This window comes from Mesosutterella multiformis (genome assembly GCF_003402575.1).
GTDB classification, from domain to species: Bacteria; Pseudomonadota; Gammaproteobacteria; order Burkholderiales; family Burkholderiaceae_F; genus Mesosutterella; species Mesosutterella multiformis.
The window spans coordinates 917,097-974,767 of record NZ_BGZJ01000001.1 but is presented as its reverse complement, the minus strand read 5'-3'; the positions used below and the strand labels follow the sequence as shown (position 1 = coordinate 974,767).

The 57,671-nt window shown below is 57.2% G+C and carries 50 protein-coding genes and 2 tRNA genes (2 of these 52 cut by a window edge); 27 read left to right on the top strand and 25 right to left on the bottom strand.

Going from position 1 to position 57,671, the window contains the following annotated elements:
- Positions 1–1,216: the 5' portion of an oxygen-independent coproporphyrinogen III oxidase gene (gene hemN / locus M4NBBH2_RS04580; protein ID WP_116269896.1), read on the bottom strand. Its footprint begins 185 nt before the window's first position; only the first 1,216 of its 1,401 coding nucleotides appear in the window; its start codon is at positions 1,214–1,216; the stop codon falls past the left edge of the window.
- Between the two features lie 239 nt (positions 1,217–1,455).
- Here hemN and M4NBBH2_RS04575 point away from each other — a divergent pair, with 239 nt between their 5' ends.
- Positions 1,456–2,232, top strand: a complete 777-nt coding sequence (locus tag M4NBBH2_RS04575; protein ID WP_116269895.1) for a helix-turn-helix domain-containing protein — start codon at positions 1,456–1,458, stop codon at positions 2,230–2,232.
- Between the two features lie 83 nt (positions 2,233–2,315).
- Here the strand turns inward: M4NBBH2_RS04575 and M4NBBH2_RS04570 are convergent, their stop codons facing one another.
- From M4NBBH2_RS04570 to rng, 8 genes are all read right to left on the bottom strand, one after another.
- Complete coding sequence (locus M4NBBH2_RS04570; RefSeq protein WP_116269894.1) at positions 2,316–3,389, bottom strand: FAD:protein FMN transferase; 1,074 nt, start codon at positions 3,387–3,389, stop codon at positions 2,316–2,318.
- Positions 3,390–3,490: 101 nt separating this feature from the next.
- Complete coding sequence (locus M4NBBH2_RS04565; RefSeq protein WP_049686639.1) at positions 3,491–3,817, bottom strand: FMN-binding protein; 327 nt, start codon at positions 3,815–3,817, stop codon at positions 3,491–3,493.
- 255 nt (positions 3,818–4,072) lie between these two features.
- On the bottom strand, positions 4,073–5,482 hold the full coding sequence (locus M4NBBH2_RS04560) for a flavocytochrome c (protein ID WP_116269893.1): 1,410 nt from the start codon (positions 5,480–5,482) through the stop codon (positions 4,073–4,075).
- A 195-nt stretch (positions 5,483–5,677) separates the two neighbouring features.
- Complete coding sequence (locus M4NBBH2_RS12415) at positions 5,678–7,750, bottom strand: glutamine--tRNA ligase (protein WP_116269892.1); 2,073 nt, start codon at positions 7,748–7,750, stop codon at positions 5,678–5,680.
- Positions 7,751–7,837: 87 nt separating this feature from the next.
- On the bottom strand, positions 7,838–8,734 hold the full coding sequence (locus tag M4NBBH2_RS04550; RefSeq protein WP_116269891.1) for an NAD(P)-dependent oxidoreductase: 897 nt from the start codon (positions 8,732–8,734) through the stop codon (positions 7,838–7,840).
- A gap of 96 nt (positions 8,735–8,830) precedes the next feature.
- Positions 8,831–10,264 (bottom strand): cysteate racemase, encoded by a 1,434-nt coding sequence (cuyB, locus tag M4NBBH2_RS04545; protein WP_116270587.1) that lies wholly within the window; start codon positions 10,262–10,264, stop codon positions 8,831–8,833.
- A gap of 69 nt (positions 10,265–10,333) precedes the next feature.
- Positions 10,334–11,821: an exodeoxyribonuclease I gene (sbcB, locus tag M4NBBH2_RS04540; RefSeq protein WP_116269890.1), complete on the bottom strand. Its 1,488-nt coding sequence runs from the start codon at positions 11,819–11,821 to the stop codon at positions 10,334–10,336.
- 22 nt (positions 11,822–11,843) lie between these two features.
- A complete protein-coding gene (gene rng / locus M4NBBH2_RS04535) occupies positions 11,844–13,301 on the bottom strand; it encodes a ribonuclease G (protein WP_174703622.1) in 1,458 nt (485 codons plus the stop codon).
- 178 nt (positions 13,302–13,479) lie between these two features.
- Here rng and M4NBBH2_RS04530 point away from each other — a divergent pair, with 178 nt between their 5' ends.
- A complete protein-coding gene (locus M4NBBH2_RS04530; RefSeq protein WP_116269888.1) occupies positions 13,480–14,277 on the top strand; it encodes a thymidylate synthase in 798 nt (265 codons plus the stop codon).
- Between the two features lie 84 nt (positions 14,278–14,361).
- Here the strand turns inward: M4NBBH2_RS04530 and M4NBBH2_RS04525 are convergent, their stop codons facing one another.
- From M4NBBH2_RS04525 to msbA, 4 genes are read right to left on the bottom strand one after another with little or no spacing between them, the layout of a single operon-like run.
- Positions 14,362–15,747: an L-serine ammonia-lyase gene (locus tag M4NBBH2_RS04525; protein ID WP_116269887.1), complete on the bottom strand. Its 1,386-nt coding sequence runs from the start codon at positions 15,745–15,747 to the stop codon at positions 14,362–14,364.
- Positions 15,748–15,778: 31 nt separating this feature from the next.
- Positions 15,779–16,831, bottom strand: coding sequence for an aminomethyltransferase family protein (locus M4NBBH2_RS04520; protein WP_116269886.1), 1,053 nt, complete (start codon positions 16,829–16,831; stop codon positions 15,779–15,781).
- Between the two features lie 34 nt (positions 16,832–16,865).
- Positions 16,866–17,432 (bottom strand): dCTP deaminase, encoded by a 567-nt coding sequence (gene dcd, locus M4NBBH2_RS04515; RefSeq protein WP_022443169.1) that lies wholly within the window; start codon positions 17,430–17,432, stop codon positions 16,866–16,868.
- Positions 17,429–19,249 carry a lipid A export permease/ATP-binding protein MsbA gene (msbA, locus tag M4NBBH2_RS04510; protein WP_235005588.1) on the bottom strand — a complete coding sequence of 607 codons (1,821 nt, stop codon included), beginning with the start codon at positions 19,247–19,249 and terminating at the stop codon, positions 17,429–17,431. Before msbA ends, dcd begins: the two co-directional genes overlap by 4 nt.
- Before the next feature lie 98 nt (positions 19,250–19,347).
- On the opposite strand from msbA, the gene M4NBBH2_RS04505 reads away from it, so the two are divergent.
- Genes M4NBBH2_RS04505 through M4NBBH2_RS04495 form a run of 3 tightly spaced genes read left to right on the top strand, consistent with a single transcriptional unit; the run spans position 19,348 to position 24,657 of the window.
- The gene (locus M4NBBH2_RS04505) at positions 19,348–20,301 is read left to right on the top strand and encodes a glycosyltransferase family 9 protein (protein ID WP_235005589.1); all 954 of its coding nucleotides are present in this window, start codon (positions 19,348–19,350) and stop codon (positions 20,299–20,301) included.
- Between the two features lie 29 nt (positions 20,302–20,330).
- Positions 20,331–23,822 carry a DNA polymerase III subunit alpha gene (gene dnaE / locus M4NBBH2_RS04500; RefSeq protein WP_116269885.1) on the top strand — a complete coding sequence of 1,164 codons (3,492 nt, stop codon included), beginning with the start codon at positions 20,331–20,333 and terminating at the stop codon, positions 23,820–23,822.
- A gap of 34 nt (positions 23,823–23,856) precedes the next feature.
- The gene (locus M4NBBH2_RS04495) at positions 23,857–24,657 is read left to right on the top strand and encodes a glycosyltransferase family 2 protein (protein ID WP_116269884.1); all 801 of its coding nucleotides are present in this window, start codon (positions 23,857–23,859) and stop codon (positions 24,655–24,657) included.
- An 81-nt stretch (positions 24,658–24,738) separates the two neighbouring features.
- Here the strand turns inward: M4NBBH2_RS04495 and M4NBBH2_RS04490 are convergent.
- From M4NBBH2_RS04490 to M4NBBH2_RS04475, 4 genes are all read right to left on the bottom strand, one after another.
- Positions 24,739–24,813, bottom strand: a tRNA-Val gene (locus M4NBBH2_RS04490).
- 64 nt (positions 24,814–24,877) lie between these two features.
- Positions 24,878–25,618: a DNA polymerase III subunit epsilon gene (gene dnaQ, locus M4NBBH2_RS04485; RefSeq protein WP_116269883.1), complete on the bottom strand. Its 741-nt coding sequence runs from the start codon at positions 25,616–25,618 to the stop codon at positions 24,878–24,880.
- A 20-nt stretch (positions 25,619–25,638) separates the two neighbouring features.
- Positions 25,639–26,154 (bottom strand): ribonuclease HI, encoded by a 516-nt coding sequence (rnhA, locus tag M4NBBH2_RS04480; protein ID WP_116269882.1) that lies wholly within the window; start codon positions 26,152–26,154, stop codon positions 25,639–25,641.
- 28 nt (positions 26,155–26,182) lie between these two features.
- Positions 26,183–26,977: a class I SAM-dependent methyltransferase gene (locus M4NBBH2_RS04475; RefSeq protein ID WP_116269881.1), complete on the bottom strand. Its 795-nt coding sequence runs from the start codon at positions 26,975–26,977 to the stop codon at positions 26,183–26,185.
- 129 nt (positions 26,978–27,106) lie between these two features.
- On the opposite strand from M4NBBH2_RS04475, the gene M4NBBH2_RS04470 reads away from it, so the two are divergent.
- From M4NBBH2_RS04470 to M4NBBH2_RS04450, 5 genes are all read left to right on the top strand, one after another.
- Entirely contained in the window at positions 27,107–28,720 is a 1,614-nt protein-coding gene (locus M4NBBH2_RS04470) for a transglycosylase SLT domain-containing protein (protein WP_116269880.1), read from the top strand.
- A gap of 137 nt (positions 28,721–28,857) precedes the next feature.
- Positions 28,858–29,646, top strand: a complete 789-nt coding sequence (locus M4NBBH2_RS04465; RefSeq protein ID WP_116269879.1) for an enoyl-ACP reductase FabI — start codon at positions 28,858–28,860, stop codon at positions 29,644–29,646.
- A 153-nt stretch (positions 29,647–29,799) separates the two neighbouring features.
- Positions 29,800–30,639, top strand: a complete 840-nt coding sequence (locus tag M4NBBH2_RS04460; RefSeq protein ID WP_238691371.1) for an NAD(+)/NADH kinase — start codon at positions 29,800–29,802, stop codon at positions 30,637–30,639.
- A gap of 32 nt (positions 30,640–30,671) precedes the next feature.
- Positions 30,672–32,354 (top strand): DNA repair protein RecN, encoded by a 1,683-nt coding sequence (recN, locus tag M4NBBH2_RS04455; protein WP_116269877.1) that lies wholly within the window; start codon positions 30,672–30,674, stop codon positions 32,352–32,354.
- A 7-nt stretch (positions 32,355–32,361) separates the two neighbouring features.
- Positions 32,362–33,963 (top strand): phosphoethanolamine transferase, encoded by a 1,602-nt coding sequence (locus M4NBBH2_RS04450; RefSeq protein WP_116269876.1) that lies wholly within the window; start codon positions 32,362–32,364, stop codon positions 33,961–33,963.
- Positions 33,964–34,026: 63 nt separating this feature from the next.
- On the opposite strand, the gene fur is transcribed toward M4NBBH2_RS04450, so the two are convergent.
- On the bottom strand, positions 34,027–34,515 hold the full coding sequence (fur, locus tag M4NBBH2_RS04445; RefSeq protein WP_116269875.1) for a ferric iron uptake transcriptional regulator: 489 nt from the start codon (positions 34,513–34,515) through the stop codon (positions 34,027–34,029).
- Between the two features lie 123 nt (positions 34,516–34,638).
- Between fur and M4NBBH2_RS04440 the strand changes: the two genes are divergently transcribed.
- From M4NBBH2_RS04440 to M4NBBH2_RS04425, 4 genes are all read left to right on the top strand, one after another.
- Positions 34,639–35,142 (top strand): outer membrane protein assembly factor BamE, encoded by a 504-nt coding sequence (locus tag M4NBBH2_RS04440; protein ID WP_235005590.1) that lies wholly within the window; start codon positions 34,639–34,641, stop codon positions 35,140–35,142.
- 6 nt (positions 35,143–35,148) lie between these two features.
- Positions 35,149–35,943, top strand: a complete 795-nt coding sequence (dapB, locus tag M4NBBH2_RS04435; protein ID WP_116270584.1) for a 4-hydroxy-tetrahydrodipicolinate reductase — start codon at positions 35,149–35,151, stop codon at positions 35,941–35,943.
- 75 nt (positions 35,944–36,018) lie between these two features.
- The gene (locus tag M4NBBH2_RS04430; RefSeq protein WP_022443185.1) at positions 36,019–36,297 is read left to right on the top strand and encodes a hypothetical protein; all 279 of its coding nucleotides are present in this window, start codon (positions 36,019–36,021) and stop codon (positions 36,295–36,297) included.
- A gap of 25 nt (positions 36,298–36,322) precedes the next feature.
- The gene (locus M4NBBH2_RS04425; RefSeq protein WP_116269873.1) at positions 36,323–36,667 is read left to right on the top strand and encodes a cell division protein ZapA; all 345 of its coding nucleotides are present in this window, start codon (positions 36,323–36,325) and stop codon (positions 36,665–36,667) included.
- A gap of 274 nt (positions 36,668–36,941) precedes the next feature.
- Here M4NBBH2_RS04425 and lgt read toward each other — a convergent pair whose 3' ends face one another.
- The 3 genes from lgt to M4NBBH2_RS04410 all read right to left on the bottom strand — a co-directional run bounded on the left by lgt (position 36,942) and on the right by M4NBBH2_RS04410 (position 39,942).
- Positions 36,942–37,733, bottom strand: a complete 792-nt coding sequence (gene lgt / locus M4NBBH2_RS04420; RefSeq protein ID WP_116269872.1) for a prolipoprotein diacylglyceryl transferase — start codon at positions 37,731–37,733, stop codon at positions 36,942–36,944.
- Between the two features lie 109 nt (positions 37,734–37,842).
- Entirely contained in the window at positions 37,843–39,501 is a 1,659-nt protein-coding gene (gene ilvD / locus M4NBBH2_RS04415; protein WP_116269871.1) for a dihydroxy-acid dehydratase, read from the bottom strand.
- Positions 39,502–39,866: 365 nt separating this feature from the next.
- Positions 39,867–39,942: transfer RNA gene (locus M4NBBH2_RS04410), tRNA-Thr, on the bottom strand.
- Between the two features lie 169 nt (positions 39,943–40,111).
- On the opposite strand from M4NBBH2_RS04410, the gene tsaE reads away from it, so the two are divergent.
- The 9 genes from tsaE to murI all read left to right on the top strand — a co-directional run bounded on the left by tsaE (position 40,112) and on the right by murI (position 48,152).
- Positions 40,112–40,624, top strand: a complete 513-nt coding sequence (tsaE, locus tag M4NBBH2_RS04405; RefSeq protein WP_116269870.1) for a tRNA (adenosine(37)-N6)-threonylcarbamoyltransferase complex ATPase subunit type 1 TsaE — start codon at positions 40,112–40,114, stop codon at positions 40,622–40,624.
- Positions 40,615–41,853, top strand: a complete 1,239-nt coding sequence (locus tag M4NBBH2_RS04400) for an N-acetylmuramoyl-L-alanine amidase (protein ID WP_116269869.1) — start codon at positions 40,615–40,617, stop codon at positions 41,851–41,853. The genes tsaE and M4NBBH2_RS04400 overlap by 10 nt, the downstream gene beginning before the upstream one ends.
- 103 nt (positions 41,854–41,956) lie before the next feature.
- Positions 41,957–43,021 (top strand): class II fructose-bisphosphate aldolase, encoded by a 1,065-nt coding sequence (gene fba, locus M4NBBH2_RS04395; RefSeq protein WP_116269868.1) that lies wholly within the window; start codon positions 41,957–41,959, stop codon positions 43,019–43,021.
- A gap of 68 nt (positions 43,022–43,089) precedes the next feature.
- The gene (locus M4NBBH2_RS04390; RefSeq protein WP_022443192.1) at positions 43,090–43,482 is read left to right on the top strand and encodes a diacylglycerol kinase; all 393 of its coding nucleotides are present in this window, start codon (positions 43,090–43,092) and stop codon (positions 43,480–43,482) included.
- Positions 43,483–43,586: 104 nt separating this feature from the next.
- Entirely contained in the window at positions 43,587–44,477 is an 891-nt protein-coding gene (locus M4NBBH2_RS04385) for a phosphoribosylaminoimidazolesuccinocarboxamide synthase (protein ID WP_116269867.1), read from the top strand.
- Between the two features lie 76 nt (positions 44,478–44,553).
- Positions 44,554–45,096, top strand: coding sequence for a 5-(carboxyamino)imidazole ribonucleotide mutase (gene purE / locus M4NBBH2_RS04380; protein ID WP_370685249.1), 543 nt, complete (start codon positions 44,554–44,556; stop codon positions 45,094–45,096).
- Complete coding sequence (locus tag M4NBBH2_RS04375; RefSeq protein WP_116269866.1) at positions 45,096–46,262, top strand: 5-(carboxyamino)imidazole ribonucleotide synthase; 1,167 nt, start codon at positions 45,096–45,098, stop codon at positions 46,260–46,262. The genes purE and M4NBBH2_RS04375 overlap by 1 nt, the downstream gene beginning before the upstream one ends.
- A 19-nt stretch (positions 46,263–46,281) precedes the next feature.
- Positions 46,282–47,301: an L-threonylcarbamoyladenylate synthase gene (locus M4NBBH2_RS04370; protein WP_116269865.1), complete on the top strand. Its 1,020-nt coding sequence runs from the start codon at positions 46,282–46,284 to the stop codon at positions 47,299–47,301.
- Between the two features lie 2 nt (positions 47,302–47,303).
- Positions 47,304–48,152, top strand: coding sequence for a glutamate racemase (gene murI / locus M4NBBH2_RS04365; RefSeq protein WP_116269864.1), 849 nt, complete (start codon positions 47,304–47,306; stop codon positions 48,150–48,152).
- Here murI and M4NBBH2_RS04360 read toward each other — a convergent pair.
- Positions 48,136–49,182, bottom strand: a complete 1,047-nt coding sequence (locus tag M4NBBH2_RS04360) for a DUF72 domain-containing protein (RefSeq protein WP_160117815.1) — start codon at positions 49,180–49,182, stop codon at positions 48,136–48,138. The genes murI and M4NBBH2_RS04360 overlap by 17 nt on opposite strands.
- Positions 49,183–49,503: 321 nt before the next feature.
- Here M4NBBH2_RS04360 and purB point away from each other — a divergent pair, with 321 nt between their 5' ends.
- A complete protein-coding gene (purB, locus tag M4NBBH2_RS04355) occupies positions 49,504–50,871 on the top strand; it encodes an adenylosuccinate lyase (RefSeq protein ID WP_022443199.1) in 1,368 nt (455 codons plus the stop codon).
- Between the two features lie 100 nt (positions 50,872–50,971).
- On the opposite strand, the gene modC is transcribed toward purB, so the two are convergent.
- The 3 genes from modC to modA are packed head-to-tail and all read right to left on the bottom strand — an operon-like array spanning position 50,972 to position 53,567.
- Positions 50,972–52,075, bottom strand: coding sequence for a molybdenum ABC transporter ATP-binding protein (gene modC, locus M4NBBH2_RS04350; RefSeq protein ID WP_116269862.1), 1,104 nt, complete (start codon positions 52,073–52,075; stop codon positions 50,972–50,974).
- On the bottom strand, positions 52,072–52,767 hold the full coding sequence (gene modB / locus M4NBBH2_RS04345) for a molybdate ABC transporter permease subunit (protein WP_116269861.1): 696 nt from the start codon (positions 52,765–52,767) through the stop codon (positions 52,072–52,074). The genes modC and modB overlap by 4 nt, the downstream gene beginning before the upstream one ends.
- A gap of 38 nt (positions 52,768–52,805) precedes the next feature.
- Positions 52,806–53,567 (bottom strand): molybdate ABC transporter substrate-binding protein, encoded by a 762-nt coding sequence (gene modA / locus M4NBBH2_RS04340; RefSeq protein ID WP_116269860.1) that lies wholly within the window; start codon positions 53,565–53,567, stop codon positions 52,806–52,808.
- Positions 53,568–53,694: 127 nt separating this feature from the next.
- On the opposite strand from modA, the gene M4NBBH2_RS04335 reads away from it, so the two are divergent.
- The 3 genes from M4NBBH2_RS04335 to pepN all read left to right on the top strand — a co-directional run.
- Positions 53,695–54,498, top strand: coding sequence for a TOBE domain-containing protein (locus tag M4NBBH2_RS04335; RefSeq protein ID WP_116269859.1), 804 nt, complete (start codon positions 53,695–53,697; stop codon positions 54,496–54,498).
- A 220-nt stretch (positions 54,499–54,718) separates the two neighbouring features.
- Positions 54,719–55,426, top strand: a complete 708-nt coding sequence (locus tag M4NBBH2_RS04330) for a cytochrome c3 family protein (protein ID WP_116269858.1) — start codon at positions 54,719–54,721, stop codon at positions 55,424–55,426.
- Between the two features lie 140 nt (positions 55,427–55,566).
- Positions 55,567–57,671, top strand: partial view of an aminopeptidase N gene (gene pepN / locus M4NBBH2_RS04325; RefSeq protein WP_116269857.1) — the 5' portion only. 547 nt of this gene lie beyond the right edge of the window; the window shows 2,105 of its 2,652 coding nt (coding positions 1–2,105); it begins with the start codon at positions 55,567–55,569; its stop codon lies off the right edge, out of view.

The following is a 57,671-nucleotide window of genomic DNA, read 5'->3' as shown; positions in this document are numbered from 1 at the left end:
CGAAATCAATGCCGAACTTCTGCTCCACTTCGGACTTCACGAGCTCGAACTGGCACATGATCCGCATGATGACCCAGTAACGGAGCTCATCCTCATCAGAGAGGCGGAAGCCGCGGACCGTCGCGAGGCGGCCTTTGTTGATCGCGTCATAGTACGGTTCGATATCGCGCGGGTTGCAGGCATAAATCCTGCCGACCTTCGAAATGGAAGAGGCGCCGAGCGCCACCATGTCGCAGTCAGCGCGGGTTGAATAGCCCTGGAAGTTCCGCTGCAGCGTGCCGTTCTTCTGAGCGATGGAAAGCGGATCGTTTTCCTTCGCGAAGTGGTCCATGCCGATATAGCGGTAGCCATTCGCGGTGAGACGGCGGATCGCGTCAAACATGATCTCGACCTTGGTGAGAGTCGACGGCAGATCGGCGTTAAGGATCATGCGCTGGGGCTTGAAGTGATTCGGGAGATGCGCGTAGTGGTAGAGCGCGATACGGTCAGGCGACATTTCGATCACCTTATCGATCGTCTCAGCAAAGCTCTCGCGGGTCTGCTTCGGAAGGCCGTAAATGAGATCCATATTGACCGAATGGAAACCTGCGGCCCGGGCATTGTTCACGGTGTCACGAACGAGTTCGTAGGGCTGAATACGGTTCACGGCCTTCTGCACGTCGGGATTCAGATCCTGGACACCAAGGCTCATGCGGTTGAGGCCAAGCTCAGCCAGCTTCTCAACCTTATCCTTCGGGCAGCAGCGGGGATCCACTTCGATAGAGAACTCCCCGCCTTTCTGCAGCGGGAAGCGGGTGCGGATGATAGACATCACGCGTTCCAGCTCTTCATTCGTGAGGAAGGTCGGCGTGCCGCCGCCGAAATGCAGCTGCTCAATCTCGGTGTCACCCGTGAGGTGCTGCTTTACGAGATCGGCTTCCTTAGCGATGACATCGAGATAGCCCGTGGCGCGGTCGTGATCACGCGTCACGATCTTGTTGCAGCCGCAGTAGTAGCAGACGTCATTACAGAAAGGAATGTGAACATAGACGGAGAGCGCCCGCTTATTCTTTTCGTTCTCGCGGTTCCGGAGAGCTTCTTCGTAATCCTCGGCGGTAAGCGCCGAAGTAAAGCGGTCAGCTGTCGGATATGAGGTATAGCGGGGAGCCGGGATGTCAAATTTTTTCAGTAAATCAAGGTCCGGCAGTTCAACGCCGCTAGCAGAAAGATCACTCATGCAGGTATCTCCAAAAAAATGCATGACCTAGGTTAGAAGATCCTGATATTATTGCCACTATGTTCCAGTTGCTTGACTAGCGTCAAAAACAAAAACGACACCGTCCAGGCTTTTTTGTAGGTATTTATCGCAGGTCTTCTTCAGGAATATGTGCATTGTACTGATCCGAGCTTATATGAGTATGACCAGGCTCTGAGCAGTGCTGAAGCCCCTTGTTTTTAATCTGGTATTCATCTCTGATGACAACTCCAAACATTTCTTTGTCGACTCTTCGAGTTGCTTGTTCCAACTGCAATCTGCGGGAACTCTGCCTACCGCTCCGGCTGTCGCTCAAGGAAATTGAACGCATTGAGGACATGGTCACGACCCGCAAGAGAATCAAGCGGGGAGAAGCGCTTTACCGCGCGGCGGACCATTTCGACTGCCTTTACGCAATCCGCCTCGGCTTCCTGAAGAGCACGGTAATGTCGAGCGACGGGCGGGAACAGGTCATCGCTTTCCATATGGCTGGCGAGATGATCGGTCTCGACGGCATCGCGAGCGATGTCCACTCCTGCGATGTCATCGCCCTGGAGGACACCGAAGTGTGCGTTCTGCCCTATGACCGGGTGCTGGACGTCACAACGTCTCTCCGCTCGATGGGGGCCCATTTCCACAAGATTCTGTCGCGTGAGATCGTCCGGCAGCACGGCATCATGCTGCTTCTTGGCTCCATGCACGCTGAGGAACGTCTGGCGGCTTTTCTCCTCAATCTCTCGCAGCGATTCGAGGCCCGTGGATACAGCCGCAGTGAATTCGTGCTCCGCATGACGCGCGCCGAGATCGGCTCCTACCTCGGTCTGAAGCTGGAAACCGTGAGCCGCGTGCTTTCCCGCTTCTCGCACGACGGACTGATTCAGGTGAACCAGAAGCACGTCCAGATTCTGAATGCCTCAGGGCTGCGCGCCATTGTCTCAGGACAGCCCGCTGCGGCTGATGCCGGAAATTACGACGACGATATCAGTCTCGAGCCCTGATTACCCGCGCCGCAACTTCACAAACAAAACGCCTGAAGGATTTTCCATCCCTCAGGCGTTTGTTTTCACGCAGCCCGTATAAATCAGCCGCGAACCAGAACCGTACGCTCAATCACGGAGGGCTCTGTAATCGTGCAGCGCTTCGCGATCCCCGGCGTCATATAGACCGCCTTACAGTCGGCGCTCATCAGAATGGCTTCCAGATCCGGACGGCGGGACAGGAGTTCAAGAGACTTCTTTTTGCCCATGGCAAAAAGCGCCGTGCACCAGGCATCCGCCTTCGCGCCATCCTTATCGACGATCGTGACAGACGAGAGGTCGGTTGTCACAGGGTAACCCGTTACAGGGGACAGAATGTGCCCGTACGTCTTCCCATGCGTCTGCAGTTTCCTCTCATAGGCACCCGACGTGATCACGGATTCATTCTCAGCGGAGACCACCGCAAAGAACCCATTACGCTCTTCGAGCGGATGCTGAAGACCGATCTTCCAGGGGCGGTTCCCCGGGGCTGAGCCTATCAGCACCACATTGCCGCCAAGGTTAAGAAGACCGCGCTTCATGCCGAGTCCCGACAGAAAATCAGCCATTTTGGTACCGATATAGCCCTTCGCGATGCCGCCCATATCGATATCCTGACCAGGAGCAATATAGATGTAGCACTTGCCATCCCGGCGGGTCACGCGGATCTTTCTCCAGTCAACGTACTTCAGGGCTTCACGGATAGCCGCCTCACTCGGGACAGTCTTTCCGCCGAAACCGATCTTCCAGACATCAACCAGCTTTCCAATCGTGGGTTCAAACGCTCCATCGGACTCCCGGGCAACAACAATGGAATCCTCAACCACCTCAGCCACTTCCGGGGGAACCTCAACATCGGTTCCGGAGTGACGGATCACCTCCAGCAGCGGACTATCAGCCTCATGAACGGTCATCAGCGAGGCGAGGCGGTTCATCTCATCGTCCGCCTTCCCTAACCACAGATCAGCCTTTTCCTGCGTAGGCGCGTAGACCTGAAGAAAAATCATGGTGCCCATTGAGAAAGTGGTTTTCTGAGCGGAAAACTCGCTCTCCTGGCTCACAGCGGCAAAGGCAGCCGGCGCGGCAGCCGAGGCAATCAGGGGCAGCGTCGCCTGAAGAAAATGACGGCGGGAAATCATAAATCGGACAACTCCAGCAGAATCTGCAAAAAATAAGGGCGCCCAGAGGGCGCCCTACCGTCTCTAAGACAGAGAATCTATCTTCCTAAAGGAAGAACAGATTACTTGGCCTTGGCGAGAGCAGCGTTCGTAGCGGCGATGATGCCCTTGGAGGACAGCGTGGCGCCGGAAACGGTGGCAACACCCTTCGTGCCATTGGCCTTGACGATCGCGGGGATAACGCCGGCTTCAGCGCCCTTGAAGATCATCGGGGTTTCTTTCTGTTCGAGAACCTTAACGGAGGCGATCTTGCCGGCCTTAACGGTCACCTGAACCTTAACGGGACCAGACTTGCCCTGGCCTTCACCCGTGTAGGAGCCGTCCTTGTAAGCAGCGTTGGCACCAGCGGCGAGGAGAGCGGCAGCGGCGAGAACGATCAGTTTCTTCATGGTGTTTTCTTCCTATTAATGGGGGATATGTCGAGGCGTTGGTAGCCTCTGAAAACTTCGGTCCGGAAACTCAGCCTTTAATCGGTTTCTGAATTCCTTTTCCGAGACTGCGTAATAATAATACGAAGTCAGCCTTTATGGAGGGTCAGATTTACCCTCTAGCATTATCCCCTAATTCCAATTAATAACAAACGCTTCCCCCTTTCAGGGAGAAGCGTCTGTTTTCAGCCCTTTTTCAGGGATACAGCCGTCTGATTACTTGTTGAGACGGGTGTAGATGTAGGCCTGCTGGCCAGCGATGTGACCGAAGGTCACGATATCAGCCTGAGCGTTGCCGCCGAGACGGTTGCCGCCGTGCACGCCGCCGGTCACTTCACCAGCCGCGAAGAGGCCCGGGATAATCTGACCATTCTGGCCATAAACCTGGGTCTTCGTGTCGATCTTGATACCGCCCATGCAGTGGTGCACGGCCGGGGTCACGATGATGGCGTAGAACGGAGCCTTGTTGAGCGGACGGGGCAGGTCAGCGCGGCCGAACTGCTTGTCGTTCTTGGCGGCCACAGCAGCAGCGTATTCCGTCATGGTCTGCTTGAGGGCAGCAGCCGGAACCTTCATCTTGGCAGCGATTTCATCAAGGGAGTTGCCCGTGACGGTGTAGCTCTGCTTGATGTAGTTGTTCGTGGCCTTCAGGGACTTCTGCATATCAGAGTCGAAGAAGAGGAACGCGTTCTTGTCGGTCTGCTTCAGAATGGCGGCAGAAACGTTGTCGCGGGTCTCGAGCTCGTTGTAGAAGCGCTTGCCTTCGTGATTCACGAGAATGGCGCCGTTGCCGCGGACAGCTTCAGTGATCATTTCGCCGTTGCCCGGAACCACCGTCGGGTGGGTCTGGATCTCGGTCATATCGATCAGCTTGGCACCGGCCTTTTCAGCCATGATCATGCCGTCGCCGGTAGCGCCCGGCTGGTTCGTCGTGGAGAAGCCCTTCAGACGCGGAACGTAGTGAGCAACCATCTCGTTGTTCGCGCCGAAACCGCCGGCCGCGATCACAACAGCCTTGGCGTTGATCACGTATTCACCTTCCGGACCCTTCACCTTGATACCGGTAGCGGCACCCTTGGCGTTCTTCAGGATCTCTTCGGCCTTCGTGTTCACACGGATGTCAACCTTGCGGTTTTCAGCAGCCGTGTAAAGCGTGCGAACCACTTCCGGGCCAACGAGGTTGCCGCCGGTCGGGCGATGCGTACGGGGCTTGGTGGCACCGGCCATCAGACCGACGTCATGGAAGTCACCGCCGAGGGCGAGCAGCCAGTCAACGGAATCCTTGGCGTGGTTAGCGAGCACGCGGACGAGTTCCGGATTGTTCTTCCAGTGGCCGCCCTTCATCGTGTCGAAGAACATGATTTCGGGGGTGTCATAAATCCCCTTAGCCTGCTGCAGAGGCGTGGCAGCAGCGTTCAGGCCGCCGGCAGCGCGGGTGGTGTTGCCGCCCGGGAAAGCCATCTTTTCGACGACGATCACCTTGGCGCCAAGATCGTGGGCTTCAACAGCAGCAGCCAGACCAGCACCGCCGGCACCGACGATCACGACATCCGTGTTGACATTCTGAGCCGCGTTGGCGACACCAAAGGCGGCAGTCAGAGCCAGAGCTAACAAAGCTTTTTTCATATTCTCTCCAGTGAATTTTGGTTCCGGGCAGTCAGTAGTCCCCCTGCTACCCAGAATAGGTAAGAAATCAGCGGCAGATTATATCCGAAAGTTTAAAAAAACTGAATAAATACCCATAAAGTTATAGAACCCGGATGGTTTTTTCCATCCGGGTTCTATCGGCAAAACGGGATCCTCAGCAAAGAGTCTTAGTTATCAGAACTTGCCCTTGGAATCACGAAGCGTCACAGAAAGATTGAAAACAGGATGCTCTCCGGTGAAATCCACCCGATCAGCAACAAAGTAACCGTTGCGCTCAAACTGGAACTTTTCATCCTTCTTCGCTTCTGCGAGAGCCGGTTCAACATACCCCTTAAGGATCTCCTTGGAGTTCGGATTCAGGAGCGTCCGGTAATCTGCTTCAGACGATTCGGGATGTTCCATCTCAAAAAGCCGTCCATACACCCGGATTTCAGCAGGGAGAGCCGTCTTCGCGTCGACCCAGTGGATCGTGGCCTTCGCCTTCACCGTATCGGCACCGGTCGACCCACTCTTCGTCTCCGGGAAGTACTGGGCATGAACCACCGTCACACGGCCGTTTTCATCAGTTTCGCAGGAAACCGGCTGAATGATATAAGCGGCGCGAAGACGAACCGGCTTCGCGGGGGAGCCATCCTTCGGAAGCGTCAGACGCTTGTAGCCCTTCGGCGGGTCCAGGCTGAAGTCACTCTCTTCAATCCAGAGTTCCCGCGAGAAGGGAATGCTGCGCACGCCCATATCGGGGTTCTTCGGATGATTGCTCGCCTCCATGAGTTCCGTCTGGTTCTCAGGATAGTTGTCGATCACAAGCTTCAGCGGATGAAGAACCGCCATGCGGCGGGCGGCTTTCTGATCCAGGTCCTCACGAAGGCTGTTCTCGAGCACCGAGTAGTCGATCCAGCTGTTCGAAGTCTTCGAGACACCGCTCTTCTCAACGAAGTTGCGGATCGATTCCGGGGTGTAGCCGCGGCGGCGCAGACCAACGAGAGTCGGCATACGGGGATCATCCCAGCCGTCCACCAGACCTTCCTTCACGAGCGTGATCAGTTTTCTCTTCGAAAGAACCACATTCGTGATATTGAGTCGGTTGAACTCATGCTGATGGGACAGCATGAAGAAATTCGGACGCACAACATCGAGCGCTGCCTGGAGCACCGGAGTGAAGTTTTCGGTGTGGTCGTTAAGGAGCGCGAAAGCGGCCTTCCGGTCAGCGGCATCAGCCGCAAGCGGCGACTCGGCCCCATGGCGGGCGAGGATCTCCGCCATCGCGACTTCAGGATCGGAGGTAATGCCAAGCTTCGCCTTCGACTCTTCAACGCGGGCAAGGAACGCGTCCGCGCGGTCATCCCGGCCTTCCGCCATATCCTTCAGGATCTGCTTCGCTTCCTCGTACTGCGGCGTGCGCAGTTCCGGAACGATGCGTTCAAGCGCCCAGTCGTAGAACGGACGCTGATCCTCAAACTCCAGCGTGCAGAGGGAATGCGTGATGTTCTCAAGCGAATCCTCAATCGGATGGGCAAAGGTGTACATCGGATAGATGCACCATTCGTTGCCCGTTTCCTGATGCTCAGCGAAACGGATACGGTAGATCGCCGGATCGCGGAGATTCACATTCGGGCTTGCCATGTCGATCTTCGCGCGGAGCACCATGGAACCCTCCGGGTGCTTTCCGTCACGCATCTCGCGGAAGACGCGGAGGTTTTCCTCCACGCTGCGGTTGCGGAAAGGAGAATCCTTGCCCGGCTCAGTGAGCGTACCGCGGTTCGCGCGCATCTCATCCTGGGTCTGCTCATCCACATAGGCATAGCCGGTGCGGATCAGATACTCAGCAAACTGGTACATCCACTTGAAGTACGAGCTGGCGAAGAAAAGATCATTTTCTCCGTTATGCTCCCAGCTGAAACCAAGCCACTTCACGGTTTCCTTAATGGACTCCACGTACTCAGGGCTTTCCTTTCCCGGATTCGTATCATCGAAACGCATATGCGCATAGCCGCCGAAATCGCGGGCCATGCCGAAGTTAATGCAGATGCTCTTCGCGTGGCCGATATGCAGATATCCGTTAGGCTCCGGAGGGAAGCGGGTACGGATTCTCGCCGGATCATCCACTCCCTTCACCTGCTCGGAATAAGGAGCCGGATGACCGCACCATTTACGGGGCACAGTCGCTCCCTTCTCGATATCTTCCTCGATCAGCGTGCGGATGAAGTTTGAATTAACCGGCGCAGTGTTTTCGTTTTCAACGGCCATGGCAGATTTTCTTTATGAGTAAACAACAGAGTTGCAGCGTTTCTTAAACGCTAAAGTCCGTTATTTTAGCTTTTTAAGTTTCAGGATTCAGCACCCGGGCTTTTTTCTCGGAAGACGCGCGATCAGACTCGATGTATCCCAGCGGCGGCCCCCGAGATGCTGGACTTCGCCGTAAAACTGATCAACAAGCGCTGTGAGAGGAAGAGAGGAGCCATTTCTGGACGCCTCCGCGAGCGCGATCCCGAGATCCTTTCTCATCCAGTCGACGGCAAACCCAAAATCAAACTGATCGCGAACCATGGTCTTTCCGCGGTTTGCCATCTGCCAGGAACCCGCAGCACCCTTTTCCAGAACGCCGAACACCTTATCCATATCGAGACCGGCGTTCATGCCAAAGGCTGCCGCTTCGGAAAGCCCCTGAACTATTCCGGCAATGCAGATCTGATTCACCATCTTCGCGAGCTGTCCGGCCCCGGCTTCCCCAATCCGGGTCACCGCGCAGGAGAAGGCGGCAGCCGCGGTTTTTCCGGCTTCAAACGCCTCCTCATCACCGCCGCACATGACGGTCAGCACGCCTTTTTCTGCTCCGGACTGGCCTCCTGAGACCGGGGCGTCAATGAAGGACACCCCTTTCTCTTTCGCGGCTTTGTAGAGTTCACGTGCGAGCTGCGCGGAATCGGTTGTGTCGTCCCAGAGAATGGCGCCGGGCGTCATGCCGGCCAGCGCCCCATCCTCGCCATAGACAACTGAGCGGACATCGTTATCGTTCCCGACACAGAGAAAAACAATATCAGCGCCTGAGGCTGCCTCTCGGGGAGTCGCCGCTGCCCTGCCCCCGAACTCTGACACCCAGCGGTCCGCTTTGCTCTTCGTGCGGTTATAAACCATCACGCTGAAGCCGCTCTTCGCCAGATGTCCCGCCATCGGGTAGCCCATGACACCGAGACCGATAAAGGCCGCTTTTTCAATCTTTGTCTTTACCATCCGCGCACTCCTTTCATTCAGAATTCTCTGAGAAAAAGGCGGACTGCAGTGACACCGCAGCCCGCCTTCAGAAAGCACAAAACCTGATGCCTGCTGTTACCGGGTACCGCGCTTCTTATTCTCGCTCATAGCAAGCTTTGCCACCTTGCGGGCAAGCACCGCTGTCGGATCGACAATCGCGACCCGCGAATCAGCAATCGGGAATTCGTCCGTCTCATCCAGAATCAGAGGCAGTTCCGTGCAGCCCAGAATCAGCACATTGCAGGCGTATTCACGCACCAGATATTCCGCGGCGCTCAGAAGTTCATCCCGGCAGACCCCTTCCGTGAATCCTGCCTTCGCGCCCTGGGGACCGTAAATCGCGGACATCACGAGTTTCTGATGCTCTTCATCCGGGGTAAAGAGCGGCAGCCCCATGGCCTCAGCCTTCTTCGAATAGATACCGGTCTTGATCGTGCCGGAGGTTGCCAGCAGACCGATGCGGGGTTCCTTGAAGCGGGTCGCGATATCTTCAAGAGCCGTCTGCTGCATATCGACAAAAGGCACCTTGAGGTAGCGCTTCATATAAGGAAGGAACGCGTGAGCGGTATTGCAGGGAATGATGATCGCGTCACAGCCATCCTCTTCGAGACGCTTGGCTGAGTGATAGAGGCAGATCGTCGGGTCAGTCTTGCCTTCAAGAAGGCATGCGGTACGGTCCGGGGTCTGAGGATTCTCCTCAATCACAAGCTTGAAATGCTCCTGATCCGTCTTCGCAGGGGTTGCCTTCACGATCTTATTAAAGAGATCCACTGTCGCCGCCGGTCCAAGTCCGCCGATCAGACCCAGTTTGAAGGGCTTCGGTAGCGGCTTCGGTTCCGAAGCGGCCGCGGCTTTCGCGAGGATCCCGATCGTATCGAGAACCGGAATGCCTTTTTCAGCGAGTTTCGGCGCTGCGAGCGCCACAGCCTCATTCATTGGCAGGACCACGTCCACGGTTCCCAGCCTCCCGGCAGCCGCGGCGAGCAGCTCGACCGCTTTGTCGGTTACACCGGATGCCTTGATTTCAGCAATCGCCTCCCCAGTCAGCTTCTGAGCCTCTTCGTCCGCCGGCACCGGCTCAGCGCCGCCGGCAAAGATTCTCGCGTGAGAGGAAGCCGAGCACTGCGCATAGGCGCACTTCAGCACGCCCACCTTTTTCGCGCCCGAAACTTTCAGTTCCTCTCCGATCGCAGAGAGCCAGTCAAGCACCGGCGTCGTGATTTCAACCTGCAGTTCATCCAGGTATTTCTGGACCGCGACGCAGGGCAGAAGAATCAGATCAACACCCTCTTTCTGAAGTCGGATCGACGCGTCGAGCGACAGCATCTTCTGATCACGCAGATGGAACAGGGGATCCGGTGCGTCTTTTCTCGGCGGTTCCCAGTCCATGACCACTTCGACCGGACGTCCGAGCTTCTGAGCTTCCGCGATCAGCCGGGTCTTCAGTTCGACAGCGGCCTGCGGCAGAATGCCGGCGACAATACCAACTTTCAGCTTATTCAAAGACATATCCATACACCCCGTTCAAAAATAGTTTTCTGCAGAGTCCAATAATGATATTAGCCCATCTTACTAAGGCTAAATACCTAAATCCCTGAAAACACCCCGAGACCAATCATATAGAGCGCTGAGGATGGGGCGTCCTTGTTCTCCAGTCCGGACTGCTAACTGATCAAGAGTCTCCACGTAGCTGTCCTTCCTGCCTTCGATTCTTTGCTTTGCGTCGTGCAGCCAGAGCGTACGTTCATCATCCGTCAGCGTTTCGGGGAAATTTCTCGCCCGATACCGGAGAAGCAGCTGGTCATAGACCGGATTGTCAAAGTGAATCCTGCCCTCGTGGTAACTTTCCGCAAGCGCTTCCCCGGTCAGTCCCGACACTTTCTCAACCATGCGGGAATCCGAGCGTGACGGGAACCCGGAGGAGTAAAGCGCCTCATCAGGATCCTGCTCGGGCTCCGGGATCTCTTTCTCGTGAGCCTCTTCGAGCCCGGCGATCAGCATAGCCGTCACTTCACTCATTCTCTCAGGCGTGAATTTTTCCGCATTCCGTTTCACCGCCTCGAGATCGATGCCGAACTTCTCCGCCTGTCCCCCGCTCAGAACACCGAGATGACTGCAGACGAAGGGACACTTATTCACGCGGAGCGTATAAACAGGCAGCCTCGGATCATTTTCATCACCTGAGGTGAAGATCCGTCTCTCCACATCCTCAGACCTCAGCGTGAAAAGCTCCTCCGGATCCCGTTCCAGATCCCAGAGGAGGACCCGGTTCGGGTCGTGCGGCATCGCGGCGATTTTCAGCGCGCACTTCAGATAACCGTGCGTCTGACCGATATGGCTGTCCACCCAGACGACCGGTCCCCGGTTCAGCTCCTCAATCACGGCCTGCTTGCCGCGATGCTTAAATGCCCACTGCCAGAGTTTCGGTTTTGTTTTCCGGATCAGACCGGCAAGAGCCACCGTACCGTACACATCGGAAAGCGCGTCATGTGCCTTTTCATGTGAAATGCCGTTTGCGGCCGTGAGACACTCAAGCTTGAAGGTGTGACCATCGAGATCGGGATTCTCATCCTTCAGAATGCGCTTCGCTTCAAGCTTCGGAATCCAGTCCTTTCTGAGCGGCCACTCAATCCCCTCAGGCCGCAGCGCCCAGACCGCCAGCGTGATCGGATACAGATCCCAGCGGCTGCAGCCCGCGGAATACTCCCTCGTGTACGGAGGAAGGAAATTCCGCCAGAAAAGGAAGCGGGAAACCTCGTCATCAAACGACAGATTGTTGTAGCCGATACCAATGGTGTCCGGTTCGGAAAGCCGGGCGAAAACCGCCCGGGCAAATTCGTTTTCCGGGAGCCCGTTTTCCTCACAGTACTGGGGAATAATGCCTGTCAGAAGACAGCTCTCCGGAGAGGGGAGAAAATCGCGGTTTGGCCTGCAGTAGAGGACTTCTCCCTCACCTATGAAGTTCAGATTTTCATCCGTTCTTACCCCCGCGAACTGAGAGGGACGTCTCTCGTCACCCCGGAGGCCGAAAGTTTCATAGTCATGCCAGTAAAACGTGTTGCTCATCCTTCTCTCCCGCTGCCCCGTTTCAGGCCAGAATTACATCAAACTGCTCCTGGGTGTAACCCGGTTCCACCAGGAGTGAAACCGGCTTGCCAATAAACTCGTGAATCAGTTCGAGTGCCGGAGACTCACTCTCCAGAAACATATCGATGACAGTCTGAGAAGCGAGAATCTTGAACTCCTTCGCGTCGGTGTACTGGCGCCACTCACGGACCACCTCACGGAGGATTTCGTAGCAGACCGTACGGGCGGTTTTGATTTCCCCCCGGCCGCCGCACACCGGGCACGGTTCACAGACCATATGAGCGAGCGACTCACGGGTACGCTTCCGGGTCATTTCGACGAGGCCAAGCTCAGTAAAGTTACTCACCGTCATCCGGGTGCGGTCCTGAGCGATGCCGCGGCGAAGTTCAGCAAGAACAGCCGCCCGGTGTTCGTCACTCGTCATATCGATAAAGTCGATGATGATGATGCCGCCCAGATTCCGAAGCCTCAGCTGCCGGGCGATCGTCTGCGCCGCTTCCAGGTTCGTTTTGAAAACCGTGTCGCCGAAATCCTTCTTTCCGACAAAACCTCCGGTATTCACGTCAATCGTTGACATCGCTTCTGTCTGATCAAACACCAGATAACCGCCGGATTTCAGATCCACACGGCGGCGAAGCGCCTTCTCGATTTCATCCTCGACGAGATACTTCTCAAAGAGCGGGATTTCGCCGCGGTACAGCTGGAGCTTCTCCTCGGCGATCGGGACGAAGGTCTTCGCAAATTCCTTCAGTTCCTTAAAGGTGTCCTGGGAGTCCACCAGAATCGCCGCGGTCTCCGAATGCACCATATCGCGCAGCACCCTCTGCTCAAGTGACAGCTCCTGATAGAGAAGCGAGGGAGCGGGCAGGTGAGATGCTTTGTACTGAATCTGTTCCCAGAGCACTTTGAGGTAACGCATATCGGAGCGGAACTCTTCCTCTGTCGCCCCCTCTTCAGCGGACGTCCGGACAATGTACCCGCCCTTTTCTTCCTCAGGCTTCAGGCGGCTCACTTCGTCACGAAGTTTTTCCCGAAGGTCCGAATCCTCAATACGCTGGGAAACGCCGATATGGGGTTCGCGGGGAAGATAAACGAGCTTCCGGCCGGCAAGCGACACTGTGGTCGTGAGCCGCGCTCCCTTCGTTCCGATAGGATCCTTTGCCACCTGCACCATCACGGCCTGCCCCTCATGCAGCACGCGCTCGATCGGGAGAGTCTTATCTCCCTGATGCGCTTCTGTGATGTCGGCGACATGAAGGAACGCTGTCCGCTCGAGTCCGATGTTGATAAAGGCGGACTGCATGCCAGGCAGCACCCGGGCCACGCGTCCCAGATACACGTTTCCCACAAACCCGCGGGACACCTGCCGCTCCAGATGGATTTCCTGCAGGATGCCGTCCACCAGAATCGCCACGCGGGTTTCCCGGGGCGAATAGTTGATCAAGACCTCTTCCACGATGATTTCCTTTGTTGCTGCCGGACGGCTTTCGGCGTAGCTCCCATGAGCCCAGGGGCTGAACCCCGCCCCCTCGAAGAAATCCGGCCTGCTTTAAAATTGGTTGATTCATTGTAAAGTCGAAACCCGCCCCGGCGGCTTCCGTTTCTGTCCAACTTCTCTTATTTAGGCCATCTCTTCCATGTACGATCAATACGAAACACTCTTAAAGCACGTTTATGAACACGGAGTGAAGAAGACTGACCGCACAGGCACCGGAACGATCTCGGTTTTCGGCTACCAGATGCGGTTCCCGCTCTCGGAAGGCTTTCCTCTCGTCACCACGAAGAAGCTGCATACGCGCTCGATCATTCATGAACTGCTCTGGTTCCTGAACGGCGACACAAATATCCAATATCTTCACGACAACAAAGTGACGATCTGGGATGAGTGGGCGGATAAGGACGGCAATCTCGGTCCTGTTTACGGCGCTCAGTGGCGTGCCTGGAGAACGGCAAACGGCGACAAGATCGATCAGATCAGCGAAGTGATTGACCAGATCCGGCATCATCCTGACAGCCGGCGGATGATCGTCTGCGCTTGGAACGTGGGCGACATTCCTCACATGGCACTGCCCCCCTGCCACTGTCTTTTCCAGTTCTATGTGGCGGACGGCAAGCTTTCCTGCCAGCTCTACCAGCGATCCTGCGATCTGTTCCTCGGCGTGCCCTTTAATATCGCGAGTTACTCGCTCCTCACCCACATGATGGCCGCGCAGTGCGATCTTGAACCGGGAGACTTCATCTGGACGGGCGGTGACTGCCACATCTATCTCAATCATCTGAATCAGGTGCGTGAGCAGCTCTCCCGCACGCCGCGCGCCTACCCGACGCTCACACTCGCAAGGAAGCCCGCCGATATCTTCTCCTACCGGTATGAGGACTTTGTGATCGAGGGCTACAACCCGTGGCCCGCCATCAAGGCGCCGATCGCTGTCTGATCAGACTGAAACCCAATAAACAAAAATCTCCGGATGCTTTTCTGAATGGCATCCGGAGATTTTTCTGGCGGGAGTTTTCCGCGATCAGCACTCAACGATGCAGACCGCAAGGCCTCCCGTACTGGTTTCCTTATATTTATTGCACATATCACGGCCCGTTTCGAGCATCGTCTGAATCGCCTCATCGAGCGAAATATAGTGACGGCCGTTGCCCGCCATGGAAAGCCGGGCCGCGGCAATCGCCTGCGTAGCCGCCATCGCGTTGCGTTCAATACACGGAATCTGGACCTGACCCGCCACCGGGTCGCATGTGAGCCCCAGATGATGCTCAATACCGATTTCCGCCGCGTTCTCGATCTGGTAGGCATTGCCGCCCATCACCGCAGCGAGGCCGCCTGCCGCCATGGAGCAGGCGACACCCACTTCACCCTGACACCCGACCTCAGCGCCTGAAATTGAAGCGTTGGTCTTAAAGAGAATGCCAATCGCGCCGGCCGTGAGCAGGAAGTCCCGAATACCCTTTTGATCCGCCCCGGAAACAAACTGACGGTAGAACTCGATCACCGCGGGGATCACACCCGCGGCGCCGTTCGTCGGAGCGGTCACAATGCGGCCGCCCGTCGCGTTTTCTTCCCCTACCGCGAAGGCGAAGGAACAGACCCAGTCAAGCACAGCGAGCGGATCATCGGTGAGTGAAATCTTTTCAAGGCGCCGCTTCATGCCGGCTGCGCGGCGCGCGACCTTATAAGCACCGGGGAGCATCCCCTCGGTTCTCAGGCCGCGGTCCATTGCCTCCTTCATCACGCTCCAGATGTGATCCAGCTCACGGTCGATTTCCTCATCAGTGCGCCAGACGCGTTCATTCTCGCGGACGATTTCCGGGATCGTTTTTCCATCCCGGCCGCAGAACGCAATGAGTTCCACCATGTGCTTGTAGCGATACGGGAGCACCACCTGATTAAAAGCAGCCGGCACTTCCGGAATATCCGGATTCTCTTCGCTTCCGGCAACGACAAAGCCGCCGCCTACCGAGTAGAAGCGACGGGCGAGAAGCGTATGCCCCTCGGCGTCGAGCGCCGCCACATCGATCGCGTTTGTGTGGAATCGGGCAATCTTTTCCGGGCTGAAAGTGATGTCGCGGTCCCACTCGAACCCAATTTCAGACTCTCCACCCAGCTTCAGGCGACGGTTATCACGGATATCCGCGAGAATCGCGGGTTCCGCGTCCACGTCGAGCGTTTCAGGCTCCAGCCCCATGAGGCCAAGCACAAAGGCCGTATCGGTCGAGTGCCCCTTGCCGGTTGCCCCAAGACTTCCCATCAGATCCACAGTGATCCGTGCGACCCGCGGCAGCATCTCCCGGTGGGAGAGCATGCGGATGAAAAGCGCGGCGGCTCTCATCGGTCCCACCGTATGCGATGAGGACGGACCAATGCCGACGCGGAAAATGTCAAAAACGCTGATTGCCATGATTTATTTATTGATTCCTGAACCGGCTGACTTACCTGAGCCGGATGACTTTGCCTGCGCAGACCCGATCCTCACCGCCCGCGCGGTAGGACACTTCGGCCTCATCCCCGATATGGCTTTCGGCCGGGAGCAGCGCGAGGGCAAGAATAGTACCCGAGTCTGAGACAGTCCATGTGGTGATGATCCCGCCTTCAGAGGAGTTCCCGCGGAGCACTACTTCAGGAGCGGAGTCGAGCTTCGAGGCATCATCCTCCGACTGAATTTCAAGCACGCCAAGGCGGCAGCGGATTCCGGCTCGGTACCGGGCCTCGGTTAGGGCGCGTCCGATGAACATACGGGCCGGATCAGAGAAGTCGACTGACGAGCCAAGACCCACTTCAAGCGGAGAGGAGGATTCGTCGTAATCACAGCCAAAAGCGGGAAGGCAGATCGCCGTGCGGGCGGCTTCCCAGGCTTCTTCACCGATCGGAGCGGCACCGGCCGCGGCCAGTTTCTTCCAGAACGCATCCAGCTTCGCAGTCTCTCCCTGAATGAGGAAGATATCCTCAAAGGCGCAGACCTGAACACCCGCTTCCGGCTCCGTGAAGCTGCCCGCCTTCGGAACGGCGCAATCCACCTTTTTCAGCGTGTCAGAAGCAAGGGGACCGCCAAGCCAGAATACGTGACGGTCTTCCGGCTGCTCCACTTCGGCCTCAAAAGACACCGCAACCTGTCTCGACCAGGCAAGCCCCGTATCCGCCGTTTCCGGGAACAGCACGACATCCCAGTACCCCGTGTGGGCAATCACGGCCACTTCCTGCATGACACCGCCTGACGCATTCAGCATCGAGGCGAGAAGGCAGTCGCCCGTAGCATGCTTCGCCACATCAGCCGTAATCAGACGGCGAAGCAGCTTCTCACCGTTCTCACCCTCGGTACGGATCACCCGGGCAGCCCGGACATCTTTCAGGAAGGCGCCGGTCAGAGCCGAATGCCTTTCAGCCGCCGCGTCTCCGTAGCTCAGAATGAGCTTCGGGGTATCTTCCGTCCATTCGATACCGTCAAGGCCGGACGCAGCCGGCAGAAAGTCTTCGCTTTTCACCATCTCACTACTCTCCTGATTCTGATTTTTCACACGCTTATGCCCGGGGAAGCGTCACACCGTGCTGCTTCTGATACTTGCCGCCGCGGTCCGCATAGCTCACCTCACAGGGCTCGTCGCTCTCAAAGAAAAGCACCTGCGCGCAGCCTTCTCCCGCATAGATCTTTGCGGGCAGCGGAGTGGTATTGGAAAACTCCAGCGTCACATAGCCCTCCCACTCGGGCTCAAACGGCGTCACGTTCACGATGATGCCGCATCGCGCATAGGTCGACTTCCCGAGGCACACCGTAAGCACATTCCGGGGAATCCGGAAGTACTCCACCGTGCGCGCGAGAGCGAACGAATTGGGAGGAATGATACAGACATCGGACTTCACATCAACAAAGGATGCCGGATCGAAATCCTTCGGATCCACAATCGTCGAATTGATGTTGGTGAAGACCTTGAATTCATCCGCACACCGGATGTCATAGCCATAGGAGGAGGTCCCGTAGGAAATGACCTTTTTATTGTCAACGTACCTGACCTGCCCCGGCTCGAAGGGCTCAATCATGCCGTGCTCTTCAGCCATCCTGCGGATCCATCGGTCGCTCTTGATCGTCATGCTGTTTCCTCCTTTTCCTGCTCCGGAGCAGAGGCCGGAGCGCTCTTTTCACTGAACTGAATATTGTAAAGGTGGGCATACAGCCCACCCTTCGCAAGAAGCTCCGAATGCGTGCCGGACTCCACAAGACGCCCGGACTCCATCGCCACGATCCGGTCCGCATTCTGAATAGTGGACAGGCGGTGCGCCACAATGAAGACCGTGCGCCCCTTCATCAGATGGGCGAGCGACGCCTCGATGTACTTTTCGCTTTCCGTATCCAGCGCGCTCGTCGCTTCATCCAGAAGGAGAATCGGCGCGTTCTTCAGGATCGCGCGGGCAATCGAAATCCGCTGACGCTGTCCGCCGGACAGCTTGGATCCGGATTCGCCGACCTTCGTCTGAAGGCCATCCGGAAGAGACTCAATGAGAGAGGTGAGGCTGGCCGCGTCCGCCGCGCGCCGGATCTCTTCCTCAGTCGCTCCCGGAGCGCCGTATGCGATATTCGCGGCAATCGTGTCGTTGAAAATCACAACCTCCTGACTCACCAGGGCGATTTGATCTCGAAGCGACCGGAGAGAAATCTCACTCTGCTCCAGCCCGTCATAGAGAATCTTTCCCTCAGTCGGATGCCAGAACGCCGGAATCAGGTGAATGACAGAAGACTTGCCGGCACCCGAGGGCCCGACGAGCGCGATTCTTTCCCCGGGCTTCACGGAAAGCGAGAAATCCGTAAGCGCATTTTCCTTCGCGCCTTCGTAGCGGAGCGAGACGTGTGAAAACTCAATCCGGCCCGTGCTCTTCAGCTCTTTCTTTCCGCCTTCATCCTCAAGCGGTTCGCCCAGGAGCGCATAGATACTGTCAGCCGCCGCTCCCATCTTCGCGATCGAGCCATTGAGCCCCGAGAGATGGCGGATTGAAGGCATCAGGAGCAGAAGCGCCGAGAGATACGTCGTGAACTGTCCCATCGTGAGGAGCCCCTTCTGGGCCTGAACCAGAGCCACAACAAGCACAACAGACACCGCGCTCATCGTGACAAGCTGCGTCAGCGGAGTTCCCGCGCCCGCCACCTTCTGCTGCGCCATATTGAGGCGCTTGAATTCCTCGCTGATCCGGGCAAAGTTGTCGGCTTCCCGTTCCTGGGCGCCGTAGATCTTCACCATGCGGTGGGCATCAATCATCTGGAAGAGACCGGAGGACATCGATCCCATCGTCTCCTGCATCATCTTCGTGAACTGACGCATGCGGCGGCTCACCCAGCGAAGGATGATCGCGATGAAGGGCGCGAGAAGCAGCGTCACGGCCGTGAGCCGCCAGTCCTGCCAGACAAGCACCGCGAGGAGCGCCACGATCTGCAGCACATCGCGGATGATCAGCGTGAGAAGGCTGGACGCGCCGGACAGCGCATTCGACGCCTCATAGAGAAATTTCGACACGATCTCACCGGTCGAATACTTCTGATAGACGGACTCCGGCCAGTAAAGGACGTTCCTCATCATCTGGGTTCTGAGATCCACCATCACAGACTGCGAGACCTCCTGCAGCCAGTAGCTGCTGAGGAACGTTGACCCGCCGTGGAGCACGGTGATCCCCAGGAGCGCGACCGGCGCCCAGAGGAGCACGTAGGGATTATGTTCATAGAATCCCATATCCGTCAGTTTCCCGAGCAGCATCGCGATCAGCGAGGAAGATCCGGCAGTCACCGCGAGTGCGATAACAGCGTAGATGATCCACTTCTTATAAGGGCGGAGCATCTTCAGCAGACGGACAATATTGGGGTCAGCAAGAGACCAGCGCTTCTTCGCGCGGCCGGGAGAGGCGGATTTCATCTCTGTCATCTTTTTTCAGTAGGTTTCACACTGCCGCTATCATATCCGCTAGGGGCGTCTCATCAGAAGATGCCTCATCCCTCAGTCCAACTCAACCGTAAATAATCATGTCCAAGACTGTTCTATGCCGGCTTCCCAATCATGTTGGCGACTGCATGATGACCCTTCCCGCGCTTCAGCTTCTCGCTGACAGCGGCTTTACCCCCTCGCTCATCGGGAAAAGGTTTGCTGAAGACCTCATGGCAGGTATGGGGTGGCGGTATGACCCGATCGAAGGACAGGTGCTGAAGGATCTGGGGCGGGTGAAGGAAATTGCCCGGAGTACCGGGGACTCTCCCCGAGGCGTGCTTTTCCCGAACTCCTTCGGTTCCGCGCTGCTCTTCAAGCTGGGCGGTATCCGCTCGGCCGGCTACCCGACAGACGGACGCGGATTCCTTCTTGACGCCAGGCTCGCCGAGCCCGGTGTCACGCATGAAGTCAACCGGTTCTTCACGGTGGCGCGCGAAGCGATTATCGCCTGGGGCGGCACACCGGCGCGCGATAAGCCCACGCCGCAGCTCGGGCTTAAGCTGCTCGCCCGTCATCGCGCCGGCGCCCGCAATATTCTCCGCGACAATCACATCACCGAGGATCAGAAGTTCGTGCTTCTCGCCCCTGTTGCCCGCGGACTTCATAAGGGTCAGAAGAAGAGCTGGGACCACTTTGACAGCCTTGCGAAATATATTGAGGAACTCGGTTACCTGCCGCTCGCGCTCCCCTCTCCTCACGAAGTGGAGGAAGTCCGGGTAAGCTGTCCTTCCGCAAGAATTCTTGAGCCGACCACCCTCGGAACCTATGCCGCGCTCTGCGAACGGGCCTCTCTCGTCATCGCAAACGACTCCGGCATCAGCCATGTGGCCGCGGGCATCGGCGCCCGTCAGATCACCCTGATCGGCGTTACGGATCCGACCCGCACCGGTCCCTGGAATCCCGCCGCAGTCACACTCGGCTCGGAAGGCCACTGGCCGACCGAAGAGGAAGTGAAAAACACCGTTCACCGGATCCTCACCACCGAGGCTTAGTCTCTTCTTCGCTTTATCCCGACATCCCCATGCAGCCAAAATTCGTTCATCTCCGTTTTCATTCCGAATATTCGATTACGGACGGTATCGTCCGGCTTAACCCCGCCATCAAGCAGATGAAAGAGTGGGGCGTCGGCGCATTCGGGCAGACGGACCTGATGAACATGTTCGGAAGCGTCCGTTTCTATGAGTCCTGCCACAAGGAGGGCATCAAGCCGATCCTTGGCTGTGATCTCTGGATCACGAACGAAGAGGATCCCGCTCATCCCTTCCGTCTCACGGTCTACTGCATGGATCATGACGGCTACCATTCGCTCTGTGTGCTGCTCACGAGGGCCTGGCTCGAAAACCAGTGTCATGTAAAGGGCCGGGGTGAAGTGAAGGAATCGTGGCTCGCGGGAGAGGGGACAAAGGGGCTTATCGGTATTTCCGGCGGTCCCGAGGGCGAGATCCAGACACTTTTCCGCCGGGGAAAAACTGCCGAGGCTGAGGCTGCCGCAGAAAAGCTTGCTCATTTCTTCCCTGACCGCTTCTATCTCGATCTGCAGCGGGCCGGGCGTCCGGGCGACGAAGCCGCCGTCCGGTTTCTCTGCAATACGGCCGCGAAGCTGGAGCTCCCGGTTGTCGCGACGCACCCGGTGCAGTTCCAGAAAAAAGAAGATTTCATCGCGCATGAAGTCCGTGTCTGCATTGCCGAAGGCTACACGCTTGCCGATCCGAAGCGCCCGAAGCGTTACACCGAGGATCAGTATCTCAAGTCGCCTGAAGAAATGATGTCGCTCTTTGCGGACATTCCGAGCGCGATTGAGAACACGGTTGAGATTGCCAAGCGCTGCAATGTCGACGGCATTCTGAGTAAGCCGCAGCTCCCGCTTTTCGAAACGCCGAAAGGCATGTCGCTCGATGATTACATCGATCATCTCGCGCATGACGGCCTTGAGGAAAGGCTCGAATTCCTTTACCCGGATGAAGCGAAGCGGAACGAGGTGCGCCCGCGCTATCTTGAGCGGCTTGAGTACGAGCTCAGCATCATCAAGAAGATGAAGTTCCCGGGCTACTTCCTCATCGTGCAGGAGTTCATTAACTGGTCCAAGACCCACGGCGTTCCTGTGGGACCGGGCCGCGGCTCCGGCGCCGGTTCACTCGTCGCCTATTCGCTGCGGATCACGGATATGGATCCGTTGCACTATAACCTCCTTTTCGAACGCTTCCTGAACCCGGAACGCGTGTCGATGCCTGACTTCGACGTGGACTTCTGTCAGTGGAACCGCGACAAAACGATTCAGCACGTGAAGGACAAGTACGGCGCGAGTGCTGTGAGCCAGATCGCGACCTTCGGCGCCATGGGCGCGAAGGCTGTGGTGCGTGACGTCGGCCGTGTACTCGGCATGCCTTACGGCAAGGTGGATGAACTTGCGAAGCTCATCCCTGCGCCTCCGGGACAGGACGTTACGCTCGAACTTGCGAAGGAGATGGAGCCTGACTTCAAGAAAAAGATCGACGGAGATGAGCAGTATCAGGAGCTCATGCGTTACGCCGAACCGCTTGAAGGCATCACGCGAAACCTTGGCATGCACGCCGGCGGTGTGCTGATCGCTCCGGGTCCTCTCACCAATTTCTGTCCGCTCTATAACCAGGACGGTCAGCCGGAAAACACGATCAGCCAGTTCGATAAGCATGACGTTGAGAACGTCGGTCTCGTGAAGTTCGACTTCCTCGGCCTCACGACGCTCACGATTCTGAATAAGTGCGTGGAGTACATCAATAAGCTTCACCCGGGTCAGTCTTTCGAACTGAGGCGTATTCCGACCGATGACCCGGCTACGCTGAAACTGTTCCAGGACGGCGATACGACGGCAGTCTTCCAGTTTGAATCGCCCGGCATGCGGCAGCTGCTGCGTCAGGCGCACCCGGACCGGATCGAAGATCTCGTGGCTTTGAACGCTCTTTACCGTCCGGGCCCGATGGAAATGATTCCGACCTACCTCGCCCGAAAGTCCGGCAAGGAACCCGTCACCTACCTCGACGACCGCATGGGCTCAGTGCTCGCGGAAACGTACGGCATCATGGTGTATCAGGAACAGGTGATGCAGGTCGCTCAGGTGATCGGCGGCTACACGCTCGGCGGCGCTGACCTTCTCCGCCGCGCCATGGGTAAAAAGCTGAAGCAGGAAATGGTGCGTCACCGTGCCATCTTCGTCGCCGGCGCCGCGAAAAACGGCGTTTCGGAAAAAGTGGCTAACGAGATCTTCGACTTGATGGCGAAGTTCGCGGGCTACGGCTTCAATAAATCCCACGCTGTGGCGTACAGCTACGTCGCATATCAGACCGCTTACCTGAAGGCTCACTATCCGGCCGAATTCATGGCGGCCAATATGTGTCTGATCCTGACGGATTCAGATAAGATCCGCACGTTTATCGATGACTGCAAGCTTCGCGGTATCAGCATCCTGCCGCCGGATATCAACCAGAGCGACTGGTTCTTCACTGCTCCTGACAGCAAGACGATCCGATACGGTCTCGGCGGCATCAAAGGTGTCGGCGAAGGCGTGATTCTCTCCCTGATGGCGGAGCGAAAGGAAAACGGTCCCTTTAAGGATCTCTTTGACCTCTGCGCCCGGATGAAGAAGCGGGACAGTGCGGGACTTTCCCGCCGGGTGCTTGAAGGACTTATCAAGGCGGGGACCTTAGACACCATCGATCCGGACCGCGCAAAACAGTTCGGAAACCTGGATCAGGCTATGAAGGCCGCCGCAGACGCCGCGCTCTTCGCGGACCAGGGGAGCCTCTTCGGCGACGCGAGCGAACCCGAGCGCATCGTGAACTGGATCCCCGTTACCCCCTGGAGCGAGCACGAAAAGCTGCTGCTCGAAAAGGAAGTGATCGGTTTCTGCCTGACGGGGCACCTCTTCGGCGAATGTCGGGACGAGATCCGGAAATTCATTCCGGAAACCATTCATCAGATCCTCGCTTCCGGCCGCCGTCCGGCGCCAGGAGCCAAAGAGAGCTACCGCTCGAAGGACACTATCCGGTTCTCCGGCGTTGTTGTGGATCTCCGGCAGGTGATCGGAAAACGCGGCCGCATGGGGATCGTGACACTGGATGACGGAACCGGTTCGATCGAGGCGGTCTGCTACTCAGACGCCTGGGATCAGTACCGGGACATCTTCGTGAAGGACGAGATTGTCATCGTGACAGGCCGCAGCCGCTGGGACGAAAAGAAGGAAACCACCTCCTTCTCCATCGACTCTGCGGAAAGCCTTCCGGGATTCCGCACAAGGAGACACGCCGCACTGCATATCGAGGTGAGCGAAGAGCCGGATCTCAAGGAGATCGCGAAGACTGTGGCGCCTTTTGAGAACAGCAAATACGGCTGCCAGCTTGTGTTCTGCATTGACACCCACGGAATGCACGGGCAGGTCGTCGCCCGCCGCCCTGCTTTCGTCGACCCGCAGCAGGAAGTGATTGATCAGCTCCTCCACGTGTCAGGCGTCCGGGACGCGCATTTCGTTTATTCTTAAGCCTACCTGTCACACCTTTGCGAAGAGAGTTCTCATGCCTGAAGAATCGACCAGCCGGGAGCTTTTCCCCCTCAGCATCGTCATCCTGACGAAAAACGAAGAGGATCATCTCCAGGACTGTCTGGAAAGCTGCCAGTGGGCAGAAGACATTCTTGTCGTGGACTCCGGAAGCCGTGATCGGACGGTCGAGATTGCGAGATCCTTCGGGGCTTATGTGATCCACCAGGGATGGATGGGATTCGGTCCGCAGAGGCGTTTCGCCGTCTCTCAGGCTGCTCACGACTGGGTGCTCTGCATTGACGCGGACGAACGGCTTTCTCCTGAACTCTCCGCCTCTATTCAGGCGGCGCTTTCCGGCCGCAGCTCTGACGCCGCACCGCACGTGTATGAATTTGCCCGGAAGACCTGGTTCCTCGGCCGTTTTCTGAAGCACGGGGACGGCTACCCGGACTGGCAGATCCGGCTCTTTGACCGGCGCCATGCGGTCTGGAACAACGAACCGGTTGAGGAAAAAGTAGAGACGGATAAAAAAGCGGTCCGCCTGAAAGGCGACCTCCTTCACTATCCGTCCAATAACCTGAGTGAGTTTCTTCAGAAGAAGATCCGCTTCGCGTATCTCCGGGCTGGCTATCTCCATAAGATCGGAGACGATCACCATGGGTTCAAGATATTCTCCAGCCCGCTCTGCCGCTTTTTGAAGTTTTACTTCCTGAAGCTCGGCTTCCTCGATGGGCTTCCGGGTTTCATCCACACCGCGTGCGGATGTATCTACACCTTCATGAAGTACGCCCGGCTGGTGGAAATCCGCCTGAGCGGCCCCGGAAAAAAGAACTGAGAGAATCACGCCGGCAGATCCTGCCGGCATTTTTTTGAGGCAATAAAAAAGCGACCCGACAGGATCGCTTTTTTGGAATCTTGGTGCGCAGTACAGGGATTGAACCTGTGACCCCCGCCGTGTGAAGGCGATGCTCTACCGCTGAGCTAACTGCGCAATACAGAGATTGATAATTTTACTTTTTTATTTCGGTTTGTCAAATCCTGTCGCTGTCAGGCATTTACGCGGGCTTTGCCGGTGTCTCTTCCGGAGCTGGCGCGTTCGGATCAAACCGCCAGAGGCAGGTTCCCTTGCAGGCCTTGTCGATCTTATCCAGCTGCTCCTCATGCGCCGCGAGTTCACGGCTGTCAGCCCGAATCACGCGAAGGCTTTCCGGAGGGGGAAGCGGCATCAGTTTTTCGGCCGATCCGCGGCCGGAAGCTTCCATGAGGAGGTTGCCCTGCCCGCGGGTGAGCGCAAAGTAGACTTCCGCCAGCAGCCAGGAGTCAAGCAGCGCGCCGTGCAGCGTACGGGACGAATTATCAATCCCGTAGCGGGCGCAGAGCGCGTCGAGGCTGTTTCTCTGCCCCGGATGCTTCTTTCTCGCAATCGCCAGAGTATCCGTGATTCTGCAGATGCTCTCAATCGGAGGACGGCCAATCCTGGCGAGTTCCATATTGAGGAAGCCCACGTCGAACTCAGCGTTATGGATGATGAGCTCTGCCCCCCGGACAAAGTCGAGGAACTTGTCCACGATTTCAGCGAACTTCGGCTCTCCGGCCAGACGCTCAGTCGTCAGGTTATGGATTGCCACAACCTCCTCAGGAACCTCACGCTCCGGATTGATGAGCGTGTGGTACAGAAACCGGTCATCCAGCGTAAGACGCCGTCCATCCAGCTCCACACAGCCAATTTCAACCAGACGGTCACCGTTCTCCGGATCACGTCCTGTCGTTTCCGTATCCAGACAAATCTGTCGCACTTTCTGTTCCGCCTCTTCTCTTATTCGATGTCAGCCGCCAGACTCTCGAGCACACCCGGAGGAATCATCTCACAGGCACCTCTCGTGCCCCGCACCACTTCGACTCCCCAGTTCGCGAGTTCGTCCGCCCGCTCATTGCCGGGATCTCCCGCATGGCCCTTCACCCAGCGCCATTCGATTTCAAACTGATCGACCAGATCGCCGAGCTTCTTCCAAAGCCCGCTGTTCTTAACGGGCTTCCTTGCCGCGGTTTTCCACCCGTGACGCTTCCAGTTCGCCATCCACTGCTCGACACCATTCTTCACGTACTGGCTGTCCGTATGAATCACAATCGGGCACGGCTTCTTCAGGCAGGAGAGCGCCACAATGACCGCCGTAAGCTCCATGCGGTTATTCGTGGTCATGGCCTCTCCGCCATAGAGATCCATCACATGGCGTCCATACACGAGATGCGCCCCCCAGCCTCCGGGACCGGGGTTCTGCTTGCAGGCTCCGTCCGTCCAGATTTCCAGGGTTTTGCTTACAGGGGATTGCATAGTCGTACGTTATCCATTAATTCAGTCATCAGAGCTTACGGGATTCGTCTCTCGATGCGGACTCCGCCGCAAGCTGTGTCCCCGGCTTCCGGAGCGCACGGGCCGCGGCGAACGCCGTGCTCCCGATCAGGCGGGGGCCAGCGATATGTTTGGTGGCGGAAAGCATCACAAGGCTGCCAAGAGCGGGCCACCAGCGGTCGCCCGCCAGATTCATCCACTCAAACCGATGCAGCCCGGCCGCGGTGCGGCTCGGCATCTGATAGGCGCCGAAATGCCCCCGGTCCACTTCAAACCCCAGCAGTGAAAGCCAGTCCTGCAGCCGCTTCAAAGCGATCGGTCGGGCTACGTCAGGCAGAAAAGCCCCTCCGAGTCCAATCCGCGACAGTCTCTGGCGCAGACTCCAAAGCCCCGCGCGGTTAAAGGCTGTCAGCACAATACGCCCTTCAGGGACAAGAATACGGGCTGCTTCACGCAGCACCTTCTGAGCCGGAGCATCAGTTTCCCAGAAATCGAGCGCGTGCGCGAGGACCACAAGATCCTGACTCTCAGAGGCCAGCGGAATTTCCGTAAAATCAGCCAGTATTCTGTTCAGAGGATCCTGACTGGAAAAGTTTTTCAGGTTCCGCGATTCGGGGGGAAGAATCTGAATGTGCGTCGCAATCCGGTTGCCCCGGAGCAGATCCAGCTCAGGAAGACCAATCTGAACCGCGCTGTAGCCAAACACGTCTCCCACGACACCGGCTACCTGAGAAGACTCCCATTCCCGCAGGAACCTTCCGGCCGGCGTTCCCATAAAATCAGGAATGCTCAGCTCTTTGCTCATTCTGGTTCTGTCCCTCAACGATTGACATTTTTACAAAAAGCCTTTCGGCCGTAGCGGCTTAACCTAATAACATAGAGTACCATCGCATAGCTGCCCGCAGAGGCATCCAACACTCTTTTCACGCAACAAATGAAACTGCGACTGATCCCACTTTTTCTCATCGGCATTTACGCGACCGGCTCCATGGCCGCTCCCGCAGCAGGCGTTCCTGCAGCAAGCGATAAGGCCCTGCCCGTTTTGGCATCGGTTCCCGGCACGCCTGCCGCAGCTGCCGCGCCCGCGCCTGCCGCTGACAGGATCACCGAAGTTATCACCGCGGAGCTGCCGGCACCGAACATTGACGTCTGGACCCGTATCCGGAACGGCTTCAAGATTCCGACGCTGGAAAGCGCCCGGGTTGAAACCCAGGTTGCAGCGATCTCGCGGCATCCGGAAAGCTTCGCGAAGACCGCGACCCGCGCCGGCATGTATCTCTACCATATTGTGGGTCAGGTTGAGGCCCGCGGCATGCCAATGGAGCTCGCGCTTCTGCCATTCGTGGAAAGTTCCTTCCGCCCGAATGCCCTGTCATCGGCCAAGGCATCCGGTCTCTGGCAGTTTATTCCCAGCACCGGCACGACCTACTCCCTGAACCAGAACCTCTGGAAAGATGAGCGGCGTGATGTCGTGGAAAGCACCCGTGCGGCTCTGGACTACTTCCAGAAGCTGTACGCGCAGTTCGGTGACTGGCAGCTCGCTCTGGCTGCCTATAACTGGGGCGAAGGCAATGTGCAGAGGGCGATCGACCGCAATGCTCAGGCAGGGCTGCCGACTGACTACTCGCATCTCCGCATGCCGCTCGAAACCGCGAACTATGTGCCCAGGCTCGAGGCGGTCAAACGGATCATCCAGAACCCTTCGGCCTACGGCGTGACGCTTCCCGATATCGGCAGCGAACCCTATTTCGTGCAGGTCTTCCGCGACAAGGATATCGACGTGAAGACAGCCGCCCGTCTGGCCAATATGAAGCTGGATGACTTCAAGCTTCTCAATCCGAGCTTCAATAAGCCCGTCATTGTCGGCGCCCACAACACCGCCATGCTGATCCCCGCGGATAACCTCGACGAATTCATGGAGAATCTCGCTCTGTGGCGTTCGAACGGCAAACGGGTTTCGGCCTGGAAAACGCACCGCTTCCAGAAGGGTGAAACCCTCGCGGATATCGCGCTCGGAACCGGTATGTCTGAAGAGGAACTTCGCGAAGTCAACCGAATTCCGGGCAACCGTCAGGTGGCTGACAATTCTCTTCTCCTCGTCCGGGCTGACGCGGAGTCCCCGCGGGAAGAAATCCAGGGCGGAAACGACTTCTTCCGCCTGGAACCCGTGCCTTCCGTTCCGAAGATCCGTTACCGCCAGATCCGCTACCGCGTGAGAAAGGGCGATACGCTTGAGGAGATCGCGGACCGTCTGAACGTCACCCCGCGCTCGATCATTGTCACAAACCGCCTGAGAAACTCCAAGCTTCGCCGCGGCATGACGCTTATCGTCACAGCGCCTGTGATTCAGCGCGCTCCGGATATGGAGCGGGTGAATTCGGAACGCATTATTTACCGGACGGCCCGCCGCTACCGCCTGAACGCCATGCCTCGCAGGGGCGCCAAGCAGGCCTCGAGCCGCACGGCCCGTTCCCGCAAAGCATCTTCCGCGAAATCATCCCGCGCGAAGTCTTCCGCCCGGAAAACGGTCAAAAGAAAAAAACGCTAGAAGTTTATCTAACTGATTTAGATTGCTAGAATAAGCAACTCTCTAAAATAAGCAATCGTGTTTCTGCTCCTGCCCGGCCGCGCCGCGGTGCAGCCTGGGGCGGATTTCCTATTTCATTAGAAACGAAGAAAAACACCATGGGATTTCTCAACGGCAAAAAAATTCTCATCACCGGAGTTCTGTCCAACCATTCCATCGCGTACGGCATTGCGCAGGTCTGCCACCGCGAAGGTGCTGAACTCGCCTTCTCGTATGCTGGCGATCACGCTCGGGACCGCATCGGCAAGTTTGCTGAGGAATTCGGCAGCGACTTCATTCTGCCGCTCGATGTCACGAAGAATGAACATATCGAAGGTGCTGTGAAGACTATCCAGGAAAAGTGGGGTGGTCTTGACGGCTTCGTTCATTCGATCGGCTACGCTCCCCGCGAAGCGATCACCGGTGACTTCCTGGAAGGCTTCTCCCGTGAAGCGTTCCTCACCGCCATGGATATCTCCGCAGGTTCCTACCCGCTCCTCGCCAAGGCCTTCCTTCCGCTGATGGAAGGCCGTCAGGCTTCCATCCTCGCGCTGACCTATCTCGGCAGCGAGCGCGTGATCCCGAACTACAACACGATGGGTCTCGCGAAGGCCGCTCTCGAAGCGTCTACCCGCTACCTGTCCGCCAGCCTCGGCCGCCGCGGCATCCGTGCGAACGCGATTTCCTCCGGCCCGGTGAAGACCCTGGCTGCGTCCGGCATCAAGGATTTCGGCAAAATGCTTCATGAAGCCGAAGAGATGTCCCCGCTTGGCCGTACGAACACGACGGAAGAAGTGGGCAACGCTGCCGCGTTCCTCCTCTCTGATCTCGCGAGCGGTGTTTCCGGCAACGTGATGTACGTTGACTGCGGCATTCACAACATCATGGGCAACCCCAACGCGGCCTGATAGCCCCGGGATCTGCTCTTTTAACCATTCTTCTCTGGCATGATGCGCCTGCAGTAATGCCAGATTTTTCTATCTCGAGCTGACATGTCCGTTTTCAAAACAGCAGCCATCTTTGCGAAAAGCTCTCCTGACCTCAAGGGGCCTCTGGAGGCGTTGGCAGCCCTGGTGACGCAGAGCGGCGTGTCACTGCTTGTGGACGAGACCGCGTCTCAGATCCTTGCTGACCCCGTCCGTTTCCCTCCGAACAGCGTTCAGACTATCGGTGAAAAAGCCGATGTCGCCATCGTGCTCGGCGGAGACGGGACGACGCTCGGGATCGGCCGGCGCCTGGCTCAGTACGACTGCCCGATAATCGGCATCAATGCCGGACGCCTTGGCTTCATCACAGACGTTGTGCTTGAGGAAATGAGCCGCGTGATTCCTCTCATGCTTGAGGGGCATTACGTCCGGGATCCCCGGCCGATCATTGAGGGATCCGTGCTCCACGAAGGGCGGGTCGTCTACCAGTCGAACGCGGTAAACGATATCGGCATCACACACGGCAAAATCGGCGGCATGGTGGAGTACACGATCTACGTGAACGGTCTCCAGATGTCTTCCCAGAGAGCGGATGGCATCATCTACGCGACCACCACCGGATCAACCGCCTACGCGCTTGCCGCGGGCGGTCCGATCCTCTACCCGTCTCTGAAGGGAGTGGTGCTCGTTCCTGTCGCGCCGCACACGCTTTCCAACCGTCCGATCGTGCTTCCGTCTGACGCTCAGATTGATATCAAGCTCACTGAGGTCAAAGACGGCCAGGCCTATTTCGACATGCAGGAATTCATGCCGATGGAGGCCGGGGATGTGCTGCACATTCACGTCGGCCGCAACCATTTCACGCTGCTGCATCCGGCCGGGTATAACCACTTTGATCTTCTTCGCCGGAAACTGAAGTGGAATCTGATGCCGACCAGCTCGCGCATCATCCGCTACCCTAGTGGTAACCTTTAGTACTCCACCGTCCTCCTACACCGGAGCCTGCTGTGCTACTCAGCCTTTCACTCACTGATTTCGTTATCGTTCCTGAGCTTACGATCAATCTTGAGGGCGGGTTTACAGCCCTTACAGGTGAGACCGGCGCAGGAAAATCCATCCTGATTGACGCCCTGCAGCTGCTGCTCGGCGCCCGGGCGGATACGGTCGTGATCCGTGAAGGCGCCAAGAAAACTGAGGTGAGCGGCATCTTTTCCCAGAACCGATCAACACGGCGCTGGCTCACGGATAACGGCTTTGAGCCGGATGACGATGAAATTCTGATGCGCCGCGTGCTTGATGCGAGCGGCCGCTCCAGAGCCTGGATCAATGGCTCTCCGGCCACGGTAAGCCAGATGAGGACGCTCGGGGAGAAACTCGTCGACATCCACGGCCAGCATGCCAACCAGTCCCTTCTGAAGCCTGCTGAACAGCTGCGGCTTCTGGACGCCCATGGAGGGCTCTTTGAGTCGCGGAAGAAAGTCCGCCGGCTCTATCAGGACTATCAGATCGCCACGGACGCACTGCAGAAAGCGAATGCCCGCGCCGCCAGCCTCCAGGATGAACTTGAGAAACTCGCCTGGATGAAAGAGGATCTCGACGCGCTTGCCCCTGAAAAGGGGGAGTGGGAGCGGGTGTCTGAAGAGCACACAAAGCTCTCCAACGCTTCGGAAATCATCAGCGGCATCAGCTCCGCCACCGCGGAGCTTGTGGATGACGATGTATCGGCTCAGACGCTCCTCGGGAACGCCTATCAGAAAATCATCTCCCTCAGCCGCTTCGACTCAAAGCTTGAGGATGCCGCGCAGCAGCTGAGTGACGCCTCCAGCATCGTGAATGACACGGCGAGCACGCTCCGACAGTATCTCGACGGAAACGACCTCGATGAAGAACGGCTTGCCGCTCTCGACAGCCGTCTTTCCGCCTACTATGACACCGCGCGGAAGTTCCACGTCCGTCCGGAAGAACTGAAAAATCTTCACGACAAGGTGAACACCCAGATCTCGGAGATTCAGTCCGGATTTGACACAGAAAGCCTTCGGCGCGCGGCAGCGCAAGCCAAAGCCGCCTTTATGCGCGAGGCTGAAGCTCTCAGCGCAAGCCGCAGAACCGCGGCCCAGAGTCTTTCTAAGCTTGTCACGGAGGCCATGCAGAAGCTCTCCATGGAGGGAGGACGCCTTGAGGTCAGTCTCTCTCCGTCGGAACCAGGTCCGCACGGTCTTGAGCACTGTGATTTCCTGGTTGCCGGACACGAAGGCGTATCGCCCCGGGCACTAACAAAAGTAGCCTCCGGCGGTGAACTTTCCCGTATCAGTCTTGCCATTTCTGTCATCACCGCCCGGGCGACGCCAGTCGAGACGATGATTTTCGACGAAATCGACGCCGGCATCGGCGGCGCTGTCGCAGAAGTGGTGGGACGTCTTCTGCAGCAGCTCGGGCATGACCGCCAGGTGCTCTGTGTGACTCATCAGCCGCAGGTTGCCAGCTGCGCCATCCATCACCTGCATGTCGAGAAAAAGACGGTCGACGGTAAGACTGTCAGCTCTCTCACGCAGCTCGACAGCAAAGGCCGCATCGAAGAGATTGCCCGCATGCTCGGCGGCATTCATATGACTCAGGCCACGCTCGATCACGCGAAGGAAATGCTCCGTCTTTCCTCGCCTCAATCCCAGCAGTCCCGGGAAACGCATTAATTTAACTATGCTTTCAACTATCAGAAATTTCCTCCGGTCTCTCGACCGGTCGCCCCTTGCTTGGCCGATTGCTATTGCGGGAGCGCTTATTTTTGCTCTGATGCTGCCCGCAGCGATGGGCCTCACCTATGGAGACCACACGCTTCGCGAGTTCTGGGACTGGAAAAACATCCTCTTCGTGATTCTCACGCTCTTCACACTGAGTCAGTGGAAGATCTCCCGCTGGTTTATCGCGATCCCTCTGGTTCTCATCTTTGGCTGCTACCTCCCGGCCGGCATTCTTTACGGGAAGCCCAGCATTCTCGTCGCTATCGCCCTCATGCAGACGACGCCGGCGGAAACCCAGGAATTTCTGATGAATACGCCCTGGCAGCTTTTTGCCGAGGCGATCGGTTTTATTTTTGCCGGACTTGCCGCTATCCATTTCTTCGGCCAGGTGAAGATTCCGAGGAAAACCGGTTTCGTCACGGGGCTTGCCGCGTGCGCGATTGCCTGGTTCGTGTCTTATGGAAGCGGAAAGACCTACGATCAGATCCAGACCGCGTCCTTCTTCCACAGTTTCGGAACCACTATGTGGTACTCGGCTGAGGAGCTCCGCGAAGAAGCAAATGCTCTGCCGCCCTCCTGGAAAGTCACGTCAGCCGAGCCTCAGTACAAGACTTATGTTGTGATCATCGGAGAAAGCCAGCGCCGCGACTACGCGTCGGTCTACGGCTATCCGCTCGATACGACTCCTTATCTGAACCGCGCGAACGGCACTTTCTTCAGCAACTTCATTGCCCCGGGCGGCAATACCGGCATTTCTCTCCCGCGCCTGCTCTCCTACAACACGCCTGGCACCGACCGCTACAGCAAGGAAAACAACATCGTCACGCTCGCGAATGCCGCGGGGTTCGACACCTGGTGGATCTCGAACCAGGGGCGCGGCGGCGCCTTTGATAATCCGATCGCTCAGATCGGTGTCAGAAGCCATCACACGGTCTGGCTTAAGGGGAACTACGCCGACGCCAACGTGGATGACGATATGCTGCTGCCGAAGATCCGCGCGGCGCTGAAGCAGGAAGCGGGAAGCAGCAAGCCCCGGGTTCTCTTCGTTCATCTGATGGGCTCCCATCCGACTTTCTGCACCCGGCTTTCCGGCCGGCCGGCCGCATTTGATGTCGGTGACAGCGCGATGGACTGCTACCTCACGACATACCGCATGATGGATTCCTTCGTCGAGCGTACGGTGGATCTCCTGAAGGCCAATGCCGGCGGCTCCTGGTCTCTCGTGTACTTCGCTGACCATGGCCTCTCCATGGAGAAGAAGCCCGGCACGGATTCAGGAAAAGAGCTTGAGCACGGCTACGATCATCGCCAGAATTACGAGGTGCCCTTCTTCAGAATCTCCTCTGACAGCCACGGACACCAGGTCAATCCGGCCTACCGAACCGGGTTCCGGATGCTTGAGGGGCTGGCTGACTGGATGGGTATCCGGGTCAGCAACGAAAACATCCGTCATGCACCTGAATTCTGGAGCGAAGGCAGTGACACAAAGATCCGTGTCTTCGGTGACAGGCAGTACAACGAACTGCCGGAAGACCCCGCGATCCGATTCAGAAGCAAGTAAGAAAAGAGCCGGAGAGAAGAGATTCTCTCCGGCTCTTTGGTATTCAGACGAATACGCGGGGCTTTACTCCGGTTTCCCCATCCCCTCTTCGCGCTTCTTATTCCTTTCCGCTTCCTTCTTCTGGCAGGCGGAGCAGATACCGTAAAGCGACAGCGAGTGGCTCTCAAGCTTGAATCCGAAGCGCTTGGCGATTTCATTCTGACGCTCTTCGATCTCACGATCGACGAATTCCTCGACAGCTCCGCACTTCAGGCAGACCAGATGATCGTGGTGATAGCCGTCATCCAGCTCAAAAGTGGCATAGTCTGTGTCAAAATGGTGACGAATCAGAATTCCAGCCGTTTCAAACTGCGTCAGCACGCGGTAGACAGTTGCAAGGCCAACATCCATGTCTTCAGCGAGCAGGGCCTTGTAAACGTCGTCCGCTGACATGTGCCGCTTTCCCTGAAGAGAAGCTTCCTGGAAAATTTCCAGAATCTTCATCCGGGGACCGGTTGCCTTCAGCCCCGCGTGCTTCAGCTCGGCAGACTGATTACGAGATGTGTCTTTCATATTCTCAAACCTAGGTACAAAGAAGCTTTTGCCTTTATGATACGAGTGTATCTGAAACAAGGCATTGCCATTTGATAAGTTGATTAGATAATGAGATTCCTGCAAAAACTAATGACGGGCTCAATGCTGGCAGCAGCCTGCCTGACTCTCAGCGGATGCCAGACGGTTTCGCGGGCATGGGACAGCGCAGCCAAATGGACGCCGACGTTCCTGCACCCCTACCGTCCTGATGTCTATCAGGGCAATCTTATAACCTCTGAAATGGTGGGGCAGCTGGAAAAGGGCATGTCGAAGGAGCAGGTTCAGTTCCTGCTCGGCCTGCCGCTTCTTCAGGATCGCTTCCATACGGATCGCTGGAATTACGTCTACTACGTGAATCGCCGCAGCGGTGAAACCGAAACCCGTAAGCTCATTGTCTACTTCAATGCGGCGGGCCGTGTTGATCACTGGGAAGCAGATAAGATGCCGGATGAAACCGAAGCCGATCTGATGATCCTCGGTGACAAGAAGGCTGAAGAAGCCGAAGCCGCCAAGAAGGCTGCTCCGGCCGCAAGCACCGCGGCTTCCGCGCCTGCGGCTTCCGCGCCTGCGGCCTCTGCTCCCGCAGCTCAGACCAAAAAGGAATAGCCAATGATTAAAGTCGCTCTGTCTGGAATCAACGGCCGCATGGGTCAGATGCTTCTGAAAGCCGTGCTCGCAGCGCCTGATATGGAGCTCTCCGCAGCTCTCGGTCACAGCGGAAGCAGCGCGATCGGCAAGGATGCCGGCGTTCCTTCCGGGATCACGACCGGCGTTACCGTCACCGATGATATCGAATCACTCCGTGACTGCGACGTGCTGATCGATTTCTCGCGTCCTGAAGCCACCCTCACCTATCTGCCGGTCTGCGCCGCGTCAGGTACCGCCGTTGTGATCGGCACCACGGGCTTTACGGCTGAAGAAAAGAAAACGCTGGAAGCCGCCTCGGAATCGGTTCCGGTGCTGCTCGCCCCGAACACGTCTCTTGGCGTCAATGCGGTCTTCAAACTGATTGAAGAAGCGGCACGTCTCCTCTCAGACGTTGATGTTGAAATTTTTGAGATGCACCACCGCAACAAAGTGGACGCTCCCTCCGGCACGGCTCTTGAAATGGGACGCCGGGTCGCGCAGGCCCGGGGCCAGAATTTCGACGAAGTTGCCGTTCTTTCCCGCGAAGGACACACGGGACCCCGAAAGAATGGGACAATTGGTTTTGCAGCATTGCGCGGCGGCGATGTCGTCGGCAAGCACACGGTGATCTTCGCCGGCACTGGCGAGCAGGTTGAAATCACCCATAACAGCACAACCCGCGAGGGCTACGCTCAGGGCGCTCTCACGGCAGCCCGGTTCCTGTCTACGAAGGATAAGGGGTACTACTCCATGTCCGACGTGCTCGGAGCCAGCCGCTGAGCCGAATAACGTTTCCGCTGCCGTAACTGCAACCGCAGACGACAGGATTACCTCTCTTTTCTTAGGCATCAGAAAATGCAAGAACAACTTGACGCACTTGACTCCATCATTTCCCAGCTGGTTCAGCGTGCTGACAACCTGCACAAGGAAAACGAGCAGCTGAAGCAGCAGCTTTCCGACACTCAGAACGAGCTTAACGGAACGCGTGACGAACTCAATCAGACCCGTCAGAAGCTGGAAGATACGGGCATCCGCATCGGTCTTCTGATCGAACAGCTGACGAAGGACACCAATATCGAACCGATCGAAGAAGAGCCTGTCTCTTCTGTTGCCTCTCCCGCTACTTTTGGCTGATATTTCCTGAGTACGGCAAACCGCTATGTCAGATCTTTCTCTGAATATCATGGATCGGGTCTTTCACTTCGGGGTCAAACCCGAAGATGAAGACCGGCTGCGCGCATGCGGCGAGGAGCTTGACCGCCAGATGCGCTCGATCAGAGAATCTGGCCGCGTCCTCGGTTACGATCAGGTCGCAGTCATGGTTGCCCTGGATCTCATCTGGGGGCGCCTTGACTACGAGGATGCAGCAAAGCGCAGCAAAGCCATGGAAAGTGAAGCTACCGCCCGTCTCTCGGAGCTCCGGGAACAGTGTGAGGCCGCTGTGGCTCGCATTGGGAGCGACGATAGTCCTGCCGAAAAGCAGCCTCCTCAGCCCGAGAGTTGAGGCATAGAATAGAAGTCATCAAGCCTTTCCCCGCGGGCTCCGGAACCATGGGATCCAATGTTCCAGAACCAATGCACACTGTGCTAGGCCGCTGATCTCATTGGCCGATTGCGTTAACGAACACGCGTTTGTTCGAACCATTTCCGCCTTGGAGGCGACCGCCCTGAACCCTCGGTTCAGGATACGTATCCCACCGGAATCTGCGGGGATCCAATCAAAAGGGCCGAAGCATCAGATGCTTCGGCCCTTTCCTTTTATGCTGCGCCGCAGCCCGTCAGCGGCGTACCCGGTAAGCCCGGACAATCAGGAAGATACCGAGAAGAATCAGCGGCAGCGACAGCCACTGTCCCTGGGAAAGGCCAAGCGCCCTGAGCCCCAGGAAGGAATCCGGCTCACGGACAAACTCCACGCAGAAGCGAATGATGCCGTAACCAAGGCAGAAAAGCCCCGTCACTGCGCCTTCAGGCTTCTGGCGCCGGGAGAAGAACCACATCACGCAGAAAAGCACGATACCTTCGAGACCGGCTTCGTAAAGCTGGGAAGGATGGCGGGGCTGCATCGTCCCGGATTCCGGAAAAATCATGGCGAACGGGAAATCCGGCGTCGTCACGCGTCCCCAGAGTTCTCCATTGATGAAGTTGCCGATACGGCCAAAGAAAAGCCCCACCGGAACCAGCGGCGTCACGAAGTCCGCGGTCTTCAGAAGGCCGACACCGTGCCTGTGCTTGAAGTACAGCATCGCAAGCAGGCAGCCGATCATGCCGCCGTGAACGCTCATGCCGCCCTGCCAGATTGCGAAGATCTCGAGCGGGTGCTGAATGAAGTAAGACGGCTGATAAAGGAAACAGTATCCGATACGGCCGCCCAGCACGACACCCAGAATGCCATAGAAAAGCAGATCCTCAAGCGCGTCTTCCCCCGACAGACCGCGCCACTTCTCCTTCTCGCGAATACGGCCAAGAAGATAGAAAAACGCGAAACCGACTAGGTACATGAGGCCGTACCAATGCACGGACAGCGGCCCTACGGAAAAAGCGATCGGATTGAACTGAGGATGCACCCACATGGAAGTTATCCCGAAAAAAAAAGGAACAGCCCATTCTAAATAAAAAGACGCAGAGTCATTTCTGACTCTGCGTCCCGTGTTTTGTGACTTTTTGTGACGCGCCTCAGGATCAGCTGAGAACCGCGCCCTTCATGCCGGAGCTCACAAGCTTCGCGTAGCGGACCAGATAGCCCGTCGTGATCTTCGGCTTACGCGGCTTCCACTCAGCCTTGCGGCGGGCAAGCTCTTCGTCGGAGACGAGTACGTTCAGCGTATTGCCATTGATGTCGATCGCGATCTGATCACCTTCATGCACAAGAGCGATCGGGCCGCCTTCAGCGGCTTCAGGAGACACGTGGCCGATCGAGGCGCCGCGGCTCGCGCCGGAGAAGCGGCCATCAGTGATCAGAGCCACCGTGCTGCCGAGTCCCGCGCCGATAATGGCGGAAGTCGGGTTCAGCATCTCACGCATGCCGGGACCGCCCTTCGGACCTTCGTAGCGGATCACCACGACGTCGCCCGGATTGATCTTGCCGCCGTAAATAGCCGCAATGGCATCATCCTCGCAGTCGAAGACACGGGCCGGACCCTGATGAACCATCATCGCGGGGTCAACCGCGGAGCGCTTCACAACGGAGCCGTCCGGAGCCAGATTGCCCTTCAGAACAGCAATGCCGCCTTCCTTCATAAAGGGATTCGTGACAGGACGGATCACTTCATTATTCAGGACTTCATGGCCCTTGATGTTTTCGCCGACCGTCTTTCCGGTCACTGTCATGCAGTCAAGATTCAGATGGCCGAGTTTTGCGAGCTCATGCATGACAGCAGGGATACCGCCCGCGCGGTCCAGATCCATCATGGTGTCTTCGCCAGCCGGTGACAGATGGCAGAGATTCGGGGTGCGCTTGGAAATCTCGTTGGCTTCCGCGAGATCAATCTCGATTCCGCACTCGTGGGCAATAGCCGGGAGATGGAGCATGGAATTCGTGGAGCAGCCAAGCGCCATATCCAGCATCAGGGCATTTTCAAATGCCTTGCGGGTCATGATGTCGCGGGGAAGAACATTGTCGCGGACCAGATCCATGATGCGCATGCCGGTCTTCTTCGCGAGACGGATACGCTCAGACATCACGGCCGGAATCGTCCCGTTCCCCGGAAGCGCAATACCGAGCACTTCCGTCATGCAGTTCATCGAATTCGCGGTGAACATGCCGGCACACGAACCGCAGGTCGGACAGGCTTCATTCACGAGACCGCCGAGTTCCTCCGCGGACATCTTTCCGGCGTGGAATGTGCCGACCGCTTCAAAGACGGAAGAGACCGTAACCTTATGCCCCTTGAAGTAGCCGCCAAGCATCGGGCCGCCGGAAACGATAATCGTCGGAATATTGATGCGGGCTGCTGCCATCATGAGGCCCGGAACATTCTTATCGCAGGCCGCCACCATCACGAGACCGTCAAACGGATGGGCAATGGCCATGGATTCCGTAGAGTCCGCAATCAGCTCACGGGAAACGAGCGAGTACTTCATGCCCTCGTGCCCCATCGCGAGGCCGTCGCACACCGCGATGGCCGGGAAGACGAGCGGCACACCGCCGGCAAGGGCAACCCCCTGCTTCACGGCATCCACAACCTTATCCAGGTTCATGTGCCCCGGGACGATGTCGTTCTTCGAGCTGACGATGCCGATCAGCGGACGATCGATTTCTTCATCAGTCAGGCCGAGGGCCTTCATGAGTGCAAGCCTCGGAGCGGCGGAGGGGCCCTTGGTCATCTTGTCACTGCGCATATGTTTCTCCACTTTTTCTTTTTTTGGCAGGCTGTCGGCTCACGGAAGAGTCGGCTCGTTAATGGTCATAAACCTGTCGTCTGCCAATTGTCATTTCTCAATTGTATATATTTTCCGACATTGTGAATGGCATAAAAAGGGTAAACGCAAAAAAATATCCCGGATGCTATAGGCACACGGGATTTCACGCTTTTTGGGAGAATCTCAGCCCGCCAGACAGTTTTTACCGGGAACTTCCTGGCTGTTTCCTGAGAAGGAATCTGAGATAAAACAGTGCAGAGATGAAAATTGAGAGGTCTGCTCAACAGTCTTCTGTTCAGACAATAAAAAACCCGCACTGCTTTCATCAGTACGGGTCAATTGAATGGTGCCGGTGAAGAGAGTCGAACTCCCGACCTTCGCATTACGAATGCGCTGCTCTACCAACTGAGCTACACCGGCAACCAGGCCAAGCCGACAACTCGGCTTCGCGAACAGAGTTTGTATTTTAGCGGAGAAAATTTAAAAACGCAAGAAAAATTGTTTCAATTCCGGATCCGCCTCTTTCGATGCCCTAAAATAAAAGTTCGACTAGAAATACCCGGCACGTGACTGCCGGAAAGAGCTGAACATGCCGGAATCCACTCAGAAAGAAATTCTTTCGTTCGTGCTGCCTGATGAGGCCTCAACGGAGCTGCTCGGGAAGCGCCTGGCGGAAGCCGTTCTGAAACACAGCAAGGAAATCACAGACCGGGGACTCAATATCCGGCTGCAGGGGACTCTGGGTGCTGGGAAAACCACGCTGACCCGGGCGCTGCTGCGTGCGCTCGGTTTCACGGGCCGGGTCCGGAGCCCGACCTTTACGCTGGTGGAAACGTATTCTGTTCAGGGGCTCGCCATCAATCACTTTGACTTCTACCGGTTTGAATCCCCGGAAGAATTTGAGGAAGCCGGCTTCAGAGATCTGTTCGGCGCCGGACGCATGACGCTCTGCGAGTGGCCGGATAAGGCGGAACCCTTTCTGCCGCCAGCCGATCTTCTGATCCTCATTGATCTGAAAGGTGATGGGCGCGAAGCGAAACTCTGCCCTGAGAATGAGTGGGGAGGCATTGTCGCAAAAGAGGTTGAGGAATCATGGCAATAAAGCGACGGAATCTTTTACTGGGCAGCGGCGGCACGCTGCTGCTCTCCCTTTTTCCCTGGGAAATCGCCTACGGGGCCGGCATCGTCGATGTCCGGATCTGGCCTGCGGACGAATACACCCGAATCACGATTGAGCATGACGGAAAACTGAAATTCCGTTCCTTTGTCGTCCGGGAGAATCCGCCGATCCGCATGGTCATTGATATTGAAGGACTTGCTCTTTCGGATCATCTGAAGAAGCTCGTGCAGGAAGTGTCCCCGAACGACCCCAACATCCGCAATATCCGTCTGGGTCAGTACCAGCCGAATGTTGTCCGCATGGTGGTGGAGCTGAAGGAGGACGTCAAGCCTCAGATTTTCGAGCTTCCTCCTGTCGCATCCTATAAAGAGCGCCTGGTGGTTGACCTTTATCCGAAGAATCCGAACCGCAGCATCGCGGCTTCAGATGATCCGCTCGCGGTTGCTATCAATCAGCAGAATGCGGCGAGAAACGGCCAGGGAAATTCCTCGCCGCGCTCGAAGTCCGGCAAGGAAAAACTTCTCGTCATGATTGATCCGGGGCACGGCGGAGAGGATCCGGGCGCGAGCGGTCAGATGGGAACGCACGAGAAGGACATCGTGCTTTCCATCGCTGGAAAGCTGAATGACCTTATTGCCCAGGATGATGAAATTGATGCCCGCATGACCCGTCGGAGCGACTTCTTCGTACCGCTGGGAGAGCGTGTAAACCTTGCTCAGAAAGCCGGTGCGAAGCTTTTCGTCAGCATCCATGCCGACGGCTGGATCTCGCCGAACGCCAAAGGATCCTCGGTCTTTGCACTCTCTGAAAAAGGAGCCTCGTCCGCCGCAGCCCGCTGGCTCGCGAAGCAGCAGAATGATGCCGACAAGATCGGCGGCATCAACCTTCAGGGGGTTGAGCGCTCCGTGCAGAACGTTCTGGTTGATATGTCGAATACCTGGAAGATCAACTACAGCCTTGCTCTCGGCCACTCAGTGCTGCAGGAGATCGGCAAGCTGAATGATCTGCATAAGTCTCAGGTGGAGCAGGCCGGATTTGCTGTTCTGAAAGGACAGGGGATTCCGTCCATTCTGGTTGAAACCGCCTTCATCTCCAACCCCGGGGAGGAGCAGAAGCTCCGGAACGACGATTACCAGCTCAGCATGGCCAAGGGAATTCTCGCCGGCATCAAGCGCCAGGTGAGAAAAGATAAGACCGTTATTCAGGGTTGATACTCCTAGGGTTGGGGATATGAAAGGCACCCTCCTTTGTTAAAATATCCCCACCTTTTAGGCGATATCTTCCCCAAAAAACCATTTTTCGGAGTCTTAATAGATGGCTCTTGTTGCAATGCGCCAGCTTCTCGACCACGCGGCCGAGAACGGCTACGGTATTCCTGCGTTTAACGTCAATAACCTCGAACAGGTTCAGGCCATCATGGAAGCAGCCAAGGAAACCGGTGCCCCGGTTATCCTTCAGGCCTCCGCAGGCGCCCGCAAGTACGCGGGTGAGCTCTTCCTCGAACACCTCATCCGCGCCGCGGTTGAGTCCTACCCGGACATCCCGGTTGCCATGCATCTTGATCACGGCCGCAGCAAGGCGTCCTGTGTCAGCGCCATGCGCCACGGCTTTACCTCCGTGATGATGGACGGCTCCCTGATGCCTGACGGCAAGACGGTGTCCACTTACGAGTACAACGTCGAAACCACCCGCTGCATCGTTGAAACGGCTCACTGCATCGGTGTGTCCGTCGAAGGCGAGCTCGGCTGCATCGGCTCTCTCGAAACACTGACCAGTGAAAAAGAAGACGGTCAGGGCGCTGAAGGCACGCTGACCCGTGAGCAGCTGCTCACCGATCCGGATCAGGCAGTTGACTTCGTCCGCGAGACCCAGCTTGATGCCCTCGCTATCGCGATCGGCACGAGCCACGGTGCTTATAAGTTCACCCGCGAACCCACGGGCGAAATTCTGTCGATTGACCGCGTGAAGGAAATTCACGCCCGTCTCCCGAATACGCACCTCGTCATGCACGGTTCCTCCTCCGTTCCTCAGGAGTTCCTCGCCGAGATCCGTAAGTTCGGCGGTGAAATGCGCGAAACCTATGGCGTTCCGGTCAAGGAAATCCAGACCGCCATCAAGCACGGTGTCCGCAAGGTGAACGTTGACACGGATATCCGTCTCGCCATGACGGCTGCCATCCGCCGGTTCATCTTCGAGAACCCGAGCGAATTCGATCCCCGCGCCTTCATGAAGGCCGCCCGCAAGGCAGAGAAGGAAATGTGCAAGTCCCGTTACCTCGCCTTCGGCTGCGAAGGTCAGGGCGCGAAGATCCACCCGATTCCTCTGGATGCTTTCGCCCGCGGCTACTCAGACGGCACGATCACGCAAAAGACTCTCTAAAGTTTTTCTGCAGACAAGCGGCGCGGATGCAATCCGTGCCGCTTCCTTTTTCTCTGAGACCGTAATTCATGCCACAGCAAGACGCAGCCGACCTCAAAGGCCGCACCGGGTTCACCCGGCTTTTCAATGCATTTCACTACTCGTGCGACGGGTTTCGTGCCATCTGGGCAACTGAACAGGCTTTCCGTCAGGAAGCCATTCTCGCCGTCATTCTGATTCCTGTTGCCATTCTCCTTCCCGTCAGCTGGACCCAGTCAGCGCTCCTCGTGCTTTCTGTTTTTCTCCTTCTGATCGTGGAAACACTGAACTCCGCAGTTGAAGCCGCCATCGACCGGATCGGCCCCGAACTTCACCCTCTCTCCAAGAAGGCGAAAGATCTGGGAAGCCTCGCCGTGCTGCTCACCATTTTTGCTGATGCCTGTATCTGGATCGGCGTACTGCTTGACTACTTTTTATCCTAGGCGCGAAACGCCGCAAAATAACCCTGCGGGCAACAATCACTGTTTTCTGCAGCAGTAAAATAAAGAATCGCAGGTTATTTTGTCACTTCCTCTGGAGATCACCCATGCAGGGTCTATTGAAAACCAGCCTGAAGTCACTGCCCCTCGTATACAGTGGCAAGGTTCGGGACAGCTATGCGGTTGGCGACGACAAGCTGCTCATCGTTGCAACCGACCGCATTTCCGCGTTCGATTTCATCCTGTCGGTTCCGATTCCTTACAAGGGACAGGTACTGACCCAACTCACGAACTTCTGGTTTGAACAGCTGAAGGGCGTGCTGCCGAATCATCTGACCGGCATCGATCCGCTGTCCGTTGTCGCTCCGGAAGAAGCTGACCAGGTCCGCGGCCGTTCCGTCGTGGCGATGAAACTGAAGCCGATCATGATCGAATGCGTGGCCCGCGGCTATCTGACCGGCGGCGGCTGGAAGGAATACCTGGCTGATGGGTCGGTTTCCGGTGTCAAGCTCCCGGCCGGGCTGCAGATGTCCCAGAAGCTCGACGAGCCGATCTTCACCCCGTCCGCCAAGTCCCCGATCGGCACGCATGACGAACCGATCAGCTATGAAGAATGCGTGAAGCGCTACGGCGGCGATGTCGCGAAGACGATCCGCGACGCCACCCTGACGCTCTACAAGAAGGCGGCTGAATACGCTGCCACGAAGGGCATCATCATTTCCGACACCAAGTTTGAGTTCGGCATTGATGAAGCGGGCAATATCCGCCTGATGGACGAAGTGCTGACGCCGGATTCCTCCCGGTTCTGGCCTGCCGATCAGTACAATGTGGGCATTTCGCCGCCCTCCTATGACAAGCAGTACATCCGCGACTGGCTTGAATCGACCGGCTGGGATAAGAAGTCTGAGCCGCCGGTTCCGCCGGAAGAGGTTATTCAGCGGACGAGCGAGAAATATCGCGAAGCTCTGTTCCGCCTCGCCGGCATCAAGCTCGGCTGAGATAGCAGTCTGCAGCTGACTCGCTCACAACGGAGGTCGGGACACTATCCCTTCCTCCGTCAAATTTTTTTACCGCATGTCTTCAGAATCACAAATGACCAGCAAAATCGATAAAAAGCCGTTGATCGGCATCGTTATGGGTTCGTCCTCCGACTGGGATGTCATGAGCAACGCCTGCAAGATCCTTGAGCAGTTCGGCATTCCGTTTGAGGCTAAGGTCGTCTCCGCGCACCGCATGCCGGACGAAATGTTCGCCTACGCAGAAACAGCCCGCTCCAGAGGGCTGAAGGCAATCATCGCCGGTGCCGGCGGAGCTGCCCACCTGCCCGGAATGCTGGCCGCCAAGACCACACTCCCGGTTCTGGGTGTTCCCTGTGTCTCCAAGTACCTCCGGGGGCAGGACTCGCTCTACTCCATCGTTCAGATGCCGAAGGGGGTTCCGGTCGCCACTTTCGCTATCGGTGAGGCCGGCGCCGCGAACGCCGCTATTTACGCGGTCCGAATGCTCTCGATGACGGACGACACGCTCGCTGAGAAGCTTGAGCAGTTCCGCGCCTCTCAGAACCAGGCCGCCCGCGACATGGTGCTTCCGACCGACGATTTCTCCGAGGCCTGCTGATGAAAAACACGAAAGCGCTTCCGCCCGGCTCCTGGCTTGGAATGATGGGCGGCGGTCAGCTCGGCCGTATGTTCAGTTCGGCCGCCTCGCGCCTCGGGTATCACGTTCTGGTTCTGGATCCGGGTGAAGTCAGCCCCGCGGGAGAAGTTTCCGCGCGCCGTATTCAGAGAAGCTATAAAGACCGGGAAGCACTGGACGAAATTGCCTCCATCTGCCCCGCTGTCAGCACCGAATTTGAAAATGTTCCGTCGCCTTCTCTCGCATATCTCGCAGAGAAGGGCTGCCGTACGGCTCCGCTCGCTGAAGCGGTGGCGATCTCCCAGGACCGCAGCGCGGAAAAGGCGTTTATCGCCTCTACCGGCGTGCCGGTGGCTCCTCACCTCGCCATTCTGTCTGATGAAGACTGCGTTGACGCTGATCCGGATCTTTTCCCCGGCATTCTGAAGACCGCGCGTCTCGGCTATGACGGCAAGGGTCAGGTTTCGGTCGACACTCCCGCAGACCTTCTTCAGGCCTATCACTCACTCGGTTCCGTCGACTGCATTCTCGAGAAGAAGCTGCAGCTGAAGACCGAATGCTCCGTGATCGTCTGCCGCGGATTTGATGGCGAAAGCGCCACTTTCCCGGTGTTCGAAAACCATCATAAAAACGGCATCCTCGCGGAAACCGTGCTTCCGGCCCGTATTCCTGAAGACGCCGAAGCGGAAGCCCGCCTTTACGCCATTCGCATCGCGAACGGCCTGAAGTATATCGGTGTGCTCTGCATCGAATTCTTCATTCTGGAAGACGGCTCTGTTGTCGCCAATGAGACCGCTCCGCGTCCGCATAACTCCGGTCACGCGACGATCGAGGCCTGCATGACGAGCCAGTTTGAGCAGCAGGTCCGCACGATGGCGGGACTCCCGCTCGGCAATACCACGCTGCTTTCCCCGGCCGTTATGCTGAATATCCTCGGTGATTCCTGGGAAACGGCTGATGGGCTGAAGGAACCGGACTGGGATGCGGTGCTCGCTATTCCGGGTGTGAAACTTCACCTTTACGGCAAGGCGGAAGCCCGTCACGGCCGCAAGATGGGGCACGTCACCTGCCTTGGGAAGACCCCCGAAGAGGCTCTTGAGCGCGCGAAAAAGGTAGCTGTCATCCTGAGGCTGCCGACCCCGGTGTAATTTTGGAAAAGTAGGAAAAATGGAGCTGACAAAAGAGCAGGAGCGCGAGATCGAACGCGCAGTCGCCATACTGGAGTCCGGCGGTATCGTCGCTTTCCCGACAGAGACCGTGTACGGACTCGGAGCTGATGCCGATAATGAAGCGGCTGTCGGCAAGGTCTTTGCCGCCAAGCAGAGACCGACTTGGCACCCGCTGATTGTTCATCTGCCGGATGCGGAAAGCATCAGCTGGTGGGCGGATCCAATGCCGCCTGCTGCTCAGCTCCTCGCGGAAAAATTCTGGCCGGGCCCTCTCACCATGGTGGTTCCCCGGGCAGAACGCTGCGGCTCATGGGTCACAGGAGGTCAGAGAAGCGTCGGCCTCCGGTGCCCTTCCCATCCGCTTGGACATGCCCTCTTTGAGGCATTTTCCGGTCCCCGCCATCGCGGAATCGTCGGTCCCTCCGCGAACAGTTTTGGAAGAATTTCTCCTACCACGGCTGAGCACGTGCTGCATGACCTCGGTGTCAAGCCGAATGGCAAAGTTGACATGATTCTGGACGGCGGCCCCTGCACAGTCGGCGTTGAATCGACCATCATCAATCTCGCGAGTGACGAGCCCGAACTGCTCCGGTACGGTGCCGTGACCCGTGAAATGCTGGAAGAAGCACTGGGCCGCCCGGTCGTCAATCCGAAACCCTCGTCTCCCAAGGTTTCCGGTCAGCTGAAGAGTCATTACGCCCCGGTCACACCTGTGACTCTGGCGGACGAAGATGCGATTCCTGAAATCGCCGCATCTCTCGCTCCCGAAACCTGTGCCGTACTGGCGCCCGAAAGCATTCTTGGCCGGTGTCCGGCGAACGCGGTTTTCCGTCTGCAGTCCGCTGAATCCGAGCCTGAGTATGCGGCCCGGCTGTATGCCAACCTCCATGCGCTCGATGAAGCCGGCACCTCTCACATCCTCATTGCCCGCCCGCCGAAGGGCTCGCTCTGGAACGCTGTGAATGACCGTCTTTCAAGAGCCAGCGCACCAAAGCCTGCCGCCTCCGGACAACACTGAAAATGGCTTCACTCAATTATGACTGGCGGGATCCATCGCTTCCGATCGGAGCCCTGGATTCCGGTCTCGGCGGTCTGTCTGTCCTGAGGGAAATCCGTAAGGCCCTTCCGCTTGAGGACCTCCTTTTTGCCTGTGACTGCGGCAAAGCTCCCTGGGGCGACCGCCCTGGAAGCTGGATTGAAGACCGCGTTATGAAGATCGCGGGATTTCTCACAGCCCACCGCGTGAAGGCGATTGTCGTGGCCTGCAACACCGCGACATCCGCAGCCATTGACCGGCTGAGAGCAGAGTTCCCATTCCCCGTGATCGGTATCGAGCCCGCCGTCAAACCTGCTGTACGGATGACAAAAGACGGAGTTGTCGGGGTGCTCGCTACAACACGGACCATTACATCGAATCGTCTCGAGAGCCTGATCGAGCGCTTCGCCGGAAATGACCGGGTGATCCCGGTCGCGTGCCCTGGACTGATGGAGCAGGTCGAAGCAGGTGAATTTCACACGCCGAAGACCCGCCGCATTATTGAGAAGTACGTGGGCCCCCTGATTGATCAGGGCGCCGATACGCTCGTTCTTGGCTGCACGCACTACCCTTTCCTTGCGGACGAAATACAGGCGGTGGCCGGAAAAGATGTTGTCATCATTGACCCGAGCCCCGCTGTTGCCCGATTCCTCGCTCAGAGACTGACTGAGGAAGGATCCATCCGGAAAACTGCCGGTGCCTCAGCCATTTCCAGATTCTGGTGCACGGGGAATCCGGATGCCCGTACGGAAACACTTCAGAAGCTCTGGTCTCCTGAAGTCCGTATGGAAAGCCTTGAAGAAGCCTGGCCGCCTCTCAGGGATGAGCTTTAGGGGGAGTCGGCAGGAGTTTCTCCTGCTCGTCTCTGTCGCGCTCCTCTGTCAGCCGCTCTGAGAGCCGTTCAGCCAGTGCTACCATGCCGAGCGGCGCGCACCCCTCCGCCTTGTTATTCGCCACCACATAGGCCGGCTGTCCGCCGCGGATCGCGGCAAGAATAAGAGTCGCAATGCCTTCTCGTGTGACCGGGTCCGGCCTCTGGATCTTTGAGAACGGCTCGTAACGCCTTTTCGCGTCATCAAAGCGGTCTCCCATGGCGAGTGTCCACCGCACAACCAGCGGCCCCGCAAGCCGAAAATCCTCCGGGGACTCCGCCTCCGGACAATCCATCATATGAAGGGCGTTGGTCTGCCGCGCGACGTCCGGCATTGTCGGGTGAAGCCCCGTGACAAGCCTCGCACCAGCTCCTCGAAGCATTGAAACAAACCTCGGCGTATAGATAATCGGGGTACGGATTTCCACCGCGTAAAAGGCATTCTCCGCCTCTTCGCCGATCTTCGGCAGCCGATTCAGAAACTCCCCGATCCTTTCCACCAGACGGATTCTTTTCTCGGCACTTGAAATCAGTTCACGAGGCACCTGAGCCATTTCGAAAACAAGAGGCCCGGCCTTCTTTCCAAGTCCCTCAATGACCGGATGAACAAATTCCTGCGCTGCTTTCTCAGGATTCAGAAAGAACGCGTTCTCGCGCAGAGGTCTTCCGTTTGCCCCCCGCACCATGCAGTCCGTAACAGCCGCCGGCGCTTTTACCAGGAAACGGAAGTCATCCGGCACCTGCTCAGCGAAATGCCAGTACTGTCCAACGGTGAGCGGTCTGTAGTAAGCGCGATCTACACCGACCGTCCGAAGCAAGGGATGACTGCTGTAGGCTCTCAGTCCTTCGTTTGCCAGGTCCTGAACGCCGCTGTAACGGCTCCAGACAATTCCCTTCCAGCCAGGGAAAGCCCATGAACACGAGCCCAGCCTCACCGAGCGGGGAATAATCCTCGCGAGGCGCCGGATTTCTTCAGTCTGGGGCTGAGGCATAACCGGACCGTCATCCGGCCTGTCACCGAAAAGATCCTCACTCCAACCTCCCGGCAACCCCACTGATACATCAAGCGGAGAACCTGCGGCAGCTGTCATCTGTGTCCTTTGAGGGAAAAATAGGAATCTTCCTTCTCGCGGGAGCCCCGAAAACTGGCTCCCTTCTTCTTCATCTTATCGGTTTCAGAGCTTTCCGGTTATGCCTCGCCTATACACGGCACAGACTCTCTGTGTTGCGCCCTTATCAACGCCAAAGTCATACGGCGACTGTTAAAATTGATCGGCTAACGACTTTTTCTTTCAATTCTGGATCATATCGAAATGGATCTTTCCTCTCTTACAGCCCTCAGCCCCCTCGACGGACGTTATGCCCGGCAGACTGACGCGCTGCGTGAAATCTTCTCTGAATACGCCTTCATGAAAGCCCGTGTTCAGGTTGAAACGGAATGGCTCATCGCCCTTTCTGAATTCGGTCTGCCTGAACTCAGCGAAATTTCCGAGCACGGCAAGGCTTTCCTGCGCGGCCTCGTGACGAACTTCACGGTTGAAAGCTGCCAGCAGATCAAGGACATCGAAAAGACCACCAATCACGACGTGAAGGCGGTCGAATACTGGATCAAGGCTCAGGTGGCTCACGACGCCGAGCTCGCCAAGGCTTCCGAATTTGTGCACTTCTCCTGCACGTCCGAGGACATCAACAACACGAGCCACGCGCTCATGCTGACTGAAGGCCGCAAGGAACTCCTCGACTTCCTGAAGAAGCTTCACGACACGGTCGCCGGCTTTGCCCACGAGTGGGCTGAAGTCCCGATGCTCGCCCGTACCCATGGCCAGCACGCTTCCCCGACGACAGTCGGCAAGGAATTCGCGGTCTTTGCTGTGCGTCTGCAGCGCGTGATGGACGCCATCGCGAACGTGCAGATCCTCGCCAAGATGAACGGCGCTGTCGGCAACTTCAACGCTCACATCATTGCCTACCCCGAGAAGGACTGGGAAGCTTTCTCCCGGAACGTGATCGAAAACCGCCTGCACCTCAGCTTCGATACGCACACGATCCAGATCCAGCCGCACGACTACATGGCTGAACTCTTCCAGGAAATCACCCGCGCGAACACGATCCTGATCGATATGGACCGTGACATCTGGGGCTACATCTCGCTCGGTTACTTCCACCAGAAGCTGAAGGCCGGTGAAGTCGGCTCCTCCACGATGCCGCACAAGGTGAACCCGATCGACTTTGAGAACTCCGAAGGCAATCTCGGCATGGCCAACGCCTTCCTGAATCACCTGGCCGGCAAGCTTCCGATTTCCCGCTGGCAGCGTGACCTCACGGACTCCACCGTGCTCCGCAACATGGGCGTCGCTTTCGGCTACTGCTTCGTCGGCTACAACGCCCTCGAGCGCGGTCTTGGCAAACTCCAGATCAACCTCCCCGCGATCGCTGCTGATATCGACAGCGCCTGGGAAGTGCTGGCAGAAGCCATTCAGACCGTGATGCGCCGTTATGGTGTCCCGAAGCCCTACGAGCAGCTGAAAGCTCTGACCCGCGGCAAGGATGGCATCACGGAAGCCGTGCTCGCTGACTTCATCCAGAAGCTCGAGATCCCGGCCGAGGCGAAGGACCGTCTCCTGAAACTCAAGCCTTCGACCTATATCGGCAAGGCGGTTGAGCTCGCGAAGCGCGCCTGAGATCAGCGTCTCTAAATAAGAAAGGGCAGGCTTTTCAATAGGCCTGCCCTTTTTCTGTCTGCTGTTTTGAAACGAATGAATCCAATTATCCTGCGGTAACTCAGGACTTGATCACCACCGATTTGATCTGGGCCCAGAGCCGGCACCCAGGCGCGATACCCAGATGATCACAGGATCTGGCGGTGATTCTGGCAACCAGCTGCTGACTGCCGACAGAGAGCAGTACACCGACCTGCGCGTCTCCCGGTTTCCGATCGACTGACTTCACAACAACCGGAATGACATTCTGAATACTGGTGTCCGTGTGAGGCGTCAGTGCGAGAGAAATATCCCGCTCGAAGAGCCCTATCCGGATGCGGCTCCCCAGACTCAGCCCTGAATCGGGAATCCAGAGCGACGCGTCGGAATCGGACAGAGCGACACGGACGAGTCCGTACTTCTCATCCCGCTCAGCCGTCTGGCCTTCCAGAATGGATTCCCGGGCCTCACCCACTTCTGCCTGCGTTTTGAACCGACTCAGAATATCCTGAGCGCTGCCCTGAGCCTTGATGCGTCCCCGCTCCATCAGCACGACGTTATCCGCGAGACGCGCCATCTCATCCGCCGAATGCGTGACATACAGCATCGGAAGATGCTGCTCGTCGCGGATTCTCGAAATCCACGGCATGATCTCCTGGCGGCGCTCCCAGTCCAATGCCGAGAGCGGTTCATCGAGAAGCAGAATCTTTGGGTTCAGCACAAGAGCCCGGGCAATAGCGACTCGCTGCTGCTCGCCGCCGGAGAGCTGCGCGGGCTTATGATCCAGCAGCTTCTCAAGTCCCAGAAGCTTCACAGCTTCACTGATACGCTCTTCCGTCGTACCCCGTCCCCGGGGATAGCGAAGACCGAAACGGATATTCTGTCCGGCTGTCATGTGAGGGAAGAGACTCGCTCCCTGAAACACATAGCCAAGCGGTCTCTTCCATGTCGGAACGAAAATCTTCTTTTCATCGTCCTGCCAGACCTCGTCCCCAATGACAACCCTGCCCTTGGCATGCTCAAGACCCGCAACCGATCGGAGGATCGTGGTCTTTCCGCATCCGGAGGGCCCGAAAAGCACAGTAATGCCGGACTGGTTCAGCTCAAATTCAACATCGAGGGAGAAATCTTTCCCCCGTTTCAGGTGCAGCCGGATGCTGCCGCCTGTTCTTTTCTCTTCGCTCATGCCTTGGACCTCCCGGAGCGGTGATTCAGAATCGAAAGCACGAAGAGCACGATGAAGGAGAAGATCAGCATGCCGCCCGCCAGAACATGCGCTTTGTCATACTCCATCGCTTCCACGAAAGTGTAGATCTCGGTCGACACAACCTGGGTTTTCCCAGGCACATTGCCGCCGATCATCAGTACGACACCGAATTCGCCGATGGTGTGCGCGAAGGTGAGAACAATACCGGTAAGGAATCCAGGTTTGCAGAGCGGAACAATGACTCTGAAGAACGCGCCGAGCGGCGTTGCGCCCAGCGTTGCGGCCACTTCCCCCGGGACAGGTCCCAGAGCCTCAAAAGAATTCTGGAGCGGCTGGATCATGAAGGGAAGTGAATAAACCATAGAGCCGATCAGAAGGCCCGGGAAAGTAAAGGTGAGAAGCCCGATGCCGAGCGACTCCGTAAGTTTCCCGAGCGGTCCGTTCGGTCCCATGAAGACCAGCATGTAGAAACCCAGAACAGTAGGCGGCAGAACCATAGGCAGCGTAACGATAGAGCTGATCACGGAACGCGCCGTTGTTTTCTTCCTCGAAAGCCACCACGCCAGAGGCGTGACGAGAATCACGAGAAATATGGTCGTGAGGACTGCAAGCTGAATACTGACAAACACCGGCTGCAGTTCTTCCCACGTGAATTCAATGCCGTTGAACATTCTGGGAATCTACCTGAGGTTTAATGCGGTTCGCCCTATCAGTGCGTGGCGTAGCCGTAGGACTGCTTCAGCTTATTCGCTTCAGCGGACTGCAGGAACTTGAGGAAGCTCTTGGCAGCGGCACTCTTTTCGCCGTGCTTCAGGAGCACCGCGTCCTGACGGATCGGCTGATAGTACTTGGACGGAACAATCCAGCCGGAGCCTTCCGTGATCTTGCCGTTCTTGTAAACCTGGGACAGTGCAACGAAACCAACCTCAGCGTTGCCGGTCTTCACGAACTGGAAGGTCTTGCCGATGTTGTTACCGGTCACGAACTTCGGCTGATACTTGTCGAGGAGCTTCAGGGACTTCAGGGTTTCATAAGCGGCTTCGCCATACGGAGCGAGCTTCGGGTCGGCAACAGCGCACTTATTGAACTTCATTTCCTTCACAGCCTTGCCATCCTTATCCACGAGCTTCGGATCGGCGGACCAGAACACGAGCTTGCCCTGAGCATAGGTGAAAGCGGAGCCCTTCACACCGTTGCCGTTGGCAAGGAGCTTGGCGGGAGTCGTATCATCAGCTGCGAGCAGGATGTCGAACGGAGCGCCGTTATTGATCTGAGCGAAGAAAGCACCGGTGCTGCCGAAAGACAGCTTCACCTTGTTGCCGGTCTGCTTCTCGAAAATCGGAGCGAGTTCCTGAGCAGGCGCCGTGAAGTTGGCAGCAACTGCAACCTGGATTTCTTCAGCTCCGGCCGGAAGAGCGACGGAAAAGACGGCGGCAACAGCGCCGGCGACAACAGCAGTAGAAAGTTTCATATTCTTACCTGTCTAGGAAGTGGATAAAACATAGAGTTATAAAATACAGCTAACTCAACAGCGCTATTCTAAATTAGAATAATCGCGTCTGAATAGCGAATCTTACCCTCATTTATTGCCATCTGTCATGCAAAACAATTCGGAAAAAACGACCACTACTTCTGACTCTGGCCATAAGGCTGACCCGATCGAATTCACCCGCTCTCTTGCGGCTTTATCCGATAAGCGGATCGACATCCTCCGCCGAATCAAGGAAACCGGCTCAATTTCTGAAGCTGCCCGTGCGTCTGGCGTCTCTTACAAAGCGGCCTGGCAGGCGCTTGAAACGCTTGAGAATCTGGCTGGCGGAAAGCTGGTCGAGAAGCTGGTCGGTGGAAACCGCGGCGGCGGAACCACGCTCACCGTAACGGGGGAGCAGATTCTGAAGATTGCGGACCGCATCGCTCAGGCCCGAAGCGAGGTGCTCCGGAGCTTTACTGATGCCGAACAGCCTCTGGCGAACCACCTCACCACATCCGGCATTCTTTCCAGCATGAGAAACAATCTTCCTTGCGTGGTGGAAAACGTGAAACACGGCTCAGCGCTGGTCCGTGTTTTCCTTCGGCTTGATGAAGAGAACATTATTAAGGCGTCTGTTACTGCGGAAAGCGCCCAGCTTCTGGGGCTTAAGCCTGGTGTCCGGATGATTGCCGCGGCGAAGGCCACAGCGGTTGAAATCGCGAAGAGCTTTCCTGATGCCAATCTGGATAACCGTCTGACCGGGCGTGTTGTGCGCTGCACGCGGTCCGAAAAAGGCGGCGAAGTGGCGCTCCGACTGCCTTCCGGACTCATTGTCATCGGGTTCGCGAAGCATAACCACCACCTTGCCCCGGGTATGGAAGCCCAGGCAACGGTTGCGTCGAACGCTGTTGTTATCGCGCGAATGGACTAGTTCTTAAGTTGAGGTTTCTTTAGGTTTCTTAAGTGACTCTTAAGAAGTTTGACCACAGTCAAACCTCTGCAGCCCCCTTTTCTAACTCTTCGGCATATTATGGCGCCTGAGCCGGATATGGAGAGGTCCGCCTCAGTTCTATTTTTCTAAAAAATACAAAAGTGACAGTCTTTAGAGTCCCGATACTTCTAAGGCTGTACGCACAGTAGGGTACTGAGTTATGAAAAACTGCAAACGTGGCGCCATCCTGATCGGTCTCGTCGGCGCTGTCATCGGCCTCGTCGCTTTCGGTGTGTTCAATTCCGTGATTCACTGGGCCGGTTCGACTGAATTCTGCGGCTCCTTCTGCCACTCCATGGATTATGTCTATGCGGCCTATCATCAGGGCCAGCACGCCAAGACCCCGTCTGGCGTGACCGCCGGCTGCTCTGACTGCCACCTGAAGTATGGTTCCACCCACGAGATCAACGGCTTCCAGTACATCGGCATGCTGATCCACAAGGGCACTTCCGGTTCCAAGTCCTTCTTTGGTCAGGTTGCTGGTCACATGAACACCTATGACAAGCAGAAGGCCATGGCTCCTGAACTCAGCAAGGACGTTCAGGAATACATGAAGTCCACCGGCTTCTCCAACTGCCGTGGCTGCCATAACCTCGCCAAGATGAAGAACGACAAGAACCCGGATGTGGCTGCTTTCCACGCTGAGTTCGTGAAGGATACGTCCGTCAACTGCATCGAATGCCACAAGACGGCCGGCCATGATTACACGGGCCTCAACACCCAGGCTGACGCTGACGCCGTGAACGCTGGCAAGCCGCGTCCCAGCGTTGCTGCTGAAGCCGCCGCCGCGGCCGCTGCCTCCGCCGCCGCTTCCTCCGAAGCTGCTGCTTCTGATGCTGCCGCCTCCAGCGCTGTTGCCGCCCAGTAATCAGTCCTAAGCACTGATCCAAAAACCCGACAGTTTCTGACTGTCGGGTTTTTTCTTGCCTATAGCGCTGACTGGCCTTTCAAGCGTCTGCATCCCATTTACAATGTGGCTCATTGGCTTTTCTGATGGAGTTTGTTGATATGAGTTCTGCCGTCATTAACCGGCTTGATTACCAGGAACCCGCCTTCCGCGTGGAAAACATCAACTTGGTTTTCAATCTGGACCCCGTCACCACGACGGTTTACAACACGATGCGCATTGAGCCGCTCACGGATTCAGACCACGATCTGGTGCTGAACGGAAGCGAACTCGAGCTTGCTTCCGTTTTTGAGAACGGCAGCCCGCTCTCCACGGAACGCTATACGGTTACACCCGAGGCTCTCATCATCCGTGGTATCCGCCAGAAGACCACGATCACTATCTATAACAAGTTCCATCCGCAGGCCAACACACTGCTCTCGGGCATCTATATGTCCAACGGGAACTTCATGTCCCAGTGCGAATCGGAAGGCTTCCGCCGGATCACCTATTTCCCGGATCACCCGGACATGCTGACCCGATTCCATGTTGAAATCCGGGCTGACAAAGAGCAGTATCCGATCCTTCTCTCAAACGGCAACCTCATTGAGCAGGGAGATCTGGATAACGGACGGCACTTCGCCATCTGGGAAGATCCCTCTCTCAAGCCCTGCTACCTCTTCGCGCTTGTCGCCGGAAAGCTGGTGAAGCGTGAGGAAGTCTATAAGCTCGCAAACGGCAAGGACTGCCTGCTTCAGGTCTGGGTTGAGCCTCAGAATGCTGATAAGACTGAGCACACAATGGAGTGCATCAAGCGAGCCATCCACTGGGATGAAACCCGCTGGGGACTCGAGTATGACCTGGACCGCTTCATGCTTGTCGCTACCGACGACTTCAATTTCGGAGCCATGGAGAATAAGGGCCTGAACATCTTCAATACGCGCTATGTGCTCGCGACACCGAAGATGGCGACGGACCTCGATTACTTCAATATTGAATCCGTTGTCGGTCACGAATACTTCCATAACTGGACGGGCGACCGGGTCACTCTGAGAGACTGGTTCCAGCTCACGCTGAAGGAAGGCCTCACCGTCTTCCGCGATCAGGAGTTCTCGCGCGATATGCTCGGTAAGTCCGCTGTCATCAAGCGCATTATGGATGTCCGCGCCCTCCGCTCGCGTCAGTTCCCTGAAGATGCGGGTCCGATGGCTCATCCGATCCGGCCGGAAAGCTACCGTCAGATCAACAATTTCTACACGATGACCGTGTATGAGAAGGGTGCGGAAATCTACCGCATGCTTCAGACCATGCTCGGGAAAGAGGGCTTTAAGAAGGGCCTGTCTCTCTACATTGAGCGGAACGACGGCCGTGCAGCCACCTGCGAAGACTTCATCAACGCCATGGCCGAAGCGAATGGCCGCGATCTGAAACAGTTCTTCCTCTGGTACAGCCAGGCCGGTACGCCCCGGGTTCAGGTAAAGACCTACTGGGATCCGGAAGCGAGCACCTATACGATTGTTGCGAGCCAGAGCACTCCTGCCACGCCGGGGCAGCCTGTGAAGCATCCGTTTGTCATTCCGATCGCAGTCGGGCTCGTGGATTCCGAAGGGCATGACATTCCTCTGCAGCTTGAGGGTGAAACCGCGCCTCTCGGCACAACACGTGTCCTTGAACTGAAGGATGAGGAGAACGAGTGGACGTTTGTGAACGTCGGATCCCGCCCGGTGCCTTCACTTCTCCGCGATTTCTCTGCGCCAGTGATCCTCGACTACGCCTATACGCGCGATGAACTGGCGTTCCTCGCCCGCAATGACGCGGATCCGTTCAACCGCTGGGATGCCATGAATCGCCTGATGCTCGGCGTTCTTGAGGACATGACAGATGTGATCGAAATGGGCGGAAAGCCTGAAGCCGATCACAATCTGCTCTCCTCGTTTGAGCAGATCCTGACCGATGAGACGCTCACCCCGGCCTTCCGTGCCATCACGCTGCAGCTTCCCGCCGAAAACCTCATCGGCGAGCCCCGCGCGGTTATTGATCCGGATGCGATCCGCAAAGCCCGTACTGAGCTGAAGGCCGCGATCGGCCGCCGCTATTCCTCGCTTCTCTTCAAGCTGGCTGAATCCTACGAGACCCCCGGTGACTACTCTCCGGACTCTGAGTCCGCCGGCCGCCGTTCGCTGAAGAACCTGGCCTATGACTACCTGATCACGGGCGGCAATCCGAA

Coding starts and splice junctions, on each gene's coding strand:
- M4NBBH2_RS04575 (WP_116269895.1), top strand. CDS start 1,456: ATGACAACTCCAAACATTTCTTTGTCGACTCTTCGAGTTGCTTGTTCC.
- M4NBBH2_RS04570 (WP_116269894.1), bottom strand. CDS start 3,389: ATGATTTCCCGCCGTCATTTTCTTCAGGCGACGCTGCCCCTGATTGCC.
- M4NBBH2_RS04565 (WP_049686639.1), bottom strand. CDS start 3,817: ATGAAGAAACTGATCGTTCTCGCCGCTGCCGCTCTCCTCGCCGCTGGT.
- M4NBBH2_RS04560 (WP_116269893.1), bottom strand. CDS start 5,482: ATGAAAAAAGCTTTGTTAGCTCTGGCTCTGACTGCCGCCTTTGGTGTC.
- M4NBBH2_RS12415 (WP_116269892.1), bottom strand. CDS start 7,750: ATGGCCGTTGAAAACGAAAACACTGCGCCGGTTAATTCAAACTTCATC.
- M4NBBH2_RS04550 (WP_116269891.1), bottom strand. CDS start 8,734: ATGGTAAAGACAAAGATTGAAAAAGCGGCCTTTATCGGTCTCGGTGTC.
- cuyB (WP_116270587.1), bottom strand. CDS start 10,264: ATGTCTTTGAATAAGCTGAAAGTTGGTATTGTCGCCGGCATTCTGCCG.
- sbcB (WP_116269890.1), bottom strand. CDS start 11,821: ATGAGCAACACGTTTTACTGGCATGACTATGAAACTTTCGGCCTCCGG.
- M4NBBH2_RS04530 (WP_116269888.1), top strand. CDS start 13,480: ATGTACGATCAATACGAAACACTCTTAAAGCACGTTTATGAACACGGA.
- M4NBBH2_RS04525 (WP_116269887.1), bottom strand. CDS start 15,747: ATGGCAATCAGCGTTTTTGACATTTTCCGCGTCGGCATTGGTCCGTCC.
- M4NBBH2_RS04520 (WP_116269886.1), bottom strand. CDS start 16,831: ATGGTGAAAAGCGAAGACTTTCTGCCGGCTGCGTCCGGCCTTGACGGT.
- dcd (WP_022443169.1), bottom strand. CDS start 17,432: ATGACGATCAAGAGCGACCGATGGATCCGCAGGATGGCTGAAGAGCAC.
- msbA (WP_235005588.1), bottom strand. CDS start 19,249: ATGACAGAGATGAAATCCGCCTCTCCCGGCCGCGCGAAGAAGCGCTGG.
- M4NBBH2_RS04505 (WP_235005589.1), top strand. CDS start 19,348: ATGTCCAAGACTGTTCTATGCCGGCTTCCCAATCATGTTGGCGACTGC.
- dnaE (WP_116269885.1), top strand. CDS start 20,331: ATGCAGCCAAAATTCGTTCATCTCCGTTTTCATTCCGAATATTCGATT.
- M4NBBH2_RS04495 (WP_116269884.1), top strand. CDS start 23,857: ATGCCTGAAGAATCGACCAGCCGGGAGCTTTTCCCCCTCAGCATCGTC.
- rnhA (WP_116269882.1), bottom strand. CDS start 26,154: ATGCAATCCCCTGTAAGCAAAACCCTGGAAATCTGGACGGACGGAGCC.
- M4NBBH2_RS04475 (WP_116269881.1), bottom strand. CDS start 26,977: ATGAGCAAAGAGCTGAGCATTCCTGATTTTATGGGAACGCCGGCCGGA.
- M4NBBH2_RS04470 (WP_116269880.1), top strand. CDS start 27,107: ATGAAACTGCGACTGATCCCACTTTTTCTCATCGGCATTTACGCGACC.
- M4NBBH2_RS04465 (WP_116269879.1), top strand. CDS start 28,858: ATGGGATTTCTCAACGGCAAAAAAATTCTCATCACCGGAGTTCTGTCC.
- M4NBBH2_RS04450 (WP_116269876.1), top strand. CDS start 32,362: ATGCTTTCAACTATCAGAAATTTCCTCCGGTCTCTCGACCGGTCGCCC.
- fur (WP_116269875.1), bottom strand. CDS start 34,515: ATGAAAGACACATCTCGTAATCAGTCTGCCGAGCTGAAGCACGCGGGG.
- M4NBBH2_RS04440 (WP_235005590.1), top strand. CDS start 34,639: ATGCTGGCAGCAGCCTGCCTGACTCTCAGCGGATGCCAGACGGTTTCG.
- M4NBBH2_RS04430 (WP_022443185.1), top strand. CDS start 36,019: ATGCAAGAACAACTTGACGCACTTGACTCCATCATTTCCCAGCTGGTT.
- M4NBBH2_RS04425 (WP_116269873.1), top strand. CDS start 36,323: ATGTCAGATCTTTCTCTGAATATCATGGATCGGGTCTTTCACTTCGGG.
- lgt (WP_116269872.1), bottom strand. CDS start 37,733: ATGTGGGTGCATCCTCAGTTCAATCCGATCGCTTTTTCCGTAGGGCCG.
- ilvD (WP_116269871.1), bottom strand. CDS start 39,501: ATGCGCAGTGACAAGATGACCAAGGGCCCCTCCGCCGCTCCGAGGCTT.
- tsaE (WP_116269870.1), top strand. CDS start 40,112: ATGCCGGAATCCACTCAGAAAGAAATTCTTTCGTTCGTGCTGCCTGAT.
- M4NBBH2_RS04400 (WP_116269869.1), top strand. CDS start 40,615: ATGGCAATAAAGCGACGGAATCTTTTACTGGGCAGCGGCGGCACGCTG.
- fba (WP_116269868.1), top strand. CDS start 41,957: ATGGCTCTTGTTGCAATGCGCCAGCTTCTCGACCACGCGGCCGAGAAC.
- M4NBBH2_RS04390 (WP_022443192.1), top strand. CDS start 43,090: ATGCCACAGCAAGACGCAGCCGACCTCAAAGGCCGCACCGGGTTCACC.
- M4NBBH2_RS04385 (WP_116269867.1), top strand. CDS start 43,587: ATGCAGGGTCTATTGAAAACCAGCCTGAAGTCACTGCCCCTCGTATAC.
- purE (WP_370685249.1), top strand. CDS start 44,554: ATGTCTTCAGAATCACAAATGACCAGCAAAATCGATAAAAAGCCGTTG.
- M4NBBH2_RS04375 (WP_116269866.1), top strand. CDS start 45,096: ATGAAAAACACGAAAGCGCTTCCGCCCGGCTCCTGGCTTGGAATGATG.
- M4NBBH2_RS04370 (WP_116269865.1), top strand. CDS start 46,282: ATGGAGCTGACAAAAGAGCAGGAGCGCGAGATCGAACGCGCAGTCGCC.
- murI (WP_116269864.1), top strand. CDS start 47,304: ATGGCTTCACTCAATTATGACTGGCGGGATCCATCGCTTCCGATCGGA.
- M4NBBH2_RS04360 (WP_160117815.1), bottom strand. CDS start 49,182: ATGCCTCAGCCCCAGACTGAAGAAATCCGGCGCCTCGCGAGGATTATT.
- purB (WP_022443199.1), top strand. CDS start 49,504: ATGGATCTTTCCTCTCTTACAGCCCTCAGCCCCCTCGACGGACGTTAT.
- modC (WP_116269862.1), bottom strand. CDS start 52,075: ATGAGCGAAGAGAAAAGAACAGGCGGCAGCATCCGGCTGCACCTGAAA.
- modB (WP_116269861.1), bottom strand. CDS start 52,767: ATGTTCAACGGCATTGAATTCACGTGGGAAGAACTGCAGCCGGTGTTT.
- modA (WP_116269860.1), bottom strand. CDS start 53,567: ATGAAACTTTCTACTGCTGTTGTCGCCGGCGCTGTTGCCGCCGTCTTT.
- M4NBBH2_RS04335 (WP_116269859.1), top strand. CDS start 53,695: ATGCAAAACAATTCGGAAAAAACGACCACTACTTCTGACTCTGGCCAT.
- M4NBBH2_RS04330 (WP_116269858.1), top strand. CDS start 54,719: ATGAAAAACTGCAAACGTGGCGCCATCCTGATCGGTCTCGTCGGCGCT.